This is a genomic window from Streptosporangium sp. NPDC051022 (assembly GCF_040683035.1).
Taxonomy (GTDB): domain Bacteria; phylum Actinomycetota; class Actinomycetes; order Streptosporangiales; family Streptosporangiaceae; genus Streptosporangium.
This window is the reverse complement of the sequence record NZ_JBFBCF010000049.1, coordinates 1-56,533: the sequence shown is the minus strand read 5'-3', so window position 1 is coordinate 56,533 and position 56,533 is coordinate 1. Positions and strand designations below refer to the sequence as shown.

General features: G+C 69.1%; 52 protein-coding genes and 3 pseudogenes. 27 read left to right on the top strand and 28 right to left on the bottom strand.

Annotated elements, in window-relative coordinates; all coding sequences use genetic code 11:
- Positions 1-311, top strand: a pseudogene (locus tag AB0N02_RS44305) (hypothetical protein); the annotation flags it as partial.
- A gap of 516 nt (positions 312-827) precedes the next feature.
- Here the strand turns inward: AB0N02_RS44305 and AB0N02_RS44300 are convergent.
- From AB0N02_RS44300 to AB0N02_RS44290, 3 genes are all read right to left on the bottom strand, one after another.
- A complete protein-coding gene (locus AB0N02_RS44300) occupies positions 828-1,121 on the bottom strand; it encodes a hypothetical protein (protein WP_363960609.1) in 294 nt (97 codons plus the stop codon).
- Positions 1,122-1,302: 181 nt separating this feature from the next.
- Positions 1,303-1,815: a hypothetical protein gene (locus tag AB0N02_RS44295; protein WP_363960607.1), complete on the bottom strand. Its 513-nt coding sequence runs from the start codon at positions 1,813-1,815 to the stop codon at positions 1,303-1,305.
- A gap of 162 nt (positions 1,816-1,977) precedes the next feature.
- Complete coding sequence (locus AB0N02_RS44290) at positions 1,978-2,511, bottom strand: hypothetical protein (protein ID WP_363960605.1); 534 nt, start codon at positions 2,509-2,511, stop codon at positions 1,978-1,980.
- A 331-nt stretch (positions 2,512-2,842) separates the two neighbouring features.
- Between AB0N02_RS44290 and AB0N02_RS44285 the strand changes: the two genes are divergently transcribed.
- Positions 2,843-3,814 (top strand): helix-turn-helix domain-containing protein, encoded by a 972-nt coding sequence (locus AB0N02_RS44285; protein WP_363960603.1) that lies wholly within the window; start codon positions 2,843-2,845, stop codon positions 3,812-3,814.
- A 161-nt stretch (positions 3,815-3,975) separates the two neighbouring features.
- Here the strand turns inward: AB0N02_RS44285 and AB0N02_RS44280 are convergent, their stop codons facing one another.
- Positions 3,976-5,205, bottom strand: coding sequence for an MFS transporter (locus AB0N02_RS44280; protein ID WP_363960601.1), 1,230 nt, complete (start codon positions 5,203-5,205; stop codon positions 3,976-3,978).
- Between the two features lie 55 nt (positions 5,206-5,260).
- On the opposite strand from AB0N02_RS44280, the gene AB0N02_RS44275 reads away from it, so the two are divergent.
- Positions 5,261-6,202 (top strand): DUF5937 family protein, encoded by a 942-nt coding sequence (locus tag AB0N02_RS44275; protein WP_363960599.1) that lies wholly within the window; start codon positions 5,261-5,263, stop codon positions 6,200-6,202.
- Between the two features lie 1,066 nt (positions 6,203-7,268).
- Here AB0N02_RS44275 and AB0N02_RS44270 read toward each other — a convergent pair.
- The gene (locus AB0N02_RS44270; protein ID WP_363960597.1) at positions 7,269-7,838 is read right to left on the bottom strand and encodes a hypothetical protein; all 570 of its coding nucleotides are present in this window, start codon (positions 7,836-7,838) and stop codon (positions 7,269-7,271) included.
- Positions 7,839-8,317: 479 nt separating this feature from the next.
- Here AB0N02_RS44270 and AB0N02_RS44265 point away from each other — a divergent pair, with 479 nt between their 5' ends.
- Positions 8,318-8,626: a hypothetical protein gene (locus tag AB0N02_RS44265; protein ID WP_363960595.1), complete on the top strand. Its 309-nt coding sequence runs from the start codon at positions 8,318-8,320 to the stop codon at positions 8,624-8,626.
- Between the two features lie 216 nt (positions 8,627-8,842).
- Here the strand turns inward: AB0N02_RS44265 and AB0N02_RS44260 are convergent, their stop codons facing one another.
- From AB0N02_RS44260 to AB0N02_RS44250, 3 genes are read right to left on the bottom strand one after another with little or no spacing between them, the layout of a single operon-like run.
- Positions 8,843-9,502: a response regulator transcription factor gene (locus AB0N02_RS44260; RefSeq protein WP_363960593.1), complete on the bottom strand. Its 660-nt coding sequence runs from the start codon at positions 9,500-9,502 to the stop codon at positions 8,843-8,845.
- The gene (locus AB0N02_RS44255; protein WP_363960591.1) at positions 9,499-10,653 is read right to left on the bottom strand and encodes a histidine kinase; all 1,155 of its coding nucleotides are present in this window, start codon (positions 10,651-10,653) and stop codon (positions 9,499-9,501) included. The genes AB0N02_RS44260 and AB0N02_RS44255 overlap by 4 nt, the downstream gene beginning before the upstream one ends.
- Complete coding sequence (locus AB0N02_RS44250; RefSeq protein ID WP_363960589.1) at positions 10,650-11,471, bottom strand: type II CAAX endopeptidase family protein; 822 nt, start codon at positions 11,469-11,471, stop codon at positions 10,650-10,652. Before AB0N02_RS44250 ends, AB0N02_RS44255 begins: the two co-directional genes overlap by 4 nt.
- A 662-nt stretch (positions 11,472-12,133) precedes the next feature.
- Here AB0N02_RS44250 and AB0N02_RS44245 point away from each other — a divergent pair.
- From AB0N02_RS44245 to AB0N02_RS44220, 6 genes are all read left to right on the top strand, one after another.
- Positions 12,134-12,397 carry a hypothetical protein gene (locus AB0N02_RS44245; protein ID WP_363960587.1) on the top strand — a complete coding sequence of 88 codons (264 nt, stop codon included), beginning with the start codon at positions 12,134-12,136 and terminating at the stop codon, positions 12,395-12,397.
- 492 nt (positions 12,398-12,889) lie between these two features.
- Positions 12,890-13,960 (top strand): LLM class flavin-dependent oxidoreductase, encoded by a 1,071-nt coding sequence (locus tag AB0N02_RS44240; RefSeq protein WP_363960585.1) that lies wholly within the window; start codon positions 12,890-12,892, stop codon positions 13,958-13,960.
- Between the two features lie 1,113 nt (positions 13,961-15,073).
- Positions 15,074-16,834, top strand: a complete 1,761-nt coding sequence (locus tag AB0N02_RS44235; protein ID WP_363960583.1) for an IPT/TIG domain-containing protein — start codon at positions 15,074-15,076, stop codon at positions 16,832-16,834.
- Positions 16,835-17,039: 205 nt separating this feature from the next.
- Positions 17,040-17,594, top strand: a complete 555-nt coding sequence (locus AB0N02_RS44230) for a hypothetical protein (protein WP_363960581.1) — start codon at positions 17,040-17,042, stop codon at positions 17,592-17,594.
- A gap of 728 nt (positions 17,595-18,322) precedes the next feature.
- Positions 18,323-19,357: a terpene synthase family protein gene (locus tag AB0N02_RS44225; RefSeq protein WP_363960578.1), complete on the top strand. Its 1,035-nt coding sequence runs from the start codon at positions 18,323-18,325 to the stop codon at positions 19,355-19,357.
- A 176-nt stretch (positions 19,358-19,533) separates the two neighbouring features.
- Positions 19,534-21,069, top strand: coding sequence for a prenyltransferase/squalene oxidase repeat-containing protein (locus tag AB0N02_RS44220; protein WP_363960575.1), 1,536 nt, complete (start codon positions 19,534-19,536; stop codon positions 21,067-21,069).
- 472 nt (positions 21,070-21,541) lie between these two features.
- On the opposite strand, the gene AB0N02_RS44215 is transcribed toward AB0N02_RS44220, so the two are convergent.
- Both AB0N02_RS44215 and AB0N02_RS44210 read right to left on the bottom strand, forming a co-directional pair.
- Entirely contained in the window at positions 21,542-22,954 is a 1,413-nt protein-coding gene (locus tag AB0N02_RS44215; RefSeq protein WP_363960572.1) for an Ig-like domain-containing protein, read from the bottom strand.
- Positions 22,955-23,413: 459 nt separating this feature from the next.
- Entirely contained in the window at positions 23,414-23,809 is a 396-nt protein-coding gene (locus AB0N02_RS44210) for a hypothetical protein (protein ID WP_363960569.1), read from the bottom strand.
- 577 nt (positions 23,810-24,386) lie between these two features.
- Here AB0N02_RS44210 and AB0N02_RS44205 point away from each other — a divergent pair.
- A pseudogene (locus tag AB0N02_RS44205) lies at positions 24,387-24,599 on the top strand (DUF4158 domain-containing protein); the annotation flags it as partial.
- Positions 24,600-24,834: 235 nt separating this feature from the next.
- Here the strand turns inward: AB0N02_RS44205 and AB0N02_RS44200 are convergent.
- Entirely contained in the window at positions 24,835-25,731 is an 897-nt protein-coding gene (locus AB0N02_RS44200; RefSeq protein ID WP_363960566.1) for a methyltransferase domain-containing protein, read from the bottom strand.
- Positions 25,732-25,847: 116 nt separating this feature from the next.
- Between AB0N02_RS44200 and AB0N02_RS44195 the strand changes: the two genes are divergently transcribed.
- A complete protein-coding gene (locus AB0N02_RS44195; protein ID WP_363960564.1) occupies positions 25,848-25,982 on the top strand; it encodes a hypothetical protein in 135 nt (44 codons plus the stop codon).
- On the opposite strand, the gene AB0N02_RS44190 is transcribed toward AB0N02_RS44195, so the two are convergent.
- Entirely contained in the window at positions 25,937-26,605 is a 669-nt protein-coding gene (locus AB0N02_RS44190) for a TetR/AcrR family transcriptional regulator C-terminal domain-containing protein (protein ID WP_363960561.1), read from the bottom strand. The genes AB0N02_RS44195 and AB0N02_RS44190 overlap by 46 nt on opposite strands.
- 73 nt (positions 26,606-26,678) lie before the next feature.
- Between AB0N02_RS44190 and AB0N02_RS44185 the strand changes: the two genes are divergently transcribed.
- Positions 26,679-27,929, top strand: a complete 1,251-nt coding sequence (locus AB0N02_RS44185) for an FAD-dependent monooxygenase (protein WP_363960559.1) — start codon at positions 26,679-26,681, stop codon at positions 27,927-27,929.
- 160 nt (positions 27,930-28,089) lie between these two features.
- Here AB0N02_RS44185 and AB0N02_RS44180 read toward each other — a convergent pair whose 3' ends face one another.
- A complete protein-coding gene (locus AB0N02_RS44180; protein WP_363960557.1) occupies positions 28,090-28,833 on the bottom strand; it encodes a helix-turn-helix domain-containing protein in 744 nt (247 codons plus the stop codon).
- 80 nt (positions 28,834-28,913) lie between these two features.
- Here AB0N02_RS44180 and AB0N02_RS44175 point away from each other — a divergent pair, with 80 nt between their 5' ends.
- The 4 genes from AB0N02_RS44175 to AB0N02_RS44160 all read left to right on the top strand — a co-directional run bounded on the left by AB0N02_RS44175 (position 28,914) and on the right by AB0N02_RS44160 (position 32,041).
- Positions 28,914-29,345: a VOC family protein gene (locus AB0N02_RS44175; protein ID WP_363960554.1), complete on the top strand. Its 432-nt coding sequence runs from the start codon at positions 28,914-28,916 to the stop codon at positions 29,343-29,345.
- Positions 29,346-29,622: 277 nt separating this feature from the next.
- Positions 29,623-30,045: a hypothetical protein gene (locus tag AB0N02_RS44170; protein ID WP_363960551.1), complete on the top strand. Its 423-nt coding sequence runs from the start codon at positions 29,623-29,625 to the stop codon at positions 30,043-30,045.
- A gap of 185 nt (positions 30,046-30,230) precedes the next feature.
- Positions 30,231-31,379 (top strand): histidine kinase, encoded by a 1,149-nt coding sequence (locus AB0N02_RS44165; RefSeq protein ID WP_363960548.1) that lies wholly within the window; start codon positions 30,231-30,233, stop codon positions 31,377-31,379.
- The gene (locus AB0N02_RS44160; RefSeq protein WP_363960545.1) at positions 31,376-32,041 is read left to right on the top strand and encodes a response regulator transcription factor; all 666 of its coding nucleotides are present in this window, start codon (positions 31,376-31,378) and stop codon (positions 32,039-32,041) included. The genes AB0N02_RS44165 and AB0N02_RS44160 overlap by 4 nt, the downstream gene beginning before the upstream one ends.
- Before the next feature lie 96 nt (positions 32,042-32,137).
- Here the strand turns inward: AB0N02_RS44160 and AB0N02_RS44155 are convergent, their stop codons facing one another.
- Genes AB0N02_RS44155 through AB0N02_RS44140 form a run of 4 tightly spaced genes read right to left on the bottom strand, consistent with a single transcriptional unit; the run spans position 32,138 to position 36,225 of the window.
- Positions 32,138-33,169 carry a carbohydrate ABC transporter permease gene (locus tag AB0N02_RS44155; protein ID WP_363960542.1) on the bottom strand — a complete coding sequence of 344 codons (1,032 nt, stop codon included), beginning with the start codon at positions 33,167-33,169 and terminating at the stop codon, positions 32,138-32,140.
- Positions 33,170-33,173: 4 nt separating this feature from the next.
- Positions 33,174-34,100: a sugar ABC transporter permease gene (locus tag AB0N02_RS44150; RefSeq protein WP_363960539.1), complete on the bottom strand. Its 927-nt coding sequence runs from the start codon at positions 34,098-34,100 to the stop codon at positions 33,174-33,176.
- A complete protein-coding gene (locus AB0N02_RS44145) occupies positions 34,085-35,416 on the bottom strand; it encodes an extracellular solute-binding protein (protein ID WP_363960536.1) in 1,332 nt (443 codons plus the stop codon). The genes AB0N02_RS44150 and AB0N02_RS44145 overlap by 16 nt, the downstream gene beginning before the upstream one ends.
- Before the next feature lie 38 nt (positions 35,417-35,454).
- Positions 35,455-36,225 (bottom strand): GntR family transcriptional regulator, encoded by a 771-nt coding sequence (locus tag AB0N02_RS44140; RefSeq protein ID WP_363960533.1) that lies wholly within the window; start codon positions 36,223-36,225, stop codon positions 35,455-35,457.
- A 134-nt stretch (positions 36,226-36,359) separates the two neighbouring features.
- Between AB0N02_RS44140 and AB0N02_RS44135 the strand changes: the two genes are divergently transcribed.
- The 4 genes and pseudogenes from AB0N02_RS44135 to AB0N02_RS44120 all read left to right on the top strand — a co-directional run.
- Positions 36,360-36,983 carry a polysaccharide deacetylase family protein gene (locus tag AB0N02_RS44135; protein ID WP_363960530.1) on the top strand — a complete coding sequence of 208 codons (624 nt, stop codon included), beginning with the start codon at positions 36,360-36,362 and terminating at the stop codon, positions 36,981-36,983.
- Complete coding sequence (locus AB0N02_RS44130; RefSeq protein ID WP_363960527.1) at positions 36,980-37,981, top strand: Gfo/Idh/MocA family oxidoreductase; 1,002 nt, start codon at positions 36,980-36,982, stop codon at positions 37,979-37,981. The genes AB0N02_RS44135 and AB0N02_RS44130 overlap by 4 nt, the downstream gene beginning before the upstream one ends.
- Complete coding sequence (locus AB0N02_RS44125; protein ID WP_363960524.1) at positions 37,978-38,997, top strand: zinc-binding dehydrogenase; 1,020 nt, start codon at positions 37,978-37,980, stop codon at positions 38,995-38,997. Before AB0N02_RS44130 ends, AB0N02_RS44125 begins: the two co-directional genes overlap by 4 nt.
- 10 nt (positions 38,998-39,007) lie before the next feature.
- A pseudogene (locus tag AB0N02_RS44120) lies at positions 39,008-39,115 on the top strand (hypothetical protein); the annotation flags it as partial.
- Here AB0N02_RS44120 and AB0N02_RS44115 read toward each other — a convergent pair.
- The gene (locus tag AB0N02_RS44115; protein ID WP_363960611.1) at positions 39,100-40,257 is read right to left on the bottom strand and encodes a M4 family metallopeptidase; all 1,158 of its coding nucleotides are present in this window, start codon (positions 40,255-40,257) and stop codon (positions 39,100-39,102) included. The pseudogene AB0N02_RS44120 and the gene AB0N02_RS44115 overlap by 16 nt on opposite strands.
- 366 nt (positions 40,258-40,623) lie before the next feature.
- Here AB0N02_RS44115 and AB0N02_RS44110 point away from each other — a divergent pair, with 366 nt between their 5' ends.
- From AB0N02_RS44110 to AB0N02_RS44100, 3 genes are all read left to right on the top strand, one after another.
- Positions 40,624-40,785 (top strand): hypothetical protein, encoded by a 162-nt coding sequence (locus tag AB0N02_RS44110; RefSeq protein WP_363960521.1) that lies wholly within the window; start codon positions 40,624-40,626, stop codon positions 40,783-40,785.
- A gap of 72 nt (positions 40,786-40,857) precedes the next feature.
- The gene (locus tag AB0N02_RS44105; RefSeq protein WP_363960518.1) at positions 40,858-41,697 is read left to right on the top strand and encodes a helix-turn-helix domain-containing protein; all 840 of its coding nucleotides are present in this window, start codon (positions 40,858-40,860) and stop codon (positions 41,695-41,697) included.
- A gap of 65 nt (positions 41,698-41,762) precedes the next feature.
- Positions 41,763-42,344 carry a dihydrofolate reductase family protein gene (locus AB0N02_RS44100; RefSeq protein WP_363960516.1) on the top strand — a complete coding sequence of 194 codons (582 nt, stop codon included), beginning with the start codon at positions 41,763-41,765 and terminating at the stop codon, positions 42,342-42,344.
- A gap of 187 nt (positions 42,345-42,531) precedes the next feature.
- On the opposite strand, the gene AB0N02_RS44095 is transcribed toward AB0N02_RS44100, so the two are convergent.
- From AB0N02_RS44095 to accB, 10 genes are all read right to left on the bottom strand, one after another.
- Positions 42,532-43,188 (bottom strand): DUF2716 domain-containing protein, encoded by a 657-nt coding sequence (locus tag AB0N02_RS44095; protein WP_363960513.1) that lies wholly within the window; start codon positions 43,186-43,188, stop codon positions 42,532-42,534.
- Positions 43,189-43,493: 305 nt separating this feature from the next.
- A complete protein-coding gene (locus tag AB0N02_RS44090) occupies positions 43,494-44,375 on the bottom strand; it encodes an IclR family transcriptional regulator (RefSeq protein ID WP_363960510.1) in 882 nt (293 codons plus the stop codon).
- Positions 44,372-45,268 carry an amidohydrolase family protein gene (locus AB0N02_RS44085; protein WP_363960507.1) on the bottom strand — a complete coding sequence of 299 codons (897 nt, stop codon included), beginning with the start codon at positions 45,266-45,268 and terminating at the stop codon, positions 44,372-44,374. Before AB0N02_RS44085 ends, AB0N02_RS44090 begins: the two co-directional genes overlap by 4 nt.
- A complete protein-coding gene (locus tag AB0N02_RS44080) occupies positions 45,265-47,262 on the bottom strand; it encodes an acetoacetate--CoA ligase (RefSeq protein ID WP_363960504.1) in 1,998 nt (665 codons plus the stop codon). Before AB0N02_RS44080 ends, AB0N02_RS44085 begins: the two co-directional genes overlap by 4 nt.
- Positions 47,249-48,388 carry a PEP/pyruvate-binding domain-containing protein gene (locus AB0N02_RS44075; RefSeq protein WP_363960501.1) on the bottom strand — a complete coding sequence of 380 codons (1,140 nt, stop codon included), beginning with the start codon at positions 48,386-48,388 and terminating at the stop codon, positions 47,249-47,251. Before AB0N02_RS44075 ends, AB0N02_RS44080 begins: the two co-directional genes overlap by 14 nt.
- Positions 48,385-50,214: a PEP-utilizing enzyme gene (locus AB0N02_RS44070; RefSeq protein ID WP_363960498.1), complete on the bottom strand. Its 1,830-nt coding sequence runs from the start codon at positions 50,212-50,214 to the stop codon at positions 48,385-48,387. Before AB0N02_RS44070 ends, AB0N02_RS44075 begins: the two co-directional genes overlap by 4 nt.
- Positions 50,211-51,080 carry an HAD hydrolase-like protein gene (locus AB0N02_RS44065; RefSeq protein WP_363960495.1) on the bottom strand — a complete coding sequence of 290 codons (870 nt, stop codon included), beginning with the start codon at positions 51,078-51,080 and terminating at the stop codon, positions 50,211-50,213. The genes AB0N02_RS44070 and AB0N02_RS44065 overlap by 4 nt, the downstream gene beginning before the upstream one ends.
- Positions 51,077-52,543: a hypothetical protein gene (locus tag AB0N02_RS44060; RefSeq protein ID WP_363960492.1), complete on the bottom strand. Its 1,467-nt coding sequence runs from the start codon at positions 52,541-52,543 to the stop codon at positions 51,077-51,079. Before AB0N02_RS44060 ends, AB0N02_RS44065 begins: the two co-directional genes overlap by 4 nt.
- Positions 52,540-53,892, bottom strand: coding sequence for a biotin carboxylase N-terminal domain-containing protein (locus AB0N02_RS44055; protein ID WP_363960489.1), 1,353 nt, complete (start codon positions 53,890-53,892; stop codon positions 52,540-52,542). Before AB0N02_RS44055 ends, AB0N02_RS44060 begins: the two co-directional genes overlap by 4 nt.
- Positions 53,889-54,410, bottom strand: a complete 522-nt coding sequence (gene accB / locus AB0N02_RS44050; protein ID WP_363960486.1) for an acetyl-CoA carboxylase biotin carboxyl carrier protein — start codon at positions 54,408-54,410, stop codon at positions 53,889-53,891. The genes AB0N02_RS44055 and accB overlap by 4 nt, the downstream gene beginning before the upstream one ends.
- A 501-nt stretch (positions 54,411-54,911) precedes the next feature.
- On the opposite strand from accB, the gene AB0N02_RS44045 reads away from it, so the two are divergent.
- The 3 genes from AB0N02_RS44045 to AB0N02_RS44035 all read left to right on the top strand — a co-directional run bounded on the left by AB0N02_RS44045 (position 54,912) and on the right by AB0N02_RS44035 (position 56,443).
- Positions 54,912-55,406, top strand: a complete 495-nt coding sequence (locus AB0N02_RS44045) for a VOC family protein (RefSeq protein ID WP_363960483.1) — start codon at positions 54,912-54,914, stop codon at positions 55,404-55,406.
- On the top strand, positions 55,403-56,107 hold the full coding sequence (locus AB0N02_RS44040; protein WP_363960480.1) for an FCD domain-containing protein: 705 nt from the start codon (positions 55,403-55,405) through the stop codon (positions 56,105-56,107). The genes AB0N02_RS44045 and AB0N02_RS44040 overlap by 4 nt, the downstream gene beginning before the upstream one ends.
- An 84-nt stretch (positions 56,108-56,191) precedes the next feature.
- Entirely contained in the window at positions 56,192-56,443 is a 252-nt protein-coding gene (locus tag AB0N02_RS44035) for a hypothetical protein (RefSeq protein WP_363960477.1), read from the top strand.
- The last annotated feature ends 90 nt before the right edge of the window (positions 56,444-56,533 follow it).

Below are 56,533 nucleotides of genomic sequence, written 5' to 3'. Positions count from 1 at the left end.
AGTTCCAGCGGGTACTTCCGCTTCCCCATGATCGAGACCTTTCCCATGATCCGTGGACCATGATCCAAAGCCTCCGGAAAAACGGGGGAAGCTCAGGCTGGGACAACCTCCGCAGGGCCGTCGACGGCGCCACTTACCAGCGCGCCCGGGTCTGGGACCGGACGTTCGGGGTGACCCATCTTGTCGCGGCGCTGGACGGCAGACCTCTGGCGAACGCCGACAGTTACGTGCGGCACATCGTCGCATGGCTGGAAGCCGGCACCTCAACCAGGAGAACTCTCCGGGATGGCACGAAGGATGGGGCTGCCTGACCCCGGCTCGGGGAGAGTTTCGCGAGTTTCGCGAGGCTCTCGCGCGCACACGCGCGTGAGGAACCCGGCGGTGGGTTTCACCGGTTTCGCCAGAATCCCTACACGCGCACGCGATACCCTCCGACCACGTCGTTGCCCGGCGGTTCCGGCGGCGGACTTTCGCGACACCCTACGCGCGCACGCGAAGAACCTGCGGGCGTCAGGAGTGGGCGGGAAGACTGCCCGCCCGGCCGGGCCCGGGGAACGTAGCCGTCGCTTGCCCGCCCGCAAGTCCCCCGCACCCGCCGATGCGGGCAACTGCCGTAGGGGGACTTGCCTGCAGGCGGTGCTGACGGCTTGATCTGGCCCCAGGCCGGGGTGAGCAAGGGGGAGAGGGCGCTGGAGGTTTTCAGAGTTTTCGGAGTGCCTTACGCGCACGCGCGAGGCCTTCGCCCTGCCCCGCACAGCCAGCAGTTCCATCCGGGCCTTTCGGTGCGGTGTCCCGGAGCAAGTTGCCGGCCTATTACCGGCGCCGGTTCAGCAGCTGCCGAGCCCGTCAAACCTGCCGGGCCAGGCCCACGCCCAGTAATGCGTCTCCCCTTTTTCATATGTCTTGCAGTAAAGATCTGTCTCGTGCGCGAGGATCACCTTGGCCCTCACCGTGTAGTCGCAGGTGTTGGTAACCCATAGTTTGTCTTGATATCCCCTGTCATCGAGGCGCGTCTTCACGCAGGAGGGGACATCGGCAGCTGCCACGTCGGCGTGAGCTGCGGGGACAGCGAGAGTCAGCACGACGGCCGCCGACATGAGCAGCCCGAATTTCCGCATCACGCGAGACATTATGTTCCTCATTTTGATTTGGGCGCAGGTGTTTGCCAGGACGAATCCCCCAGGTCAGCGCTGAAACCCGGAGAAACGTGTTCCTTCAACCTGCTACTGCCGAAATCCGTTCGGATCCCTCCACGGGCCAGTGCGGGCCGGATACCGGAGCCACTCCTTGCGTGGCGGGGTTCTAGTATGGCTCGTGCCAGCTCTCCTCGCATTCGATCTTGGCCCCGGACGAGTTGACGTGGCACGCACGTGAGCTGATGTTCCGGACCTTGGGCCTGCTGTAGTACCAGCCGCCTCGGACGGGGTCGTTGTTGGTCGAACAGTCGTAGCTCGGAATCATGCGGTAGTGATAGCCCGACCATGTGCCGCCGTCGTAGACTTGGTAGCGGATCTCCGCACCGGCGCAGTAGCCGTCCGTCGCCTCATCGAGAATGATTGATCCGAGGGCAACGTAGTCGTTGTCGTTCTCGCGTTGTATCTCGATCCGCTGCCAAACGCCGCCGACTTTGCTTACGCTACTGCCCGCGTATTTGTAGCCCTTACTGGCCGGGTCGGTGCTGGATGTGTACCACTCATCAGCAAGGCTGACACCGGGCTCATTGGCAACGCTCACGAAACCGGGCGTTCCATCGGTAGCGCTCGCGATGCCCGGCGTTGCCGCCAGCAGTCCTGCGGCTGCCAGGGCCGCAATCATGATCCTTTTCAAGGTTCCCCCTCGGGAAGACGATGGTGATATCAGGCACAGCCCATGGGGCACTTGGTCGCTAGGAAAAGGAGGTTGAGGAACACCGGAACGAAAACCGGCGCCAAGCTTTCGCGGGCCGAATACCGGAACCGCTCCTTGCGTGGCGGGGTTCTATAGCGGCCCGTGCCAGCTCCCCTCGCATTCGATCTTGACCCCGGACGAGTTGACGTGGCACGCACGTGAGCTGACGTTCCGGACCTTGGGCCTGCTGTAGTAGTAGCCGTGCGAAGTGGGAGGTTCGCCGGTCGTACAGACGTAGCTCGGAATCATGCGGTAGTGATAGCCCGACCATGTGCCGCCGTCGTAGACCTGATAGCGGATCTCCTGACCGGCGCAGTAGCCGTCTTCCTCTCCATCGCCGATGACTGACCGGAGGGCAACGTAATTGTCCCCGCGCCACACATAGATCATCTGCCAAACGCCGCTGACTACGCTTCCGTCATTGCCCACGAATCCATAACCCTTACTGGACGGCTCGGTGGCGGACGTGTACCACTCATCGGCAAGGCTGACACCGGGCTTGTCGGCAACGCTCACGAAATCGGGCGTTCCATCGGTAGCGCTCGCGGTACCGGGATCATCGGCAGCGTTCGCGATGCCGGGTGTTGCCGCCAGGAGTCCTGCGGCTGCCAGGGCCGCAATCATGATCCTTTTCAAGGTTCCCCCTCGGGAAGACGATGGTGATATCAGGCACGGCCTGAGTGTTCCTGGCCGTTAGGGAAACACGCCAAGTGTTGGACTCGGAGCCAATACTCAAGTCCAGAAATAATCGAATCGGATTATCAAAACCTATTTCCGGCTCCGATATTCAACCATCCACCCTTTCGGCTTGGATGTAATCATTTTTTTCGGCCCCCCGTAGGTGCGGCCTCCTGGGATTTAACTCGCAAGCATCTTATGAAGAGTGCATGCAACTCTCATTGGCCATAAGTGCACAATGATTGTCATGGGGTGCCATCAGGGGATGAGGTGCGATGTGATCGAGTTATGCAGTTCCCAGGTGCCGGCCGCCGAGCGTTTCGGCTGGTGGCGTGACCTAGCTGCCCAGTCGTTACTCCTCACCGAGATCAGCAGTGACCGGACCGAGGACTTCCACGCGTCAGTGAGGATTTCGCAGCTCGGGTCGGTCCTGCTGGGGGCGCCGGAGTTCGACGGCATGAAATGGGTGCGCACCGCTCAGCTGATCCGGCGCTCCGATCCGGAGCTGTGGATGCTGACGATGGTCCGCAGCGGTTCGATGTGGTTCAGGCAGGGTCGCGACCACGCCCCGCTGACGGCCGGCGATCTGGTGTTCTATGACACCAGCCGACCGTTTCAGGCCCAGATCCTGCACCAAGGCGGCCGGGCGCGCACCATCACGCTGCACCTGCCGCGCAAGGCGATGCCGCTGCCCGATCGGCTGTTGCGCGACCAGACAAGCCGGGCGTTCTCCTCTCAGCGCGGCCCGGCGGCGCTACTCAGCCAGTTCATGGAACAGCTCTTACGGCAGGGGCCGGCTCTGGGGCCCGCCGACCGCGCTCGGCTGGAAACGGTGGCCATCGACTTGTCGACCGTCTTCCTGGCCGCAGTAGCCGACGCGTCCCGCATGGTGCCATCGCAGACCCGGCAGCAGGCGCTGGTACGACAGATCAAGTCCTTTGTGCAACACCATCTGACCCACTCTGATCTGTCTCCGGTCTCGATCGCCGCGGCCCACCACATCTCGGTGCGCTACCTGCACCATCTCTTCCAGCAAGAGGAGCAGACCGTCGGCAGGTACATCCGTGCGCAACGGCTGGAGCGCTGCCGCACCGATCTGGCCGACGGCCGCCAGATTGGCCGCAGCGTCGCCGAGATCGCCGCACGGTGGGGTTTCGTGGACGCCGCGGTGTTCAACCGGGCGTTCCGCCTCACATATGGGATGCCTCCGGGCGAATACCGAAGACACGCTTCAGCCGGAGGCGCCTGACTGAGAAATCTCGAAAGTTAGAGATATTTATGCCATAAAGTCCGTTTCTTTCTTGCGGGAACGGCCATTCCCGGGAGTTGGCCGAGGGGAGATGGAGCCTCAGCTTTCGTCAAGGGGGTCCCCGTAGCAAACGGCGGAAATCCAACGGATTTAGGTCTGGCCTACGGTTTCTCGCGTTCCGGGGGGCCCGGGAGCAATCGCGCGGAGGGGCGCTGCGCGGGCGGCCGGGTCTTGAGGCTGGTCAGGGCGGTCCAGCGGAGCGCCAGGACGGCCGCGGCCGTCCAAAGGGCCGCCCGCGGGGTGGACAACTCGGCGATGAGCCCGGCGAGGGCCGCTCCCGCGGCGAGGGCGCCGGTGAGCAGGAAGCGGAAGGTGGCGTTCATCCGGCCGAGGAGTTCGGCGGGAGTGGCCCCCTGGCGGAACGAGACGCGCAGGACGTTGTCGAGGCCGACCTTGGCGAGGGTGAGCGTCCACGCCGCCCCCGCGATCCAGAGGTTGCCGATCCCGATAGCCAGGGCGAAGGGCGCGAGCAGCACGCTCGGCAGCCACATGGCGCGCGCTTGGCCGAGGGCGCGGCCGACGAGCGGGGCGCTGAGAGATCCGGCGAGCGTACCCAGACCGCCCGCGGCGAGAAAGAATCCGACCGTTTCGGGGCGTCCGCCGAGGATGACGAGCAGGGAGACCACGGCCATCTGGATCGCGAGGTTCGTCAGGGCGCCCTCGACGGCGATCGGCCGCAGCACCGGATGGTGGAGAACGAACCGCAGTCCCTCGCCGACGTCGCGGAGCATCGGCCCCGACGCGTCCCGCGCGGGTGTCTCGGGCTTGGTCACGCGCCGGGTGAATACGGCCGACCACAGGTAGCTGGCCGCGTCGACAACGACGGCCAAGGGCGCGCCGAGTGCGTGGACGAGCAGGCCGCCGATCCCGCGTCCGGAGGCGTCGGCGACGGAGTTGAGGCTGACCAAGGTCGAGTTGGCGGCCAGCAGCCGCTCCCGGCCGACGACGTGCGGCACATAGCTGAGGTGGGCGACGTCAAAGAAGACCGTCGCGATTCCCATCAGCAGGACGACCGCGTAGAGCTGCACGAGCGTGAGCACCCCGCACATCCAGGCTAGAGGAATCGAGGCCAGCAGCGCCGCCCGCACCAGATCCGCAGCGATCATGATCGGCCGTTTGCGCACCCGGTCGACCCACGCACCCGCAGGAAGCCCGACCACGAGAAAGGACACCGTCCCGAGCATCGCCAGCAGGCCTACCTGCCCCGCGTCGGAATGCAGCACGGACTGGGCGAGCAGCGGTAGCGCGAGCGCGCTGACCTGCGTTCCGAACTTGCTGGCGGCGTCGGCGGTGAAGATCCGCCGGAAGTCCCGATCGGCGAAAAGTAGCATGCGCCGACCTTCTCCCCGTCCGACCCATGACCGGTATGGATTTAGTGTGGGCTAAATGGAGCTGTCCCTGGAGTTCACCGCCGAGGACCTCGCGTACACGCGTTTCGCGGTCTCCCCGCTCTGGGAGACGATCGCGAGCCTGCGCGTCCTGAAGTTCCCGCACGAACACACCCTGCACCGCCCCTGGACCGACACGGTGCTCCCGCGCCTCTCCGGCCTGGACCTGCGCCCCCTCACCGACCTGATCCGCCCCGGCCTGATCGCCGCGTTCATCTGCCCACCGCCGATCAGCCCCGCCCCGGATCTGGACCTCGAACTCGCCACCCTCCGCTCCCAGCCCGCCGACCGTGTCACCGCCGACCTCGACGCCTTCGGCTTGAACTACCCCGACCTCGCAACGGAACTGACCCGCCTGTCCGACCTCATCCAGGCTTACTGGGACCTCGCGCTCGCTCCGTACTGGCCCCGCATCCGCGCTCTCCTGGACGGTGACGTCCTCTACCGAGCCCGCCTGATCGCCTCCGGCGGCGCCCGGACCCTCTTCGCCGACCTCGACCCTCACATCGCCCTGGAAGACGACACCCTCCGCGTCCGCCGCCGCCGCACCCCCGCCTCCAAGCCCCGCCTGAACAACCGTGGTCTCCTTCTTGTCCCCTCCGCGTTCGCGTACCCCCGCGTCTTCTCCCTCACCAGCCCCGGCTGGCAGCCCCTCCTCCGCTACCCCGTGCGAAGCATCGGCACCCTCTGGCACCGCCCGACCAACACCCCCTCCAAGGCGCTCGCCAAGGTTCTGGGCCCCACCCGGGCAATGCTCCTGACCCTCCTGGCCCAGCCCGCGACTACGGCCTCCCTGGCGGCCTTCACCAACCTCACCCCCGGAGCCGTCTCCCAGCATCTGACCGCCATGCGTGACTGCGGCCTGGTCACCGCCCACCGCACCGGCCGCGAAGTCTTCTACGCCCAGACCACGATCGCCCGCTCCCTCACCGGCGTTTAGCCCGCGTGGACCGGCCCGAGCGGGGCACCAGCCGGGTTCAGATCAGGTGGGGTCGTGCTCGGTGGTCTTGAGGGTTTTGCGAACGACGCCGATGGAGATCTTCACTCCGGCGGCGATGGTGCGGATGGATTCTCCGCGCCGGCGGCGTTCCAGGATCGCAGAGCGTTTGTCGTTGTCGACGACGGGCCGACGGCCGCCGACGTTGCCGCAGGCGCGGGCAGCCTAGTGCCTGTTCTTAAACCCCAGAGATCGAAGAGGGGGTCCCGGTAGCAATCGCGGAAAATCCAACGAAGATTGCTCCCGGGACCCCCAGAACGCGAGAAACCGTAGGCCAGACTTAAACCCGTTGGATTTCCGCCGTTTGTTACGGGGACCCCAGGAGCACGCCGCGGTGCGCGGCACGGCGGTGTTTTCGGGAGTTTCGGGAGGCATCTACGCGCGGGCGAGAGAGGACGAGGGCCGGCTGTGACACGCGGAGGTATCCGGCAGGAAACCAGCGGCGCTATCTGTCTGGGGCCGCTGGTTTTCCCGCTCGATAGCTGACGCCGTACACCGGTTACGAGCAGTGGTTTCGGCTCCAGGTTGTGAGCAGGGCCGACCTGCGGCAATGCCTTCATCGGCCGGGTGTTGGAGCATCACGCCGAAAGCATGGATTCGAGCACAGCCGAGCTCGTGACCTTCCTTGACGACCTGACAGATAGCGCCGCTGGTTTCCTGCCGGATATCTCCGCACGTCACAAGGGGGGCAGGGCGAAGGTCTCGCGCGTGCGCGTAGGGCACTCCGAAAACTCCGGAAACCCCGGTGTCGTGTCTCGTCTCGGCGCATGGCCCGGCTGCAGCCGTGATCCCTCGCGAACTGCCCGCGGAGCATTAAATCCGATTTATCTACTAACTTGCTCCGGGAATCGGACATCGAAATCCTCCGTCAGATCACAGCTTGAGGATTCAGTCCGTCCGCAGACTCGGAGGGTCGAGCAACAATGGAACGGTCAGTGGCGTAAGCGAGCCGTCCGAGTCGGCGGCTGCGGTGCTCGCCGCCCCCTCGCCTCCTGCTCAGCGCTGAGCCTCAGCCCCCGTCAACGCCGGGCACAGCAGCGGCGACCGATTCGATGACGCCATGCCAGGTTCGGCGATATCCCTCGCGAAGAGGCCCCCCGACAAGGTCGAGGATCTCCGATGCTGCGTCGATCATGAGCGCGGGGTCTCCCGACTCACACAAGTGCAGATGTCCTTCCAGCAGGGCGGCCCCACGATGTGCGTCTGCCTCCAGAAGACGCCGCGGCAACCACTTCCCGCTACCGATCCACGCGTGGTGGTAGTCGCAAAGCAGGTCAGCTGCCGTGTTGAGAACGAGTCCGGCCACCGCCAGAAGCTCGATGCGGTGGCCCGCGTCCGCGAGATCGTCCAGCGCGTCTGTCAGCACGTATCTCTTCGTCTCTACCATCTGCGGTCTCAACCCTGGCGGCCCCTTTCGAAGGTCCGCTTCCGCCAGGGCGCGGGCCCGCCCGGCCTCACCATCCGTATCGACCAGAACGAGACCGACGGCATACATGCTCTGAAGGACCGCACGACGTGCAGCGACGTCCGCGGCGAAGAGCTCCAGGAGACCGGCACGAGTGTGGACGAACAACTCCACGACACGTCCCTCGAAACGGCACGTCCCTCGAAACGGATCGTCTCACGGCCGGTCTCGCCACCGTCCCCGACGAGTACCGCGATGTCCAAGTCACTGCGGGCAGTGGCCCGCCCGGCAGCCGCCGACCCGGCAAGGATCACGGCGAGGGCGTCGGGGAAACGGCCGCAGGCGAGGCGTTGCGCCTGGTCGATGGGGTCCGCGTTCATATCGGAAGAGTTCCAGAGGTCTTGATCAACAGCGGCTGGGTTTCCTGCTCGACCCCGACTCGGGGGCTGCCGTCCCCAAACCCCCGCAGGACGTGGGTGCGGGTGAGGCCCTCGCGGGGCAGGGGTTCGGGGACGGCAGCCCCCGAGACCACAGACATTCCGACTCGTCAAAGTCGACATAACCCCGTTGACCTGGCGTGTCCAAAGATCGTTTCGTTATCCCCGACATAAGGGCACGTTGCGGAGCCGGCCTGTCGACGACAAGATCATAACGTGAGCGAGTACTCATGGCCGGATGACGGCATCGAGACCGGGAGAAGGGCCCAGGCATCCTGGTCTGATACCTGTCGAGCCCTGCCCATCGGGACTCAAGTGACCGGGACGGTTATCGGCAGGCAGCCCTTCGGCGTGTTTCTTCGCATCGATGGCACGCCCGACGCGATCGGCCTTGCCGAAATCACCGCTATGCCTCCAGATTTCGATCTCCCTTGCTTGGGTGCCCTCGTGACCGGCGAGGTCATCTGGCACACCGAGCACAACCACCAGGTGCGGATCAGGCTCACTGCACAGGCAGGGGGCTGACACTTCCGATCGGGGTGGGGCCATTTCAAGCCGCCAACTGGGGCCAGATGAAGCCGTCCTAGCCGGCTGGCCTCTCTCGGGCAACGCGTCACTGTCGACGGTGGCGCGCTGATGGCCGAACAGGGCCACGAGCAGTTCCTGACGTCTACGACGTTCCCCATCGAGGTTTACGGGCATGGAAGAAGCGATGATTACCCGTGCCGGGCGGTGTGCGTGTCAGGTCACCAGACCCCTGCGGTAGGCGTAGACCACCGCCTGCACGCGGTCACGCAGGTCGAGCTTGGTGAGGATGCGCGACACGTACGTCTTCACGGTCTCCTGGCTGATCACCAGCATCGCGGCGATCTCCCTGTTGGACCGGCCGTCGGCGATGAGGCGCAGCACCTCCAGCTCGCGTGGGGTCAGCGCGGTCTCATCCGGCGTGGCCTGAGAGGGGCGGATCCGGGCCGCGTACCTGCCGACGAGCTGCCGCGTCACCTCGGGTGCCAGCAGCGCGGCGCCTGTCGCGACGGTGCGGATGCCGTGCAGGAGCTGCGCCGGTGGGGCGTCCTTAAGCAGGAACCCGCTCGCCCCCGCACGCAGCGCCTCGTACACGTACTCGTCCAGATTGAACGTCGTCACCACGAGCACCTTGATCGGACTCTCGACCCCGGCGCCGGCCAGCAGGCGGGTGGCCTCGATGCCGTCGAGCACCGGCATCCGCACGTCCATCACCACGATGTTGGGGCTCAGCCGGCGGGCGAGGTCGACCGCGGCGCGACCGTCGCCGCACTCGCCCACCACCTCCAGGTCCGGCTGCGCGTCGATGATCGTCGCGAAGCCGGTGCGGATCAGCGCCTGGTCGTCGCAGACCAGGACCCGGGTCGGCGCGCTCACGACGGGCTCCCCGCGGGGATGCGTGCCCGTACCACGAAGCCACCACCCGTCTGCCGGTCGGCGCTGAACTCGCCGCCCAGGGCGTCCACCCGCTCGCGGAGCCCGGCCAGACCCCGCCCACTCCCGCCGGGAGAGGCGGCCCTGGAGCCGGGGCCGTCCGTGCTGACCTCCACGCTGATCTCCTTCTCGCCGTAGCGCACCCGGACCACAGTCGGGCTACCGTGGGCGTATTTGAGGGCGTTCGTCAGGGCCTCCTGAACGACCCTATAGGTCACGAACTCGGCGCTGCCCGCCGATTCCGCCGGACTGCCCTCCTCGGTGAACTCCACCGGCTGCCCGGCCTGGCAGGTCTGCTCCACGAGGGTGTGGAGATCGCCGGCGGAGTGCATGCTGACGTCGGTGTCGTGATCGGCTTTGAGCAGGTCGAGCATGTGCCGCAGGTCGGTGATGGCCCTCCGGCCGGTGTCGCTGACGGCGCTCAACGTCGCGTCGATGCGGTCGGGGACGGCGGTCAGGTAGCGTGCGGCCTCGGCCTGCACGACCATCGCCGTCACGTGGTGCATCACGACGTCGTGGAGTTCGCGGGCGATCCGGGTCCGTTCGGCGGCGCGGGTGGCCTCGGCGACGTGGCGGCGGCGTTCCGCCTCGGCGGCGCGGGTGGAGCGCAGCCAGCCCCCGATGCCCCACGCGAGGGTCAGGACCAGGTAGAACACCACGTAGCCTTCCACCCTCTCGGGCGCGCCGAGCCGGCCGAGCGCGACCGCCAGCGGCACGTACGCCATGGACAGGAGGACCCCGGTGACGCGCCGGTGGCGCTCCAGATGGGCGCCTGCGCTGATGAGCGCGATGGGCATCGCGTTGCTCGCGAACACGTGGTAGGCGCGGAGCTGGTCGAGGACGAAGCCGAGTGACACCAGAGCCAGACACACGGCCGGCCACCGCCGGCGCACGGCGAGCGGAAGGCACTCCAGGGCGATCACCACTAACGCCAGCGCGTCGAAGGGGCGGGCCGGCAAGTCACCGACCTGCGTCCCCTTGCCGTGGAGCGCCGGCAGGAGCGATGCGACGGCCAGCAGCAGCCCGAACGGTAAATCCCGGACCACGACGTCGCACCGCCGCCACAGTTCCGTGACCCGCCGTAGATCGATCACTGGGCGAGCGTAGCGGTCGCGCCGCGCCGGAGCGGGACCACATTGCCGCGCCGGCGGGCCAGCCACATGAACACGACCGTCAGCAGCAGGCCGAACACCACCGCGTACGGGCTCGCCTCCGGCCCGAACTCGCCGCCCGTGAGCAGGGCGTTGCCCGACGTCACGCCGTGCAGCAGCCCCTGCGTCGCGCCGTTGCCCGAGACCTCGGTGCCGAAGATGCCGGCCGCCGCGAAGTTCCAGCCGAAGTGCACGCCGATCGGCACCCACAGGGTGCGGGTGGCGGCGTAGGCGGCGGCGAGCATACCGCCCGCCTCGATCGCGATGGCGATCGCGCCCCACAGGTCGGCGTGCGGGTTGAACAGGTGCGACAAGCCGAACAACAGACCGGTCAGCGCCAGCGCCATCCACGTCCCCGTGCGTTCCTCGACGATCCTGAACAGGATGCCGCGAAAGAGCAGTTCCTCCGTCACCGCGGCGGCGGCCATGAAGCCGAGCTGCCCGCCCGCGTCCGTCACCGAGCCGAGGCCGTCTACCCGGTAGCCGCCCACGAGAGCGATGTTCACGATGACGGCCGCGAACATCCCGGCACCGATCAGCACCCCCCGGCCGACGGCGGCGACGGCATTTTCCCCGGCCACCTCCACCGGTACGCGGCTCTCGGACCACCGCACCACCCGGGCGTACACGAGCACCGCGAGCACGGCCGTCGCGACACCGAGGAGCAGGGTGAGGAGCGGGCTCCCCTGCACCGCGCCCACGATCGTGCCGCCGGCGAAGGCGACCACCGCGACAGGCACGAGCTGTTTCAACAACCGCATGACGACTCCCTTTACGTGGGGGACTCCGCGACGGGGCGCCGCCGCTACGCCGAGAAACGCTAGGGATTCGGCGGTCTGGAATCGTCCCCATGCGGTGGACACTCGCGGGTAGCTCGCACGGGGGACAGGCGCACATGCGATTCGTCGTACGACGCCGCCGCGTTCGACGTCTCCGTGGATCGCGTACATCTCCGGCGGCGCCCGTATCGCACGACGGAGCGGGGCGATCGCGTCCCTCTCCGACAGGCCGTGCTTGTCCCCCACACGAGCTACCGGCAAATGCCCGCCGTGGGGGGACGATCCCGGACCGCCCGATCCGTAGCGTTACGGCGCAGCCACAGACTCTCCATCGGCTTTCCCGCACCGCCGTGCGCATCACCCCCGGCGTCGGCTCCCTCACCGGATGACCTCATGCTCCGCAAGATCAAGACAACCGTTGGGGCCGCGCTGTGCTGCACCGTGCTCGGCGGCGTGCTGGTAAGAAGCGCGTCACCAGCCCCCCTCTTTCCAACCCGCCCGGCGATCACCGGTTGTCGCTGATTTCCGCTCCGGGACGCCCTACTGGCCAGCGGGACGTGCCTCCGCGGCCCCTTTCAGCCGTATTCCGGCCGGACCCGTGCTGGGCGCACGCCGAACGCGTCCTGCTCACCGGCGATCAGATCTTGGCCTACGGGCTACCGGCGGCCGAGGGCAAGCGCGACGATCCGCGCTGGCCCGCCTTCGCCACCCGCCACGGTCTCGACCTCGAGCGGCCGGTGCAGTGGGAGGTCGAGGCGCTGGAGCCGGCCGAGTTGCAGCGCGCGCTGCTGGCCGCCGTGGAGCCGTATGTGGATCGCCGGATCCTGGCGGCGGTGCCGGCCGAGGAGGACCGCCAGCGCCGCGCGCCGCGGGCCTTCACCGCCCGCTGGGACGATGCCGGGCGGTGAGGGGCCATGGCTGTCCGGTCAGACTTTCGGCAGGCTTCCGGAGGGTCCCTGTCGGTCGCAGGTTGGCCGTCTGAGGCTACGACGCTGTCCCCGCCGCGGCTCCTGAAACCGCCATCCGTCCCTTGCGCACGCGCGCGTAGGGCACTGCGGAAAATGCGGAAAGTCCCGGGTCGGCGCGTGCCCCGGTCGACGTCGGAGTGTCACGTCTGCTGGAGGAGACGGAGGCCCTCAGCCCGACCATGGATGTCGCTCGGCGTACTCCAGCATCCTCAGCTTCCCGCATGGCGCATCGGCTCGGTCCACCGGCGGATGTCGGGGCGGGGATCGGCGAACGGGTCGAGCCACTCCTCGTCGGGCCCGAAGAGGTCGTCTCCCGTGCCGACACGACACCCGCACCGCTCGGTGCCGACTGTCCAATTGACCTCGACGTGTTCGATCCACCGTCTGGTGTCAGGCTGAGTACGTTCGATTCTTTGCGCCTTGGAGGTTTTGATGCGTTCAGGCGTTGTGGTCGCCGCACATCCCGGTGTGGAGGACCTCGCCGTACAGGCCGAGGGGCTGGGCCTGCACAGTTTCTGGCTCAACGACACCCCGATGGTCCACGGCGACCCCTTCGTCGCCCTGGGACTGTGTGCGAAGGCCACCAGCCGCATCAGGCTCGGCATCGGCGTGACCTCACCGGCGCTGCGCTCGGCCCCGGCCGCCGCGAGCGCGTTCGCCAGCCTCAACGCCCTGGCGCCAGGCCGGATCATCTGCGGGGTCGGCACCGGGAACACCGCCCGGCGCACGCTGGGCATGCGGCCGACCACGGCAGCCATGATGGAGAACTTCACCGCCGCGCTGCAGGACCTGTGCGCCGGACGCACGATCGAGTACCGCGAAGGGGACCGAGTCCGCAACGTCCGATTCCTGCACACCGGGGCGCACGCGAACACGTCTGACCCGATCGAGTTCGTCGTGGCCGCGCTAGGACCGAAAGCCGCCGCTGTCGCCGGCCGCCGCGGCACCGGCCTGATCTCCTTCGGCCTGCTGGACCCCACCGCCTGGCAAGCACTGCATGACGCCCGCCGCCACGCCGCTCACGACACACCACGCGACCCCGACTCCCGCATGGACTCCTACGTGGTCACCGCGCTGCACATCCTCGACGAGGACGAGGACGAGGACTCCCACGGCGACGCGGCCCGGGACGCAACCGGCCACGTCGTCCTGTCGCTGCTGGCCTTCGCCGCCGACACCGCCGCCGACGCACGCGCTTTCGCCGAGCAACTCGGCCCCGAGGAACGCGAGGCGGTGCGGCGACTCCTCGACCGGCGCGGCACCACCGCCACAGCGCCCGACCGGCACACCAAGCTCTACCCCAACTACCTCGGACGCATCGCACCGGAGGACCGGGACCTGATCCCGCCCTCGCTGATGAACACCCTGGTCTTGGTCGGCACCCGCAACGACCTGCGCGCCCGCATCACCACCCTGGAACAGGCCGGCATCGACGAACTGCTCATCCAGCCGGTGATCGACCCACCCACCGAGATGGCCCAGCTCGCGAAACTCCTCACCTGAGCGGACCCGCCAGCCGCACGCACGTGGTTCACCGACAGCAAAGCCTGAATGACTTCAGCCGGAAACCGTTCGGATCAACATGACGGGCCGCAGGCCGGCACGTGTCCCTCCCGCCAACCTCATCCGGAAGGGACATTCCGGGAGGAGGCGGTCCGGGCGGGGATGCTGCGGATGCCGCGCAGGTGGATCAAGCTCACTCGCAAGGCGGCGTTGAACGGCTACTTGCTCGGCCACGCGCACGCCCTGCCGCAGGATCTGCTGGAGTCGGCCGTCGATGCCGAAGCCAACGGCACACCGGCCACGATGGGCGATAAGGATTGGGTGATGGTGCGCCTGGCGCGCTGTTTCAGCTCGCCTTCGACGAAGGTCTGCTCGCTCTGCGGCGATCGGTCAGCCGGTAGCCGCCCTCGTTCTGCCGCGTTCCTGCGCTCGCCCCGGCCCGGGATCCGGGTCGAGCCGTCGGCACCGCCCGTGGGCAAGTCCCCTACGGCGGCTGCCCGGGTCGGCGGGTGCGGGGGCTCGCGGGCGGGCAAGCGACGGCTACGCTCCCCGGGGCTCGGCCGGGCGGGCAGTCTCCCGGCCCGCCTCGCTGACTCCTGCGGTTCTTCGCGCCTGCTTAGGGTGTCGCGAAAGTCCGCCGCCAGACCGGTGGCCGACGGGCGTCGCGTACGCGCGTACGGGCCGGTCGATCGCGAGAGCGCCAGCGCCTCAAAGAGGTGATGCGGGTGGGATAGGTCCGCTCACGGCGGCTGTTGCCGCCGACCATGCCTTCCGGGTTTGCGAAGACTGCATGGATACCTCCACTCGCCCATTATTTGCCCCGATAGACGGCCTTTAGCGCAGGAAAGGCGGAAGCGCCAGAGGCATGGGGGTGAGTGCTGGTTCTCCCGTATGGATAGCAGTTAGTACACGCCGGGTAGGTGTCGCGCCCCCATGATCGATGAGAGTTTCGCTGTGGCGTGGGGCGTGTGAACGATTCCTCTCGGTGATGAAGATCGGGGTTCGGGGACACCGGGCGGTTGCGCGCCGCCGCGTCTGGACGTCCGGCTGTACGGCGCGGTCCGACAGGGACCGGGCGGCCGAGGCGGCGAAGCCGAAAGAGAGCCCTACTTCATGTCCTTACCCCCCCTCCTGTCCTCGACCTCGAACACCTCCCTGCGCGGGCGCGGCCCGCGCGTCCGTCTGACCAGGCTGGCCCTGCGGGGCACGCTGGCCCTGGCCCTGGCCGCCGGCGGCCTGGCCGCGGTGGCCCCGGCGGCCCAGGCCGCCACGACGGTGACGTTCTCCTACACCGGTGGCCCGCAGACGCTCACCGTGCCGGACGGTGTGACCTCGATCGAGGTGGACGCGTTCGGCGCCCAGGGCCAGGCCGGGCCCGGCCAAGTCCCGGGTGGCGCGGGCGGCCGGGGCGGAGAGGCCAAGGCCACCCTGGCCGTCACCCCCGGGCAGGAGCTCCAGATCAACGTCGGAGGGACCGGCGGCTACGGCGGCGGAGGCGCCGGCGGCAAGGGCGGGAACGTGTTTGGGTATCTCGACGGCGGCGCGGGCGGCGGCGCCTCGGACGTGCGCACCGGCCCCGGCTACGGCCTGGACGACCGGGTGCTAGTGGCCGGCGGAGGCGGCGGAGGCGGCAACTTCGACCGCGGCTACGCGGGCGGCGGCGGGGACGGAGGCGGTGCCGCCGGTGCCTCCGGCGGCAACTCGAGCCTCGGGGCCAACCCGGGCGGCGGAGCGACATCCTCGGCCGGTGGGAGCGGCGGCGCCGGCAGCTACGGAGCGGACGCCGGAGCCGACGGCACGGCCGGTACGGGCGGCGCGGGCGGCGCGGAGGCGCCCGGTGGGCCCTCCGGCGCCGGCGGAGGCGGCGGCGGAGGCGGTTGGTACGGCGGCGGTGGGGGCGGCGGAGGCGAATGGGCCGGTCCTCCCACCTACGCCAGGGCCTCCGCGGGCGGTGGCGGAGGCAGCGGCTACGGCCCCGCCGGGACCACCTTCCAGACCGGCGTCCGATCGGGCAACGGCGTCGTCATCATCACCTACTACCAGGTCCCCGCCATCACCGGCATCAGCCCCGCCAGCGGGCCCACCACCGGCGGCACCACGGTGACGATCACGGGCGCCGACCTCACCGGCGCCACCGCCGTCGTCTTCGGCGACACCGCGGCCTCGTTCACCGTCGACTCCGACACCCAGATCACCGCCACCAGCCCCGCCGCCACCGCCGCCGGAGCGGTGGACGTGAAGGTCACCACCCCCGGCGGCACCAGCGCCACCAGCAGCGCGGGCACCTTCACCTACATCAACCCCGCACCCGCCATCACCGCCGTCAACCCGGCCACCGGCCCCGCCTCCGGCGGCACGAGCGTGACCATCACCGGCACCAACCTGACCGGCGCCACCGCCGTCACCTTCGGCGCAACCGCGGCGACCTCGTTCACGGTGAACTCCGCCACCAGCATCACCGCGACCAGCCCCGCCGCCACCGCCGCCGGAGCGGTCGACGTGAAGGTCACCACCCCGCACGGCACCAGCGCCACCAGCAGCGCCGGCACCTTCACCTACACCAAGGACACCACCAAGCTCGACGCCCAGCCGCTGCTGTTCTCCGTCACCGGCGGCGCGCTCAACATCAACCTGCATCCCTCGGCGACCCTCACCGACACCACCACCGGCCAGCCCCTCGCCGGAAAGACCGTCACCTTCAAGGTCGGCACCCACACCGTCTGCACCGCCACCACCAACAGCAGCGGCGTCGCCTCCTGCTACGGCTTGGCCCCGCTGACCGCGATCCTGCTCCACCTGTCCTACACCGCGACCTTCACCGGCACCCCCGCCCTCGAAGCCGCCACCGACACCGCCGGACTCATCCAGCACTGACCCCGGACCACCGGTGAAGGCCCGCCGCACCTGCGGCGGGCCTTCACCGGTCACCGCGGACGTCCAGTTACCTCCTGCGGACGGTGCGGGGGTGCTATCCCCCTGCTCCTGCCAGACCGGCACGCCGACGGCGGGCGGTCTCGGCCCCTTCCCCCGGGCGACCGCCCCCGGCTCCGGCCTTTTCCCACGACGCGAAGGAAGCCCCATGTCCATGTGCGTTCATGTCCCGCCCCGCCGCCGACGCAGGCTGCCCGCCGCCCTGCTGGCCCCGCTGGCCACCTTGGCCGCCGTGCTCATCCCCGCCCCGGCCGCCCACGCCGCGGCGTCGGTCACCTGCACCGGCACCAGCCACGCCACCTACAGCCCCGGCCTGACCCTCACCCCGCGAAACGTCAGCTCCACCGAAACCAGCACCCTGTCCTCCTGCACCTCCACCGACCCCACCCTCACCAGCGGCTCATGGTTCCTGAGCGCCACCATCCCCGGCGCCTCCTGCAACGACGTCGAAGTAAGCCCCGACGGCCCGCTCACCGTCACCTGGAACAACGGCAACACCTCCACCGCCAGTCTCACCTACGTGCTGACCATCACCGGCGGCATCCTGCAAACCGTGGGCACCGGCACCATCACCGCAGGCCAGTTCACCGGCGCCACCGCCGTCTTCACCTGGGTCTACGCCGTCAACCCGCTCAACTGCCTGGCATCCGGCGGCCTGACCATCCAAGACGGCACCCTCGCCGCTCAGATCACCACTCTCTGACAGCCCTCAAGGAAGAGCCGACTTCGCTGTCGGGGATCCCGGTAGCAATGAGGAAATTTCCAACGAAGTACCGTCTGGCCTGCGCTAACGAAGGTGTCGTAGAAGCCGGGGTCTCGGCTGTGGATGGCCGTGCCCGGCGTGGGGCCGGATTGGTTCCCGCAACGGTCTGGCTGTGCTGACCTGGTCAGACGCCGTCTCGGGAACCGGACAGAACTTCCGTTCTGTCCAATCAGCCCCCTACTTTGCTCCTGGCCGTAGCTTCGGGAGTTCTGGGCCGTGAAGGGGCGACCCTGAGGCGCTCCAGCGGACAAAGAAAGGGCTGCGCAGAGCGCGGGCTCCAGCGGGACGTACCGGGCCGGGTTCGTCCCGCCGGGACCGGGGGGCAGGGGCAGGTGGCCAGGATGATGGAGATCACGGTGCAGCGCGCCGAAGCGCTGTCGTTGGCCGCGTTCGGGTCGGTGGGAGCCGAGGTGGTGCGGGTGGCCTCAATGACCGAGACGCCGTCGGCGACCAGGTGGCGCAGCGTCGCCGGCTCGGCGGGGCCGATGACGCGGGGCCGACCGGTCTTCTTCTTGCCGGGCAGCATGGCGCCGGCGGCCTCGCGGCGCTTGGCGGCCCCTCGGCTTGGTGTTCAGCGCGCAGCTCCAGTTCGTATTCGGCGGCCGCGGCCAGGACCCGTTTCCTGTGCCGGTGAGGAGGTCAAAGTGAGCGAAGGACGAGGAAACCGGTTGGCAAGCGGATCCTGCTCCACCGCGCTGCACACCGAACTCGGCATCAGCGTCCCTGAAACGGTGCACCTGCAAGCGTCCGACATCGAGGCAGAGACACTCCACTGGGCCAGGATGATGGGGCTGACCGCGAACAGGCGTGATGCCGAACGGCTCGGCCGGGCCCGGTTCCACCTCGCCGCCGCCCGTTTCCTGCCCCATGTCCCTGCAGCGGATGTCACCCTGTTCTCGCAGTGGACCACCTGGTTCTTCTTTCTGGACGACGAGCAAGACGACGGTCTCGCCGGCCACGACCAAGCCTGGGTCCGCCGAACCTACGGCAGCCTGCTTGCCATCGTCTCCACCAGCCGTCCACCAGGGCCGGCCTCCCCGCTCCAGGCGGCGCTGGCCGACCTCTGGCAGCGCACCGCTCCCAGGATGACGCCGGCCTGGCGCACGCGTTTCACCACCCAGATGCGCCACCACCGGGACGCGTTCCTCGAACAGGCGGACAACCGCGTCAACGGCCGCGTCCCTTCTGTTGAGGACTACCCGCGGCTGCGCCGGCGCGCCAACGGCGAGCACATGTTCAACCTGTTCGAGGTCGCCCACCGCGCCGAGATTCCCGCGCCTTTGGCGCGCACCAGCGCCTGGAGCGAACTGTGCGCCGCCGCCAACGACATCACCGCCTGGTGCAACGACATCGCCTCCTACGACCGTGAGAGCGCATCCGGCGACACCACCAACTACGTCACCGTCTTCCGCCATGCGCTGGGCTGCGACACCCGCACCGCCGTCGAGCAGGTCAAACAGCAGATCCGCCGGCGCCTTGACGACCTGCGTAACGCCCGGCGTCTCCTGGGCCAGGAGACGCATCGGCTGCACCTGGACGACCAGCGGCACCCCATCGCCCAGGTCGCCGACACCCTCACCGACCTGCCTGGCACCCACTTCGGCTGGCTGCTCGACTCCGGCCGCTACACATTTCCACCGCCCCTGAACCACGACGGCACCACCGGCCGGGCCGAGGACCGGCCGCCCCCTCAACCGGCCTGACGTCGTGTCCACATGACGAGCATCGCCTGGACACGACGTTGCAATGGCGTACGAAAGCGGGTGCTTTCGCACCCGCTCGTAGAGCACCGGCGGCAAGGCAACGGGCACGCCAAAGCCGAAAGCCGAGCCCTGCCTCGCCCGTGCTGTAGCCGCGCCCAGAAAGGAATCGCTCTTCGATGCGAGTGCCCGCGCTCACCTGCCCCCTCCTCCCCTGGCCCGCCACCGCGTTCCCCTCCTCGCTGAAGGCGGCAACACGACGGCTGCGCGAACATCTCGCTCACCGGGTCGACGCCTGCGGAGCGGTCCGCGAGCCGTGCCACAGCCGGGTGCTGGAATCGGCGCTCGCGTGGCCGCTCCTGCGCGAACTCACCGGACACAAAGAAGAAAAGCAGCGGCTCGGCGCATACCTCCAGCGGCAGCGCACGGTCGCCGGCCCAGTGGATGCGGCCCTGGCAGGTGCTGCCCTGGCCGGGCGGGCACGGTCCGCCGCCGCGCTGGCACAGCGACTGGTCGCCGACGCCCCCGACTTCACCGCACCCCGCAAGAAGGCACTGATCGCGGCGGTGCTGACCATGCTCGGCCTGCCCCACCCGCACAACGCCCCGGCGCCGGGCCCGCGCGCCTTCTCCCCCGAGGGCCTGCACCCCTGGGCCCTGGTTCAGTTCACCGCGGCCAAAGTCATCCTCGCCCCCAAAGACGACCGATCCCTCGCTCCCGGCGACGTCGCTCTGCTGCTGTCCACCCAGCAGGACGGGCGGATCTGGGAGGCCAACCTCCTCATCCACCTGTCGGTCCTGCACGCGCTCGCCCGCGTGCCCGGCCACGAGCACGTCGTCACGGCCGGCTTACGCCTGGCCTTGCGGCATCAACGGGCCGACGGGGGGCTGCCGTTCGTCACCGATGTCGACACCTGGGCCACCGTCACCACCGGTGTCGCCCTGGCCTCGACCGGCGCCCCCACCCCGGTGCTGGACCGGATCGCCGGCCACCTGACCGAGCAGCAGAAACCTTCCGGCGGCTGGTCCTACACCGACCAAGCCGCTCTCAGCGATGTCGACTGCACCACCGTGGCACTGGAATTCCTCCAGCAGCATGACCCGTGCGCCCACCAGGCGCCGATCCGACGTGGAACCGACGCCCTCACCGCTCTGCAAAATACGGACGGAGGTTTCCCCACCTACGTCGCAGGCGCCCCCTCAGAGGCATGCATGACCGCCGCCGCCATCAACGCCCTCACCACCCAAGACCCAGGCCACGAGCAGGCCATCCACAGCGCCCTCGAATTCCTGGCCACCTGCCAGCGCCCCGACGGCTCCTTCCCGCCCGGCTGGAGCAGCAGCCAACTCCACACCCTCTTCCGCGCGCTGCTCGCCACCGCACCCCACCCCCACCACCCCGCCGCCCGTACCGTCACCACCCGCGCCCTAGACCTGGTCAGGTCGCGGCAGCTGCCAGACGGCGGCTTCGGCCAGCAGGAAGGCTCACCCAGTGATCCGATCAGCACCGCCTACGCGCTGATCTGCCTCACCCGCCAGCACGACCACGTCCCCGCTGCCCGCGCCACCCGCTACCTCCTCGATCATCAGCTGCCCGACGGCTCCGTCCTCTCCGTCCCGGACATGCTCGGCCCGCGCCCCTTCCCCTACACCGTCCCCGCTCTCGCCAGCACGTGCGCACTCCTGGCGCTGAGCCACTTGACTCATCGGCTGTGACCGATCACTCCGGCCTGCGTTCCGCGCCCGCAGGTTCACGGCGGCCACCCGGCCGAGAGTAACCCGTGACCTCACCCGGCCCAGGGCCCGGATCAAGCGCTCAGCGTCGCCCGCCGGCAAGTCCCGTACCGGCGGTTGCGGGACTTGCCAGCGGGTGAGCGACGGCTACGCTCCCCGGCCCGAGGCGGGCAACCCAAGCCCCGGTCGCCGGGCGGGGACGCACACATCTCAATCGTTCGCGGGCTCGAACCCCCAGCGCTGGGTTTCGGATCCGTCTGCGCCGCGCAGCTTCGCCTCACCCCGCAGGAGCACCGGGGGCTCGGCATTCCACAACAGGTCCTCATCGGGTGCCTTGATGGGGGCCGGTAGCAATCGCGGAAAAACCAATTCACCTGGCCCCAGGTGGCGGCTTAGGTTCTAGACCTCGTCGCGACGCCAGGCTGATCCGCAGCCCCCAGGAATCCGCCTGCCCTCAGCCCTTGGTCGTGGGCGGGCAGGTCGGGGTCTCGAAGACCACGCCGTCCAGGAGGTTCCCGGTCCCCGGGCTACCACCTGCGGTCGACACCGACTGGAAGGCGAACCGCGTGACGGTCTGTCCCGGCGGGACGACGTACACCCCGGTGTAGTGGCGCCAGGCGGTGTTGCCGTCGGTGATGTCGGGTGAGGAGGCTCCGGCGGGGATCTGGGCCACGGTCGCGCCGGGGGCGCCGATGAGCACGTGCATCACGTCGGTGCCCAGAACGCCCCGGTGATACAGCGACCAGGTCATGAGGGTTCCCGGAACGGTGGGCAGGTCCTGGTACAGGGTGGAGAACTGGTGGGCGTTGAGTTCGGCGAACTGCTGGCCATCGGCTGCCGGGACTCCGTTCGTGCCGGTGCGCCAGAACTCCACCAGGCGGTCGGTGGCGGTGGTGTGCCAGGCGATGCCCGGGTTGACGGAGGCGTCGGGGAGGAACTGGTACCCGGTCACGGGTGGTGCCTCGAAGCTGCCGTTGGCCAGGGTGATGGGTGTGTCGGTGCACGGGACGGTGACGGTGACCGTGGCGGTGGCGCTTCCGCAGGCGGTGGTGATGGTGTAGGTGAAGGTGTCGGTGCCGACGAAGCCGGGGCCGGGTGTGTAGACCACGGTGTTGCCGGAGATGGTCGCGGTGCCGTGGCCGGGAGCGGTGACGTTGCTGATCACCGGTCCGGTCGCGGTGTCGTTGGCCAGGACGGGCACGTTGACGGCTCTGCCCTGGGTGGTGGCGGCGTCGTCGGCGGCCCGGGTGGGCGAGATCGACTGCCCGTTGACGATCTGGATCGGCGGAGCGGGTGTGTTGTTCCCGAGCTGGCCTGGGAAGGCGACGACGCTGCTGATGCCGCTTGGCCGGATGGTCATGCTGCTTCCGGCGGTGCCCTGGCGGACCTGGAAGGTGATGACCTTGGCGGGCGGGTCGGTCTTGTAGCCCGGTGAAGTGATCGACAGGGTGGTGCCGTTGATGGTGCCGGTCCCTGACTGGCTGACGATGTTGGCGTTGGCCAGCAGGGATGACAGGTCCCAGGTGGTGGTGTAGGTGCGCACCAGCGCCGGCCACTGGGCCGTGCGGTGGGTCAGGGTGAGGGTGAAGGTGCCGCCTGGTGCGATCTGCCCACCCCACAAGGATGGGGAGGTGTCGACCGAGACCGACCCGCTGCCCAGGTGCCAGCCGATCAGGTTCCTCCAGTAGTAGCTGACGGGGTAGGTCGTCTGTCCCTGCCGGACACAGGGTGTCTGGGCGGCTCGGGTAGCGGTCTGCTGTTGAGTGGTGGCGGCGAGCGCACCGGTTCCGGCCGCTCCTTGCGTTCCCAATGCGGCCAGCAGCGCCAATGCGGCGCAGGTCAGCGAGGATCGGAATCGCTGTGACATCAACGTCGAACTCCCACTCTGTCGTGAGGAATGTCCTCGTAGATCAACATCACAGCGACGCTACTATGTGCATTTGACCCATAGCACTAAGTGATCGACAATGTCGACTGCGTGTCGGCGCAGCCGAGATGTGAGACACCGCCACTGGTGCACCTGGGTGCCGTCGGCGCGGACGTCGGCGACGTCGATGCAGGCCGACATCGGTTCGGGCGCCAATCCGGTCTCGTCCACGATCGCGCAGTGACTGCCGCCGAAATCCCGGCCTCGCACTGCCGTAAGTGCGCGAGACGCGGTCCCTTTGGCCGCATTCCGGCCGCCCCCCTGGCCGACCGGGCGAACTCCACCTCCCGCGGAGTTCGGCGTAGGCACGCATTACGACCTGCGATAAGACCACGAACTCCATGAGAGAGGGAGTTGGCCTGCGCCAACTCCCTTCGCTGTTTTCGAGGGCCGGACCGCTCAGGGGACGATGACGTGGAAGGCGACGTCGGCGCCGGCCCCGTTGTTGCCTGCGCCGACGAAGACGTGGTGGGCGGCGGCGCCGCACGCGCTGGCGTCAGCGTCAACGAAGACGCTGGAGTTCCAGGGGGCGCCCCAGCGCTTGGTGGCGACCGGGACGGCCTTGGTGGCGTCGATGTCGGAGTCAAGCTTGAGGCAGTAGCGGCCGACGCCGAGACGGCGGACCTCGGTGACACCCTTGGAGCGCACGACGGTGCCGTCGGCATTGACGACGGCGGCGGCGCGCGCGTAGGGGGCCTGGGCGCCGCCGAGCGCGGCGTAGGCGGCAGCACCGGTGGCCAGGCCGCCGACGGTCAAGGTGGCGGCCAGGGCGATGGCGGTGACTTTCGCGCGCATGAGCTCTCCTTGCTCGGGAAGGGTGAGGGTCGTGATGTCACAGTGGCCTACGCGACCCCCGGATGCTCACATAAAGAAACCGGTCGATAACTCTGGGTTGCTATGGCGGGGCAGTGAGATCACCCTCACTCCAACCGGAATAGCTGAGGTCAGGGCGCCCCACCTGCAGCCTCGTTCTGCTCTGCCGTACTGAACAGCTCCAGCTGCTCGCCGAGTGGCTCGCGCCCGGCAAGTTTCAGGCGTCGGCGACAGGTCACCGGTCCGCGGTCAGGGTGGGCCGCACCTGGGTCCCATCCGCCCGATTCGACGGTGAGGGTGCTGACGCGGTTCTCGTACCCGCGGCGGGCCTTGCGCTGTGCCGGCCCTCCGCTTGCGAACGTGTCCCCAGCCGCCAGGTACCTCCGTGACTATGCGGGATCGCCGTATTCGGCGACATATGCCGCGTAGTTCTCCGCGATGATGGCCCGCCCGGCCTCTGCGGCCTGCCCGTAGCTTCCAGCGAAAAACCAACGTTAAGGCACATTGATCAGCTTCGTGGGCTGGCCCGGTAGCGTTTCGGTCCGTTTGGTGCCGGTCGATGCTCGGATGGGTGGGGACGTGGCGACGCGAGACGTGTCCTCCGAGGAGGAGTTGGCGCGGCTGCGGGGGTTCCCGGAGTTGGGCCGGGCAGTTGATCCGGCATCTCACGCTGACCAGCGCGGACGAGGCGTTCCTGCGCAAGTTCCGGACCTGGCGAAACGTGCTCGGTGTCGCTGTGCAGTTGTGCACGCTGCCGTGGCTGGGGTTCGTACCCGACGAGGTGCCGGCACCGCAGCGGAGGCGGTCGTCATGCCGAGCATCGGCTCGGAAACGTCCCGCGACCCCGGTGCCGACACACCGGTTCCGGGACGGGTTTCGGGACTCGGCGACCTGCGGAAACAGCGGCGGCCGCCGACCGGGACCGGACCGCGGGGCTACTCCTGCGGCCCGAAGATCTCCTCGACGAACAGCGCTGTGGGCAGATCGGACAACGCCTGGATCCGCGCCTAACCGAGTGCCGGCGGGTGCTCGGCTGGACGGCGTCCCCAGGCCGAGATCAGCGGCGCGAGTGTCAGGTCGAGTTTGCCCGCGTGGATGGCGGCCAAGTGCGCGTCGATCTCGGCGTCGTCGGCCAGGCCGGCCGCGAGCAGCTCGCCGCGCACGTGCCGGATGGTCGCCGCCTCCAGCCGGTCGCAGGCCAGCCCGCCGACCGGGAAAGAGCCCGCCGCGGCGACATCTACCAAGCCGGCCTCACGCAATGCCCGCGGCAGTGTCCGGCCGTAGCGCAGGTCCGCGCCGCGGCGCGTCAGCAGCTCCCGGACCGCGTCGCGCAGCCGGTTGGCCCGCCGCTGCGCCGGGCCGCTGTCGTCCAGGCATGCCAGTTGCTGCAGAGCGGTATCGGCGTCCTCGACCAGCAGCCAGCCGCCGGGCCGCAGCGCCGCCACCATCGTGGCCAACGCCCGAGCCCGGTCGGGTACATGGACCAGCACGAGCCGGGCGTGCACCAGATCGAACGTCCCCGGCTCCGGGGGCGGATCAGCGGCGACGTCGTGCCGGCGCACCTCGTACCCGTCGCCTGCCTTCAGCCACGACGGGTCGATGTCCGTGGCCAGCACGTGCCCGGTCGGACCGACGGCCGCCGCGAGCGCCTCCGGGATACTGCGGCCACCGGCCCCCACCTCCCAGCAGCGCGAGCCGGCCCCGACCCCCAGTCGATCGAAGTGCCCCCGCGTCACACCGTCGAACAGCTCGGCCAGCCAGACGAATCGCTCGCCCGCCTCGGCGCGTGCGTTGTCCAGCAGGTACCCGCGGGCGGGAGCGGGCTCTCCACCGAGCGCGGTAGTCCCGCCTATCGGATCCGGTCGGTTACCGACGTGCGGCGGGCGGGGCGAGGAGGTCGTCATCACTACATGGTCACGTCCCCAGACCACCAGCGCCACAACGACGGGAGCGGGATATCTCACACGGCCGGCGAACCCCGCACGTCCCACAGCACGATTCTGCACCGTGACGCGCCAACATGGTCGGCGTCGACCTGGACGCCGAACTGCGAGCCCTCACCCAGGTCCTCACCCACGCCAGGTATGAGGTGGCCATCGACCCCGACGACTACATCGCCCCGGGCGTCATCGCTCGCCTCGCTCCCACGACCTGACCCCGAGCAGAGCGGCCTGCCGGGATTAGATCGTTTGCCGACGGGGAGGCGGCCCGCATTGCGGTGCGGTGCACCAGGCCGTCCAAGATGAGGGTCAGGCCGGCCTCGAATGCCGACTCGTAGTCGATCACAGGCATGTCCGCTGGTGGATCTGAGCCGTCGCCGGAGCCGGCGTCCGCCTGTTCCTCCAGGACACTGCCGACCGTGAAACGACCGGCGGCCAGCATCGCCATCTGGGCGTCCCGCTCAGGCACTCCGGAGGTGATCAGGAAGTCCATCTTGCGGCGGATCCGGTCGAGGTCGTTGGCAGGGGTGCTGCCTGCGTGGAGGCGTGCGCCGTCCCGACGCATCAGCAGGGTGCGCCGGAAGCTTCGCGTGTTGTCCAGGAACCAGTCGCGCCAGTCGTCGTCGGGCGTCGGCAGCGGGGCGGCCACATGCGGTGCCATCGCCGCCTCCGCCATGGCGGCGAGGAGGTCCTTCTTAGTGCGGAAGTACCAGTACAGGGAGGGCTGTTCGACGCCCAGCCGCTTCGCCAGCCGCCGCGTACTGACCGTGTCCAGCCCGACCTCGTCGAGCAGGTCGAGTGCTTCGGAGACGACGATCTCACGGTTCACCTTGGTCACGTTGACAAATCTATCACTGATAGATGACTCTGGAGGGGAATCATTCACTGATAGATTCTTTGGGGTGATGGGCATGGCCGACAGACCCGGAGCGCGCCCCCTGCGGATCCTTGTTACCGGCGGCGGGATAGCGGGCCAGGCGCTGGCTTTCTGGCTCACGCGGGGCGGCCACAGGGTGACCGTCGCCGAACGCTTTCCGGTGCTGCGGGCCACCGGGGCGCAGGTCGACCTCCGGGGACAGGGCATCGAGGCCGTCGAACGGATGGGGCTTCTTGACGCCGTCCGCGGCAAGCTGGTGGACGAGGCGGGTGTCGCCTTCGTCGACGCGCGCGGCAGGACCAAGGCGACGATCATGGCCAACACCTCCGGCCAGGGCCGGCAGACCCTCACCTCCGAGTACGAGATCATGCGCGGTGACCTGGTACGCATCCTGCACGACGCGTCGAAGGACGACACCGAGTACGTCTTCGGCGTGAGCGTGGACGGCTTCGAACAGGACGAACAGAAGGTCATCGCGCACCTCTCCGACGGGTCCTCCGGCGAGTTCGACCTCCTGGTCGGCGCGGACGGGCAGGGGTCGCGCATCCGGCGGGCGATCCTCCCTGCGGGCTGCGACCCGTACTGGCGGGTCGGCATCCACATGGCCTACTGGTTCATCCCGCGCATCGCGTCCGACAGCAACATCCGGGACACCTACATGGTCCCGGGCGGCCGTCAGATCATGCGCCGCAGCCACAACCCGACCGAGACGCAGGTGTACTTCGTGATGCGGGAGGAATCCGAGGAAGCCTCGGCGATCCACCGGGAACCCGTCGAGCGCCAGCAGAGGTTCTGGGCGAGCAGGTTCCGCGACGCGGGCTGGCAGACCGAGCGCTTCATCAATGGCATGCAGACGAGCCCCTTCTTCTACTCCCAGGAGATCGTCCAGGTCCGAACCGACACCTGGTCCAAGGGCCGCGTGGTCCTTGCCGGCGACGCCGCCCACTGTGCCTCCCCTTACAGCGGCATGGGCATCTCCGGCGGCCTGGTGGGCGCCTACGTCCTGGCCGGCGAGATCAACCGGCACCCGGGCGACCTGCCGACCGCACTGGCGAACTACGACAGCGTGCTGCGGCCCTTCGTCGACGAGATCCAGGGCGAGGTGAATCCGCGTCTCCTACGCCTGGGCATGCCGATGACCCAGCGTGCGATCGACGCCTTCCAGGCCGCCACCGCACTGGCCTGTTTCCTGCACATTCCCGATCTCGCCGCGCGCTTTTCGAAGAAGGACCGCGGCGGCAACTGGCAGCTCCCCGAGAACCCGGCGCCGATCAGCACCGTCTGAAAGCGGAAGAACTGTTCCAGCTCCCCGGGCGACGGTTCCGTAGCGAATGAACAAGCGACTACCGGTGGATGGTGGAGCGTCCGATGCCGTACTCAGTGGGGATCTCGGTAGTACTCAGGAAGAATCGGGCGGATATGCCTGAGCAGGCCCCTTAAGGATGTCAGGCCGGGAGCTGCGTGAAGATGTAGACGCCTTCCTCGCCGACCGGCCGCAGCAGGCAGAACGTGAACCGGCCGGCCGTAACGGGGGCGAACTCCCGTACCGCCCGGCAGCTCCACCAGTGCCCGGCGTCGGGCCGTTCGCGCCGCAGGAGATCGACGATGGCCGCGGCGCGGGGGTCGTCCGGGATGTGGCCGGTGTTGGCCCGGAATTGCTCGTACAGGCCGCGCAGCAGCGGCTCCACGTCGATCAGGTGGTGGTCCGCGCGGGTGGCGAGCATGATGAGGAGGTTGCGTCGCTCGTTCGGCACACTGTCCGGATCGCCCCAGAAGCGCCGGTAGGCGGCGTTGCCGGCGAGCACGTCGAAACGCGCGTCCACGGCCGCGGCCGGCGTGGACGTCCAGCTGTCCAGCAGCGCCCGGGTCGACTCGCCGAGCACGGCTTCGCCCGTGACCGGCGCGGCGGGCATGAACCCGGCCAGCGCCAGCGTGTGGCGGTGCGCCGCCGTGTCCATGCCGAGTACTCGGCAGATCGCGTCCAGCACCTGGCGAGTGGTGCTCGCCCTCCCCTGCTCCAGCCACGTGTACCAGGCGACGCTGACCCCGGCCAGCGCCGCGACCTCCTCGCGGCGCAGCCCGGGGGTACGCCGCCGCCCGCCGCCGGCGAGGCCCACGTCCGCCGGGTCAACGACCTCGCGGGCCGCGCGCAGGTGGGCGCCGAGCTCGCGGCGTAGGGCATCGTCCATGACCGCGATCCTATGAGCGCCACTCATCCCATGAACTCCCCCCTGCCTGCCGGCAGGAGCCCGGCGCCACTCTGGATGCCATGAGCGATGACATGAGCGATGACATGTGGCGACTCCGCAACGACTCCTCCAGCCTGGCCGAACCCCGCGTGCTGATCCGGGTGTTCGTGCCGCCGGGGGAACTGGACAAGAGCATCGGCTTCTACGAGCGGTTGCAGGGGACGGCGGCCGACGCGCGGTTCACCTTCGCGGCGGCGGGGCTGGAGCTGACCACGGTGGGGGCGTTTCTGATCATCGCCGGTGATGAGGCAGCCGTGCGCCCGTTCCGGGACACGGTGGGTACCCTGCTGGTGGACGACGTGCGGCCGTACTACGAGCGGCTGGCGGCCGAGGGTGCGGAGATCGTGTTCCCGCTTCAGGAAGTGCCGACCGGAGCCGGTTTCAACGCTCGGCACCCCGACGGGACGGTGGTGGAGTACGTCCACCACCGCCCCACCCCGGACGGCCGCTGACCGTCATAAACCGGACCGAGCCGCCTCAGCGAGCTCGATATGAAGAAGTCGGCCTCCCACGTCATGCCCGGCGCGACCGGCCTGAACGCGCCCGTCCTGAAGCCCTGACGGTCTCGGCCTCGTGCGATCGGTTGAGGCCTGATGCCTACCCCGTTCGCTGTAGTGCGTACGGCGAACGGTGCAAGGTCAAGTGACGGTCAACGGACGACGCGCTCCCGCTGCGGCCCGGCCTAGCGTTTCTCGTCGAGATAGCCGGATGAGAACTGGAGGAATCGCCATGGGCAAGAGAGTGATCACTGCGATCGCCGGGCTGAGCCTGACGGCCGGTTTGCTGGGATTGGCCGACGCACCGGCTGGCGCCCAGGCCGGCACGGCCGGCAAGGCCACCGCTGCGATGGCCGCGCCGAAGCCGCCGAAGGGCGCCAGGGCGGTGGTTCAGGTCAGCCCCAATCCCACCACCAAGCGAGGCCAGGAGGTGACGATCACCGGTCACTGCGGTGGCGGCAAAGGGCTCAAGGCAGTGCTCGCCGGGCTCGACAGGGAGCACCCGGTGCTACAGAACATCCGCATCGTTGAGGACAACCCGAAGGGATTCGTGGCGAAGGCGACCCTCGCCCCCGAGATCGGTAACGGCGTCGGTCCTGTTTTCGTCGACTGTGGCGGCGAGGCAGGCGTGACCCTCCTGGTCACCCACGTCTGATCCGAACCTTCCCACCTGGGCTGGTAAACAGATCCAGAGCTTCCGCGGTCCTTGATTCCGCCGGTCCACGCGGCTACGGAAGCCGAACATGCCGACGGCGTCGCCCATGTGACCATCTGGGCGACGCGGTCCGGTACGCCCTGGCCCGGCGTCACACCCGTCACCCCTCGAGAAAGGGCCTCCGCGTGGCCGAAGCGCCCCCACGACGCGAACCCGCTCCTGTTCGGCACTTTGCCCGGATCACCGATATTACGCTCGCTGCCCTCACTCTGGTCTTCTTCGTCGCCGTAGCCCTCGCCACCGGGGTGCACGACCCCTGGCAGGGCCCGATCCCCCTCGGTCTGTTTCTTGGAGCGCTCCTGCTGGTCAGACGCCGCTGGCCGATGACCGTGCTGCTGCTGTCGATCGGCGGGATCTTCGTCTATCACCTCACCGGACACTGGTCTCCCCCCGGTTGGATCTGGCCGGCCGCGGTCGCCTACTTCGCCGCCGCCACCACCCCCCGGGTGCGCTGGGTGGCCACCATCGGCCTGGCCCAGCTGGTCTACTCCGCGGTCGACTTCCGCTGGGTTCTCGAGCGGAACCCGACCCACTATGTGATCCACGTCGCGGGAGAAGGGCTGCTCCTGGCGATCCTCATCGCCGCGGGCCTCACCTACGCCGCCGCGATGCGCTGGCGCGAACGGCTACGCGAAACCGACAGCCGCGCGCACGCCGCCGAGGAACGGCTGCGCGTCTCGCACGAGGTGCACGACGTCATCGCCCACACGCTGGCCGTCGTCGGTGTCCAGCTCAATGTCGCCGCCGACGCCCTCGAGGAAGACCCGGCCGCGGCCGCCGCCGCGCTACGCCTGGCGAAGGACATCAGGAACCGGGCGATGACCGACCTCCGCTCCCTCATCGCGGTCCTGCGCGACAACCCCGCTGACACCGCACCCCAGGCGGATCTGGCCTCCTTGGACACTCTCATCGCCGACGCCCGTGCCGCCGGGCTTGAGGTGACCCTCGACGAGCACGGCGACCGCGCGGGCGTCCCCGCCATTCCCGCCATCGCCGTTCACCGTGTCGTACAGGAGTCCCTTGCCAACTCGCTCAAGCACGCGGGAGCGAGCAAAGCCAAGGTGACGATCGGCTACCAGACGCAGTCCATCACCGTCGAGATCACCGACAACGGCCGCAGCGCCCCAACCGGCGCCGAGGTCACCCAAGGCCATGGCCTGAACGGCATGCGCGAGCGAGTGAGCGCACTCGGGGGCGCGCTCACCGCAGGACCCATTCCCGGCGGCGGCTTCGCCGTGCGCGCCGACATCCCTGTGGCAGGCTCGATGGCATGACGATCAAGGTGCTCCTCGCCGACGACCAGGCACTCGTACGGGCCGGCTTCCGCAGCCTACTGGCCCGCTCCCGGGACATCACGGTCGTCGGCGAAGCCCAGGACGGCGACGAAGCCGTACGGCTGGCCGCGAGCACCCGCCCCGACGTGATCCTCATGGACATCCGCATGCCGGGCACCGACGGGATCACCGCCACGCGCCGCATCGTCACCAACTCGACCACTCCGGGCTGTCGCGTCATCATCCTCACCACGTTCGACACCGACGAACACGTCTTCGCCGCCCTGCGCGCCGGAGCCAGCGGCTTCCTCACCAAAGAGGTCGAACCCGCCGAACTCCGCCGCGCGGTTGCCGCCGTCGCCGGCGGAGATGCACTCCTATCGCCGGGCGTGACCCGCCGCGTCATCGAGCAGTTCGCCCACCGGCAGGACCTCACACCCAGCGCGGGGCAGCGGCTGGCCGCCCTTACCTCCCGGGAACTGGAGACGGTCAAGCTCGTGGCGCTCGGACTCTCCAACAACGAGATCGCCGAGCGTCTCGTCATCAGTCCGCTCACTGCCAAGACCCACATCACCAGGGCCATCGCCAAGCTGAACGTGCGCGACAGGGTCCAGCTGGTCATCCTGGCCTACGAGAGCGGCCTGATACGGCCCGGCGCGTGACATCGGGATCAAAGGTCAGCCGCCGGTGAGGTCGTCGCGGTGGGCCAAGCGGGTCACCGGCCGTGTCGTCGTCCACAGCGAGCACGGCCGCTCGGGTCATTTCTCCACCCCGGTACTCATGATGCCGCGCACGAACGTGCGCTGGAAACAGATGAAAAGGATCACTGGCACGGTGATCGTCATCATGGCGCCGGCCTGGATGTAGGCGGGTTTCGTCGAGTACAGGCCGTTGAAGACGGCCAGGCCCACCTGTAGCGGCTGGAGCTCGGGCCGGCCGGAAAGGTAGATGAGCGGGGTGAAGTAGTCGTTCCAGGTGTAGACGAAGTTGAACAGGGTGACGGCGGTGATCGCCGGCCACGCCTGCGGCACGATCACCGAACGCAACGTGCGCAGCGGTCCGGCACCGTCGATCGAGGCCGCTTCGTCCATCTCGCGCGGGATGGTCAGGAAGTACTGCCGTAGCAGGAAGACGCTGTAGGCGTTGGCGAAAAAGGCCGGCACGAGCAGCGGCAGCCAGGTGCCGACCCATCCGATCTGCGCGAAGATCGTATATGTCGGGATCAGCGTCACCGCGGTGGGCAGGAAGATCGTGGCGATGAGCAGGGTGAACAGCGGTCCGCGGCCGGGGAAGCGGAAGCGGGCGAAGCCATAGGCGACCAGCGTGCACGACAGAACGGTCCCGATCGTGCTGATCACCGCCAGTGCGATGGTGTTGAGCAGCAGCCGGGGGAAGTCGATGAGTTTCCAGACCGCGGCGTAGTTCGACCATTGCGGCGCCAGGGTCCAGCTGGGTTCGAGGGTGCGCCAGGAGCCGCGCCAGGTGACGGTTCCCTTCTCGGGCGCCGCCGGGTCGACGAACTCGCTCTCGGCGCGTCCCTTCTTCACCAGGGCAAGTTCGCGGACCGCGCCGTCGACCGGCACCCGGTACACGTCGTACTGCCGGCCCTCATGGGTGAAGGTGCGCGGGTCGGACGGCAGCAGCGGCGCGTGCGCCTGGCTGACCTGCCGCTCACTCTTCAGCGACGACAGCGTCATCTGGACGAGGGGCGACAGGAACGCCGCGACGATGCCGAACATCACGATCGTCATCAGCGCCGTCCGGATGCGGCGGGCTGGGTACGGGGTCACCGGGTCACCTTTCACTCGTGTAGTGGACCCAGCGCCTGGACAGCCGGAACAGCACCAGGGTCACGACGAGGGTGATGACGAACAGCAGCCACGCCAGCGTCGAGCCGTAGGACATCTCCTGATAGGTGAAGAAGGTCTGGTACAGGTAGAGGTTGAAGAAGCGGGTCGCGCCGCCGGGGTCGCCGCTGCCGTCGAAGAGCACCAGCGGGATGAGGAAGTACTGCATGACCTCGACGACCGCGAGGATCATCGTGTAGAAGATCACCGGCGACATCATCGGGATCGTCACGTGCCACAGCTGGCGCCACCATCCGGCGCCGTCGAGCCGGGCGGCGTCGTACAACTCGGTGGGGATGCCGCGCAGCCCCGCCAGGTTGACGATGATGCCCGAGCCGAGCCCCCACAGGCCGATCATGACGAGCCCGGGGATCACCCAGGCGGGGTCGTTCAGCCAGCTCGGCGCGCCGCCCACGCCGAGCCAGCGCAGCGCGGTATTGATCCATCCGTCGTTGACCAGCATGTTCTCCCAGATCAGCGCGCTGGCCACGAACGGCACCACGTACGGCATGAACAGCAGCACCCGCAACAGCCCGGTGCCGCGCACGTACCTGCTGTTGACCGCGACCGCGAGCAGGAACGGCAGGGCGATGACCACCGGCAGCCAGAGCAGGGCGAAGCGGGCGGTCACCCACAGCGAGGCCCAGGCCTGCTGGTCGGCGAAGAGCCGCTGGTAGTTCGCCAGGCCGACGAACATGAGCGGCTCCTGCTCGGCCAGCGAGATGTTGAGGAAGGTGAAGACGAACGTGGCCGCCATCGGAAGTGCCGTGAACGCGAGGAACCCGATGATCCACGGAAGGACGAACAGGAATCCGTACCGGGCCTCCCTGCGGGCCACCCGGGACATCGCCTCGCCTTTCATGAGCGGTTCCACACGTCCTGGATCTCCTCGCGCATCTCCTTGAGCTGGGCGTTCATGTCGAGCCCGCCCTGGGTCATCCAGCGGCTCCTGTAGGTGCCGAGGACGGTGAGCGTCTGGTTGTACTTGGGTGTGTGCGACTCCGAGTGCGGGTTGTCGGCGAACGCCACGCTGTCCTTGGCGACCTGCCAGTCGACCTTGTTGGTGAACTGCTCGGCCAGCTTGGCGAAGAAGGCGTCCTGGTCGGTGGTGCGGGCGGGCATCGCGCCGTACGCGGAGAGCAGTTCCTGGGAGGCCGGGCCGACCAGGTAGGTCAGGAACTCGAAGGCCTCGGCGGGGTGCTTGCTGCCGGCCAGGATCCGGAAGGTGTCCGCGCTGGTGGGTGAGGTGGTCTTGCCGTCGTGCGAGGGCATCGCGGCCAGGTCCCAGTCGTCGCCGGCGCCGGCCACGCCGTAGGTGGACCACAGGAAGTTGACGCTCATCGCGACGTGCCCGGAGAAGAAGGCGGCGCCGTCCCCGTTGAACTGCTCGGTCTCGAAGACGGGGCCGGTCATGATGAACCGGTCCTTCCACATGCCGTCGTAGAAGAAGCGCCAGGCGTCGGCCCAGGCGTCGGGGATCTTCACGGTCTTGCCGTCGCCCGCGTCCAGTGATCCGGAGGCGAAGGCGGCGCCCTGGTAGCGCAGGTCGTCGCGGGCCGGCTCGAAGCCGTACTGCACGATCTCGCCGGGGTTGAATCCCGCCTGGGTGGCGTCTTTTCCGTTCTTGTCAACGGTGAGCCTGAGGGCCAGTTCCCTGAGCGTGTCGTAGTTCCACTCGCTCTGGCGGCCGTCGGGCCAGGTGTACTTCTCGCCGTACTTGTGCGGCGGCGCGGCCAGGCCGGCCTCCTCGAACATGTCGGCCTTGTAGTACAGGGTCGAGGGGTAGATCGCGAACGGGATCCCCTCCTGCACGGAGCCGATCCGGTAGAGGTCGGCGCTGCCCTTGGCGTACGGGCTGAGGTCGAAGCCGCTGGACTTGATGAGCGGGGCCAAATCGAGCCACTGGCCGTGGAAGGCGGCGGCGCCGCCGACACCGACGGGACCGGCGAGGTCGGGCCCGTTGCCGGAGGCGATCTGGGTGGCGAGCGTGTCGCGGGCGGAGTCGTAGGTGACGACCTCGAGCTTCACCCTGATCTTGCGCTGGGCGGCGTGGAACTTTTCGATCACCTTCTGCTGCGCCTTGACCTGCTCGGCCTGCTCGCCGGTGCCGAGGCAGCAGTACCAGCGCAGCTCCACCGCCGCGGCGTCACCGCTCGGAGGGGAGGCGGATCCGCAGGCGGCCAGTGCCATGGCCAATACGATCGCGGCTAAGACGTGCGATAACCGATTCACGTGTCTCTCCCGAGGCTGGGGTCCGGGGGGCGGGCGATGGAGAGTTCAAAGGAGAGGCGGGCTCTGTCGCCTCTCACGTAACTGCGGGTGAATTCGATGGGCTCGTCGTCGGGGCCGAAGGCGATCCCCTCGACGAGCATGGCGGGGCGTTCCACCGGCTGGTCGAGCAGGCGGGCCTCGTGGGCGCGCAGCCGTACCGGCTCGATGACCTCGCGGGCGCGCACGATCCTGGCCCCGTAGTGCTCGCCCAGCAGGCTGTAGAGGGAGTTGCGCTCGAGGTCATGGTCGAGCAGCCCGGCGAAGCGGTCGGCCGGCAGGTAGACCTGCTCCAGGATGAGCGGCTCGCCGTTGGCGATGCGCAGGCGCTCAAGGTAGACGACCTGCGCGCCGGCGGCCAGGGCCAGTGCGGCGGCGACCATCTCTCCGGGCATCTCGATCCCGGACTTGACCAGCCTGGTGTCCGGGTCCATGCCATGCATGTGCATGAGGTCGGCGAAGCTCTGGCTGGTGCCCAGGTCGACCTCCAGCCGGGAATGCAGGACGAACGTGCCGCGTCCGCGGGTGCGCTCCAGGCGTCCCTCGCGGGCCAGCTCGGCCAGGGCCCGCCGTACCGGGATGAGGCTGCATCCGTAGCGGCGGGCCAGCTCTCTTTCCGGTGGCAAGCGGTCTCCCGCCTGCCATTCCCCCTGGTCGAGCGCGGTGCTCAGGTCCAGGTAGACCTGGTGGTGGAGGGGGATCGGACCGGCCTCGAGCCGATAGCGGGCCATCGGGCGTTCGCTTCCTTCCAGAACCTGTCGAGCAGTTGATTGCTGACAATGTTGTCAGCAATACTGATCACAGCCGCTCCCTCTGTCAACGTCTGTCAAGGCGGCACCCCCCGAATCAGAGGCAGGTACAAGGCGTGACGAAGTCACCCCGAACCCAACCGGCGCCCTGGCGAGTGGCGCTGACCTTCGACGTCGAGCACGGCGATCAGCCCGCTCACCCGGACGGCACCCGGCACGTGCTCGAAACGCTCACCGATCGCAAGGCCGTGGCGACCATGTTCATCCAGGGGCGCTGGGCCCAGGCGAACCCCTCACTGGCCAAAGACCTGGCCGCCCGCGGTCACCTGATCGGCAACCACTCCCACCACCACGCGCCGATGAGCTGGCTGTCGCCCAAGGCCTTCAACCAGGACGTACAGCTCGCCGAACGCGCCATCCGCCGCGCCACCGGCCACGACCCGCGCCCCTGGTTCCGTTGCCCGTTCGGCGACGGCAGCGAAGACCCGGCGATCCGGTCCGCACTGGACCGGCTCGGCTACCAGGAGACGAGCTGGCACGTGGACCCGTTCGACTGGCGCGGCAAGGCCACCGGGCCGAAGGTCGCCCGCCTGGTCATCGAGGAGGCCACCGCGCACGGCGACGGCGCCGTGGTGCTGTTCCATCCATGGACCAAGGCCACCGGCCGTGCCCTGCCGCTGGTCATCGACGGTCTGCGCGCGGCCGGTGCCCGCTTCGTCCGCATGGACGAACTCGCATGAACCACCCACCGCGCCTGGCCATCGCCGGGACCGGCTACATCGCCGACTATCACGCACGCGCCGTCGCCAGTGCCGGCGCCACGCTGGTCGCCGCAGTCAACCATCGGCGGGAGTCCCTCGACGCCCTGTCACAGCGGTACGGCATCGCCCGCCGCTACCTCGACCTCGACCGCCTCCTGGCGGACGGCGACGTGGACGGCCTCATCGTGGCCACGCCCAACTCCCTGCACGCCGAGCAGACGGTCAAGGCGCTGCAGGCCGGGGTTTCCGTGCTGCTGGAGAAGCCGATGGCGCTGAGCGTCGCCGAATCCTTGGCCATCGCCGCCGCCGAAAGCCCACGTGCCCGAGTGATGCTCGCCCACTGCCTGCGTTTCGACGAGCAGATCGGCTGGCTGCGCGACCTGGTGCACGACGGGACGCTCGGCCGGCCCGTCCACACCACCGCGTACGCCGTCCACGCCGGGTTCGGCCCCGAGGGCTGGTTCACCGACCCGGCGCTGGCGGGCGGCGGCGTGCTCATGGACCTTGGCGTCCACGCCATCGACGTCACCCGCCACGTCCTCGGCGACCCCCAGCCCGTCAGCGTGAGCGCGCACTGCGGGACGCACTACCGCGACCTGCCGGTCGACGACACCGCGATCCTCACGATCGTCTGGGACAACGGGGTCACCTCCGGCGTGGAGGCGGGCTGGTGGCATCCGCACACGCCGGGTCCGACGGGGAGCATGCGCGTGTCCGGCACCAAGGCGTACGCGCAGACCTTCCCCGGCACGCTGATACGGGCCGGACAGCGGAGCGCGGAGACGTTTCCCGGTGAGCTCACCGAAGCGGCGCTCCAGCGCAGATACGACACCCAGATGCGTGCGTTCCTGGGCACCCTGGCCGGGGCCGACCCCGCGCCCGGCACACCGCACGGCATCACCTCGATGCGGATCATCGAGGCGGCATACCAGAGCGCGGCCCGCGGGCAGACCGTACACCTTGGGAGGGACCAATGAGGTCGTTGTTCGTGGAGTTCCCGAAACCGGGCGAGGTGCGCGTGGCGCGTGAGAGCGTCGCTCCCCCGGGCTTTGGCGAAGTGCTGTGCCGCACCACGCTGTCGCTGATCAGCCCCGGCACCGAGCTGGCCTGCCTGCGCGGCGAGTTCGACCCGGGCACCAACTGGGAGGAGTGGGTGCGTTACCCGTTCCGGCCCGGGTACAGCATGGCCGGGATCGTGGAGGCGGTCGGCGAAGGCGTCACGACGTTGCGGCCCGGTGACCGCGTGCAAAGCTACGCGCCCCACCAGGAGCTGGTCACACTCACCGAGCGCGAGGCCCGGCTGCTGCCCGGCGGCGTGACGGACGAGGAGGCGGTGTGGGTCCCCCTCGTCGTCACCGCGGCGGCGGGCACCGCCAGAGCCGCGATCACCCTGGGCGAGACCGTCGTGGTCCTGGGACTCGGCCCGGTAGGTCAGCTGGTCGTCCAGTACGCGGTCGCGCACGGAGCCTCCCGCGTCGTCGCCGTCGACACCGATGCCAGGCGGCTCGACCTGGCGCGAACGAGCGGCGCGAGCGACCTGCTCGCGGCCACCGCGGCCGACGCCCGCGCCGCCGTCGCCGACCTGACCGGCGGCCGGTTCGCCGACGTGGTCTTCGACGTCACCGGCAACCCCGCCGTACTCTCCCAGGCGGTACTGCTGGCCCGCACGCTGGGCCGTGTCGTCCTGCTCGGCGACACGCCCACGCCGTCCCGGCAGATGCTCGGCCCCGGAGTGGTCAGCAACTCGCTGACCATCCTCGGGGCGCACGGCGACCTCGTCTCCGACGACCCGTCAGCCGGCCCGCTCAACCGCGACGCGGTGACCGAGTTGTACTTCCGCCGCCTCGCCTCCGGAACGTTCCGAACCGCCGGAATGATCTCCGGGCGGGTGTCCCCCATGGACGCGGAATCCACCTACGCACGCCTGCGAGACGGCGGCGCACCGGCCGGAGCGTTCTGCTTCGACTGGACCGACGTGAAGGAGGAACGGTGACCGTCAGCTCGTGGTTGTCGGCGGCGGCAGCACGTACACGCCGGAGCTGATCGAAGGCCTCGCCGCACGGCACGACCGCCTGCCGATCGGGGAGCTCGTCCCTCACGGCACCGACCCGGAACGGCTGGAGATCATCGGCGGGGTGACCGTGATCTCACTGAGAGAGGAGGGGCCGGAGGGAGTGGGAGTGGACAACGGGCAGGTCGGCTCGCCGTACTGGGGAGCGACGCGGATGGCGGTCCACGCGGCCTTGGTCGCGTTCACCTCGGCGCAGCCGTAGAGGTTTTTGGCGGCCACTACGGTGGCCAGGCGTGCCTTGGCGTATGACCAGCCAGAGGCCTTGCGCTGGAGCCCCTGGTAGAAGATCCGGGCCGCCTTCTGGATGCCGATGCCGGTCAGTGAGGACGGGCCCGCGCAGACCGGGCTGGCGGGTTTGCCCGGCGGGTTGGTGCCCTCGGCGAGAAGGTAGAACCAGTGGTCCTGCGGCCCGCCGTCGGAGACTATGCCCGGGGAGGGGGGGTAACAGTTCTGATGATTAGTCAGTGAGGGGTCGTACATGTGCATTATCGGTCCCCCGCCGTCCACGTTCACCTCCTCGCCGATCAGGTAGTCCGGCTCGTCCAGGGCGAGGGGGTGGTTGACGTAGTGCTCGGTCAGGGTGCCGAAGATCTCGTCGGCCGACCGGTTGAGGGACTCTGGCTCCAGACCGCTCCCGCCGTAGGAGCCGGTTTTTTCGTAGACGATGCCGCCGTACACGAAGCCGACCACGTCGAGGGAGGTGAGCTGCTTGGTGTGGGCGGTGTTGTAACCGAAGGTGGCGCGGACGCCGTCCCAGTAGGCGTCGAACCGGTTCACGCCGACGGACGCCGGGTAGGTGCGGCCGGTTCCGTCGACGCCGTTGCGTCCCAGCCAGTCGCGCAGCATGTCCCAGTGCTTCTGCGCGGCGAACATGACGTCGACGCAGGCGGTCTCCAGGTCGAGGGCCGTTCCGTTGCCCCAGGTGTCGGTCGACTTGGTGAAGACGGGGCCGTTGAAAGGGCCACAGTTCAGGCCGGGGCGGGTGGGGTCGCTCAGGGAGTACACGCCCCCGGAGGACGTGGTCTGGATGGTCACCGGGTTGCCGTTGAAGTGACTGTTGCCTGAGCCCAGGAGCGCCTGGCCGGAGGAGAGGTTCCCGTCCGTGCCCGCACTGTGTGCCGTGGCGAGCCGGGACACCGTGCTCGTGGTCTCCGCGCCGCTCGCCGGCGCCGTCGCGCCCATGGCGACGACCGTCATGAGAGTGAACGCTCCCAGCGTGGTTTTGGGGTTCATACGCGATGACTCCTTGTCCGCAAGCGCAAGGAGCCGTGGCCGGCCAGGGCTGCCCCAACGGTGACATCGACATGAGGGGCGGAGAACCCTACAAATCCCCATATTTCGGGCGTATGGCGTGTATAGCGCTCTCGACGGACGCACGGACCGGGGGCCGGAAAACGTGTTCCAGCCCCGGGAGGGGTCCTCGTGGTTTCGGCCGTGAATCCAACGAAGTAGGGCCTGGCCTGCGTGTACAGGAAGATGATTCAGCTTGGACCGTCCGGCAGGGGATTGGAGACACCTTAATCGGCGCTCGGTCTGATCAACACGCTGATGATCCAGGACACCCTCGCCCTACCCAAGTGGGAGAACGTCCCGACCGACGCCGACCGGCGCGGGCTCACGCCGCTGTTCCACACCAACATGACCCCCTACGGTGAGATCCAGCTGCGCACCGACCGGCGCCTGGACCTCACCGACCTGCCGACTGCGTAACGCCGGACGCTCGCCCGTTCCGGCGGCAGCGCGACTGGACCATCCCGGCGGGGCGTCGGCGATACTGTGGGCGTGGAGTACGTGTCCAGAGTGCCGCGACCGCCGCTGGACGGGCTGATCGACGACCTTTACTACCTGGAGGGTGCGCCGCCGTACGCCCGGCTGATGCTGCCGCCGATGCCGTCGGCGTTGCTCATCGTCAACCTCGGGGCGCCGTTCCGCATCCGCGCCGGCACCGACATCGAGACGGCCGAGTACGCCGACGGCTGCGTGGTCACCATGCCCACCCGCGCCTTCGAGTTCGGCTACCCACTCCGGACCCGGTCCGTCGGTGTGCACTTCAAGCCGTGGGGGCTGGCGCCGTTCCTGCCGATGCCTGCGGCCGAGCTGTGTGACCGGCCGGTGACGGTAGAGCAGGTTTGGGGCCGGCCCGCCATTGCTGAGCTGCGAGACCGGCTGGCCACGGCGGACGGACCGCACGAGATGCTGACGCTGCTCGAGGAGGAGCTAATGCGACGGCTGTGCGAGACCGCCGGTCTGGGGCTGGTCCGCCATACGAGCAGCGTCATCGCGGCGGCCAGCGGGGCGGTGGCGATCGGCGACCTGAGCGTGGCAGCCGGTGTCAGCAGCACTCATCTGGCGCAGCGGTTCAAGGAGCTCATCGGCGTCACCCCGAAGCGGCTGGCCCGCACCTACCGCTTCGCCGCCACCGTGTTCGCGATCAACCCCGCCGGACCGATCGACTGGGGCGACCTCGCCGGTGGCGCAGGCTACTTCGACCAGGCCCACTTCGGCCACGAGTTCCGGGCGTTCACCGGGCTCACGCCGACCCGGTACGTCGAAGTCCGGCGGCGGTTCCTGCGCGAACATCCCGGCCACGTGCTGGACAGCTGGCCGCTGCCGGCCGATTGATTTCTTACAAGAACGACAGCTCACGACACGCTAATTTGGGGCACCCCAAAGCAGAGGAGAGCCCCGTGGGCAAGGTGGTCATGTACAGCTCGGTGTCGGTGGACGGCTTCGTCGCGGACGACAATGACCAGCCCGGACCGCTGTTCGACTGGTTGTCCAGCGGTGACGTCCCGTTGGACGAGAGCGGCGAGCTGAAGGTGTCGCAGACGTCCTACGACTACACCCGGCCGTACTGGGACCAGATCGGAGTCACGATCGTCGGCCGCCACGTCTTCGACATGACGGACGGCTGGGGCGGCAAGCCGCCGGGCGGCATCGACCACGTGGTCGTCGTGTCGCACCGGCCGATGCCCGAGGGCTGGGACCCAGAGGCGCCGTTTCACTTCGTCGACGGCGTCGAGGCAGCCGTGGCCAAGGCGCAGGAGCTTGCGGGTGACCGCATGGTCGAGGTCGCCGCTGGCGACGTCGGCGGCCAGATGCTTGCCGCGGGCCTGATCGACGAGGTGCGCATGGACGTCGTACCCGTCGTGTTCGGGTCCGGCAAGCGCTACTTCGGGTCGGTCCACGCGCAGCACCTGTTGGAGGATCCTGACGTGGTGATTCAGGGCAACCGGGTGCTTCACCTGCGTTATCGGGTGCGCCGTTGACCGATCTGAGCGGGTACGCGAAGAAGTCCACTGCGAACGGTGACACAAGATCGGGCCTCCGGCTGCGTTCGCGCATCGCTGTCCCTGGTCGGGCAGCCGGCGCCGATCCGCCCCAGCACCTCACCTGCGGCCAGTTCAACTGGAGTGCGGAAGCAGGTACGGCTGAACGTACAAAGGTGGCATGTCGTCAGGGGCCGAAACTCCAGATATTGCCGACCGGGCGCCCGCCACGCCGCAGCACGGTGTCGAGGAGGTCGGTGAGCTCCTCGTCCACATGGGCGAGGAGCTCGTCGCCGAAGACACAAAGGGAAGCTTCCCGCCAGTTGCCGAACGTGCCCATCCGGAGGTCCTCGGTGACTTGAACGACATGCTCGTCGACGAGGTACGCGTAGCTCATCCAGCGGGGCTGTCCCGGCCCGCCGACGCGAGTCGGGTCGATGCGGGAGCCGCTGACGTACCACTTGAGGCGGTAGAGCCGGTCGCCGGGCCGTGCGCCGGCGCGCAGTCCGCGCGCGACGATCGCCTCTACCTCGGCAAGCAGCGGGTCGTCCGGGTGCTCGACGGCATCGAGGTACCAGGTGGCGGATGCCGGGGGCTCGGCGATTCCCCGGTCGGCGGTCTCGTAGGTCACGTCGAACCGTGTTTCGAACCGTTTCCAGATCTCGTCATGTTCGGGTTCGGACAGAAGTTGCTTGGCGGGACGGTCCCGGGCCGGCTCACCGGGGGGCGCCCAGCGGTAGGTGCTGACTCGGGCGATCTCGTGGAAGCCCGCCGCGAGGTGGGCGGGGACCAGGGTGCCGGCCGCTTCGGCGACGAGATGACGCGGCGCACGATGTGGACGCACGTGCGGAATACTGCGCCATTCCGTCCAGGCCGCCCCAGGTCGAGACGGCCGGGTTCACCAGGGCCGTCTGGTCCGGCACGGCGGTGACGCCGGCGTGGACGAAGAACGCCTCGCCGCCGACATCGCCGATCAGTCCGGCAGTCTCCTTGCCGGCCGGATCGTCGATGTCGGCGGCGGCTACCCGGGCCCCTTCCGCCGCCTAGGCCACGGCGATCGCGCGTCCGATCCCACGACCCGCTCCTGTGACGAGTGCTCTCCTGCCTTCGAGGATCATCCGTCGCCTTCCATCCGGCGCGCGGTGCGCGTCACGCCTGCAGCGGCCGTGCATCAGGGCTTGTGTTGTTCACCTCCGGCCCGCGACAGTGGCCGGCGTCCGGCAGCGATTCAGCCGGGCGCTTCGCGGCGCCCGTGTTGGCGACCGCGACGGCGCTGCGCAGCCGGTCAGCGGTTTCGGCGGCGGCGTCTCTGAGCGCGGCGAGACATTTGTCGATGTGGTCGCGGGTGAAGCGGGCGGAGGGGACGGCGACGGTGATCGCGGCGACGGGTTGTCCGAGCACACCGTTGACGGCCATCCCGATGCCGCTCACTCCTCGTTCGGTCTCCTCGTGGTTGCGGCCGTAGCCCTGCTGCCGTACTTGGGTCAGGTGCCGCTTCAGTGTGCCCAGGTCGGTCAGCTTGGCGGTGGGCCACGGTGGTAGACCCGTCTGGTAGAGACGATCGAGGTCGGCGTTGCTCATCGCCGCGAGGATGGCCTTGCCGCCGGCCGAGCAGTGGGCGGGCATCTTTTCGCCGGTCCGGACACCGACACGCAGTGGGAACTCGCTCTCGATGCCGTCGACGAAGCGGATGCTGCGCCGTTCGAGCACCATGAGCTGGACTGTCTCACTCGTCCGCTCATGCAGCGTCTCGAGGGAGGAGTGCGCCAGGGCCCGCAGGCCACCGACTGTCAGGGGTTGCGCCGACGCGGGTACGAGGGCGGGCCCGAGACGGTAGCGACGGTCGCGTCCTTGGACCGCGTAGCCGCGATACACCAGGGAGGAGAGCAGGCGGTAGGCGGTGGACGCGGCGACGCCCAGCCGCTGGGCGGCGTCAGTGGCGCTGAGCTCGGTGCCGTCGTGGAGGATGGTCAGCAACTGCAGCGCGCGATCGACCGACTCGATCGGCGGCGGACCGGACAGCTCGCTCATCGCGTCCCCCCGAGCCCGAGGAGCCGCACGGCGTTCTCCTTGAGGATTTTGTGCCGGACCGGCTCGGGGATCTCCAGCTTCTCGAAGTCCGACAGCCACCGGTCGGGCATGAGCACCGGCAGGTCGGAGCCGAAGAGCACCTTGTCCTGCAGCAGTGTTCTCGCCTGCCGGACCAGCTGGGGCGGGAAGTACTTCGGCGACCAGCCGGACAGGTCGAGGTAGACGTTGCCCTTGTGCGTGGCCATCGAGATGGACGAGTCGACCCAGGGAACCGACGGGTGCGCGAGCACGATGTCGAGCTGCGGGAAGTCGGCGGCGACGTCGTCGACCAGCATCGGGTCGGAGTAACGGAGCTTGATGCCCCTTCCCCCGGGCAGGCCGGCACCGATGCCGGTCTGGCCGGTGTGGAAGAGGGCGATGACGCCCAGCTCCTCGAGCGCCTCCCACAGCGGATAGTGGGCCCGGCCGGACGGGTCGAAGGCCTGCAGGCTGGGGTGGAACTTGAACCCCCGCACGCCGTACTTCTCGACCAGGTGCCGTGCCCTCTTCACCGCCTCGCTCCCGTGGTTGGGGTCGACGGAGCCGAAGGGGATGAGTACGTCAGCGTGGTCGGTACAGGCCTCGGCGATCTCCTCGCTGGACAGAGCGGGCCGGCCGAGGAAGGTGCTCGCGTCGACGGTGAAGACGACCGCGGCCATCTGGCGCTCGCGGTAGACGGCCGCGATCCGCTCCAGCGTCGGGGTGCGCTCCTGGTCGCCGCGGAAATACTTGGCGGAGGCGTCCAGCAGCTCCTGGTCGAGGGCGAAGTGGCCGTGGCCGTCGGTCTCGATGTGGGCGTGGATGTCGAGCGCCGTGATGGCGTCGACGTCGATGCGCGGCTCGTACCGGGTCACCGGCCCGCCCCCCTTGTCGCGAAGAACGCCAGCGCGCCGGCGTCGTCGACGGCGTCGGGATCGAGCACCGCCTCGACCGGCCTGCCGCTCAGGATCCGCTTGATCGGCAGTTCCAGCTTCTTGCCGGTCCGGGTGTGCGGGATGGCCGGGGTCGCCACGACCTCGTCGGGGGCGTGCCGCGGCGAGAGCCGCGTGCGGATCGCGCTGCGGATGCGTCCCAGGAGCGCGTCGTCGAGGACAGCCCCTGGAGCGAGGGTGACGAACAGGATCAGCTCCCCCACACCGCCGTCGGAATCCTCCAGGTGCACGACCAGGCTGTCGGCGATTTCGGGCATCCCCTCCACGACCCGGTAGTACTCCGCCGTCCCGAGGCGCACTCCCCCGCGGTTCAGGGTCGCGTCGGAGCGGCCGGTGATGACGCAGCTGCCGGCCTCGCTGAAGCGGATCCAGTCGCCGTGGCGCCACACGCCGGGATAGACATCGAAGTACGCCGCACGGTAGCCACTGCCGTCGGCGTCGCCCCAGAAGCCGACCGGCATCGACGGCATCGGGGCGGTGATGACCAACTCGCCGAGCTCACCCACGACCGGCTTCCCGTGCTCGTCGAACGCATAGGCCTCCACCCCGAGGCTGCGGCCCGACATCTCCCCGAGCCAGACCGGTTCGAGCGGGTTGCCCTGCACGATTCCGGAGCAGACGTCGGTGCCACCGCTGCCGACGTTGAGGAGTACGCCGTCGCCGAACTGCTCGTGCACGTACTGGTACCCCTCCGGCGGCAGCGGGCTGCCGACGACGCCGAGCTGGTGGAGCGTGCTGAGGTCGAACTCCTTGGCCAGGTGCCGGCTCTCGCGGCGGCACTGCATGAGCAGGCCGGCGCTGACGCCCATCACGGTCGGCCGCGTCCGCTCTGCCAGCCGCCACTGCATGGTCACGTCGGGATAGGCGATGTTGCCGTCGATCATCACGATGCCGGCGCGCACCAGCAGCGTCGAGACGAGCGCGTTCCACATCATCCACGCGGTCGTCGTGAACCACAGCAGCCGGTCGCCGGCGCCGAGGTCCCAGTGCAGAGCGTGGTTCTTCAGGTGCTCCAGCAACAGGCCGCCGTGGCCGTGCACGATCGGCTTGGGCTGGCCGGTCGTGCCGGAGGTGAACAGCACCGAGACCGGGTGGTCGAACGGGACCGCCTCGAAGGCCATCGGCTCCGACGGATCGACCGGCCGGCTGAGCAACTCCTCCCAGGTCACCGCGTCCTCGATCGCCTGGTCCAGGTAGGGCACGTGCACGACGTGCTCGACCGAGGGCAGCCCGGCGCGGATCGCCTGCGCCTCGGCGACCCGCTCGACGCGCTTGTCGCCGTACATGTAGCCGTCGACGACGAGGAGCACCTTCGGCTCGATCTGTCCGAACCGGTCCAGCACCCCGGTGGCGCCGAACTCGGGGGCGCAGCTGGCCCAGATCGCGCCCAGGCTGATGGTGGCCAGGTAGGCGATCATCGTCTCCGGGATGTTGGGCAGGTACGCCGCGACCCGGTCGCCACGCCGGACGCCGAGCGCCTTCAGGCCGGCCTGGGCCCGCTGGACCTGCTCGCGCACCTGGCCGAAGGTGAGCTCCACGTCGGCACGGGTCTGGGAGACGGCGACGACCGCCACCTGGTCGTCGAGGTCACGGTGGCGCAGCATGTGCTCGGCCAGGTTGAGGGTGGCGCCCTCGAACCACTTGGCACCCGGCATCTCCCGGGAGGAGAGCACCCGCTCGTACGGCGTGTGCGAGGTGACCGCGAAGTAGTCCCAGATGCTGACCCAGAACGCCTCAAGGTCGGTCACCGACCACTCCCACAGCTCGTCGTACGTCGCGAAGGCGAGCCCGCGCTCACGCTCGAGCCAGTCGAGGTAGTGGCCGATCTGGGAGTGCTCACGGATATCGGCGGGCGGCTCGGAGAGCAGCCCGGGCCGGACCGGGTGCGCGAACGTCGCGTCCTCAGCCGTGATCATGGCCGACCTCCTCGTGTGCCTGCCCCGGCGCAGCCGAGGAGCCGGTGGAGTGCGTGGCGGAAACCGAGCTGATGCTGCCGGTGATCCAGGACATCAGGCCTGCCCCCTGCTCGAACTTCGGGGCGCGCTGCTTACTGCTCCACACCGTCTCGGGGCGGCACTGCAGGAGCACCAGGTTCTGCCCCTCGGGGAGGTCCTCGTCGACGGCGAACTCGATGTCCTGCGGGGCGTGGTGCTCCTGCTCGACGGTCTTGGCCAGTGCCGCCAGGGCGAGCGCCTCCTCGTCGCGCAGGCAGAACTCCTGCTGGCGCGCCTCCTCCACCGGGACCGCGCCGGCACCGTTGCGATACTCCACGCGCTTGGCGCCGAGCACCTTGTCCTGCAGTCTGAGGCCGACCTTGCTGACGATGAAGCGGTCGGGGGTCACCTCGCCGCCGACGACGGCCAGGCCGAGGCCCCAGCTGGACTCCAGCACGATGCGGGAGCGGTCGCCCGTGATCGGATCGAGGGTGAACATCACACCGGCGGCCCGGGCACGGACCACCTTCTGGACGACCACGGCCATCTCGACACCGGCCAGGTCGATGCCGCGCTCGAGTGCGTAGTGCAGCACGCGGCCTGCGTACACGCTGGTGTAGCACCGGTGAACGTGGGCCAGGACGTCGTCGACGCCGGTGATGTCGACCCAGGTCTCGAACTCGCCGGCGAAGCTGTCGGCGGCGGAGTCCTCGGCGGTGGCGCTGGAGCGTACGGCGACCGCCAGGCCGGGCACGCCGACCTGGTCACAGAGGGCGCCGTAGGCCGCCGCGATCTCACCCACGAGACGGTCGGGCAGCGGCTGGGCGGCGAGCAGATCCTCCAGCTCGCCGGAGACCCGCTCCACCGAGACGGCGTCGTGCAGGTCGACCTCGGCGACCAGGGCGGCGAGCCTTTCGCGCAGGTCGCCGGCGGCCAGGAACTCCCGGTAGGCGCCGGCGGTGACCGTGAACCCCGGAGGGACCGGCAGCCCCGCCCGGGTCATCTCCGCCAGGCCCTTGCCCTTGCCGCCGACCTCGCGGGCGTCGGGACGGCCCGCATCGGAGAACGGCAGGATGAAGGTGCTGCGGGTCACGACGGGCGCGCTCACTGAACGTCCTCCAGCACGGTCACGGTGCCGGTGTCGCCGTCGACGCGGACGCGCTGACCGGTCTTGAGGTTGGCGGTGGCGAAGCCCGTGCCGACCACGGCCGGGACGCCGTACTCGCGGCAGACGATGGCGGCGTGGCTCATCATGCCCCCGATGTCGGTGACGACCCCGGTGGCCACCGAGAAGGCGGCCGCCCACGACGGGGCGGTGATCGCGGCGACCAGGATCTCGCCCGGCTGCAGCAGCGCGAGATCCTTCTCGGTGCGCAGCACCCGGACCGGGCCCTCGACGACTCCGGGGCCGCCGGGGATGCCGGTCAGGGTCGAGCTGGACCCGCTCGACGCGCCCAGCCACTCCTTGATCCGGTCCGTGGTCACGCCGTAGTTCATGACCGCGAACGGGTCGGTGACCTCCTCCGGCGGGATGCCGTACGCCGGCGGGGCGCTATGGCTCTGGAGGGCGGCGACGATCGGGCGGCGCCGGGCGATGATGTCGGCCCACTTCTTCTTGCCGCGGATCTCCACCCCGATCGCCCACGACTGCACGATGTCGGCGAGGACCTCGTCGAGCTCGAAGCGGTTGAGGTAGAAGACGTCGTCGCGCTCGGTGGCGAAGCCGACCGAGACGAGGAAGTCACCGAGCTCCCACACCTTCTCCCAGAAGACGGTGTGGGTCCAGTGCTCGACGTAGATGTTGTGTTCCTCGATGAAGGGGAACACCTTGCGGGCCAGGCCGAGCAGCTCGTCGAACTGGGCCTGCTCCTCGGGGCTGAGCAGGTTGCGGTACTCGGCGACGATCTCGTCGCGCTCACGGGAGAGGCGCTCGACCGGACGGGTGATGTCCTCACCGGCCTGGATCCGGGCGGCGTATCGCGCGATGCCCTGCAGCGGGATCTCCGGGTTGGAGTTCCACGTGTCCTGGTCGTGGGTGAAGCCGTACTCCGCGAAGTAGTTGAACCACGGGTCCTGGGCGGACCGGTAGGCCTTGAGCCACACCTCGCCGTTCTCGCTCTGGGCGAGGGCGGAGAACTTGTCCGCCGCCGGTGCGGCGCCGGAGAGTACGCCGACCAGGTCGAGGTCGGCGGCCATCTGGGCCAGCTTGCGCAGCTCGTCGTCCGGCCGGAAGGCGAGTACGTCGACGCCGGCGACCAGGCGCGCGACCTCCTGCTCGGTGATCTGCGGGAAGGCCTGCTTGCAGAACTGGAAGAAGACGATGTATCCGCCGTAGCCGAGGTTGAGGAACTCGAAGTGGTACTGCCAGACCAGGAAGAACTCATCGATGAGCCGGTGGTAGTTGGCGATGATGTCCCACGAGGTCGAGCGGCCGCGGGCCTCGGTGACGACCTCGATCGGGTCCAGCTCGCCCAGCGGCGGGAAGCTGATCGTCTTCATGCCGGCGACCGCCTCGGTCACCTTGGTCTTCCACTTGGCGTAGAGCTCGTCCCAGTTGGCGTAGTAGAAGCCGGCCCGCTCCTGGAACAGCGCCGCGCGCCGTTCGATCTCGGCGGGGTCGGTGACCGGGATGCCGGCGATGTAGACGTAGCCGTTCTGCACACGGACGTCGAGGCCGAGCGAAGTGGGCAGCACGAAGATGCGGGCGCTGTTCTGGCCGGCACCGAGGTAGACCGCCTCGGCGCCGATGCTGTCGAACGGGTGGACGCCGCGCGACCAGTGCATCGTGTCGGCGAACCAGAGGATGGAGTCCTCCCAGGCGCGGGTCTCCTCACGTGGGAGCAGGTAGTAGGGGTACATCGACTCCCACCCCTCGGCCCCCTCCGGTGCCGGGGCCTCGTGGAAGAAGGGGAAGCGCGAGACCTCTCCGCTCATGAGACAACTCCTTGCTGTGATTCGTGATGGGAAAGTCCAAGATGGCGGTGCAGGTCCGCGACGTCGTCGAAGACGACGTCGGGCCGTTCGCCTCCGGTCATGTCTGCGAGTGCGGTGGGTGTGACGGCGCCGCTGAGCACCATCACCGACAGCGCTCCCATGTGGCGGGCGAGCCCGACCTCGGCGGGCGAGTCGCCGACGACCGCGACCTGCTCGGGCGGTAGCCCCAGCTGTCGCAGCAGCGACTCGGCCAGGACGGCGGACGGCTTGCCGCCCACCATCGGGGAGCGGCCGGTGGCCCAGGTGATGCTCGCCGCGATCGCTCCCGAGACGGCCAGCGACCGGCCGAGGCCGCCGTGGAACCAGGGGGTTTCGACAGTGGTGTAGAACGCCGCGCCTGCGTCGACCGCGAGGGCGGCGGCGCTGAGGTCGGCGGCGGCGTACGACGGGGCGGCGCCGACCGCGACCACGTCGGCGAGCCCGTCGGCGAGCACGGTGTCGGCGGCCGAGGCCGGCGTGACGCCGAGGTCGCGCAGCGGCACCGTGATGCCCTCGTCACCGACGGCGAGGACGCGGGCACCCGGGTGGTGGGCGTGGATGTGCTCGGCGGTCGCGCTGCCGGCGGTCACGAACGCCTCGTCCTCGACCGCCAGGCCGATGTCACGCAGGTGGTCGGCGTACACGCCGGGGGCCTTCTCCGAGGCGTTGGTGCACACGATCACACGGTGCCCGGCGGCCTTGATCGCCGTCAGGAACTCCGCCGCCCCGGGGATCGCGGTGCCACCGCGCCCGCCGGCGCGACTGGTCCGGACCAGGCAGCCGTCGACGTCCAGGACCCAGCCGCGGATCGACTCCAGTGAGGTCATGAGACCGCCTCCGGTGCTCGCTCGATGGTGAACTTCGTGGTGCCGCTGCTGACCGCGACGCTCAGGCCGGGGCGCTTCTCGGCGGCCCGTAGCAGCCCCTTGAGGGCGGCGACCGGCGAGTCCTGCTTCGCGGCGACCATCGCGTCGACCTGCTCGCCGGGCATGACCGCCCGAAGCAGCAGCTCCTCCTCGGTGAGGTCCGCGCCGAAGCGACGCCGCAGGTCGGCGACGGTCACCTCCTCCTTGCCGTCGGACGCGGGGAGCCGGCCACGCCGGGTGGACATGGCCCTGTCGAGGAGGTCCTGGTCGACCTCGCCCGGCAGCGGCCCGAAGTCGCCGCGCAGCAGATCGATGACCTCGTCGCTGAGCTGCTTGTACCGCTCGCCGGTGATCACGTTCAGCGTCGCCTGCGTGACGATGTACTGCGCGAACGGGGTCATCACGATCGGCCAGCCCAGGTCGCGGCGCACGTTGACCGACTCCTCGATGACGGCGTCGAACAGCTCTGGACGGCCCAGCTCACGCAGTTGGCGGGTCAGCGTCGACTGGACGCCGCCGGGGATGGTGTGACGGTAGTACGCATCGTCGTACTCCAGCGGCGCACCGACCGGGAGGCGCTTGATCCTCGCCTGCCGCTGCAGGTACGCCGAGGCCCGCCGCATGGCCTCGACGTCGACGTCGACCTGGTGCCCGCGGGCACGCAGGTTGTGGACCAGGCGTGGGCCGGCCGGGTGGGACGTGCCGTTGGCCAGTGGTGGCAGGGCACAGTGCAGCTTGGTCATGCCCAGGTCGGCGGCCGCGAGCAGGGTCAGCGGCGAGAGGCCTGTGGTGGCGTGGCTGTGGATCTCGTCCAGGCGCAGCCGGTGCAGGGTCGACTGCAGGCGGGGCACGAGCGACCGCAGCCGCTCGGGAGTGAGCAGACCGGCGGGGTCCTTCAGGTAGACGCTGTCGATCGCGGCGCACTCGTCGAGCTCGGCGATCTTGGCGGCGTAGTAGTCGTCGGTGTGGACCGGGCTGGTCGTGTAGCAGATCCCGGCGACCACGTCGGTGAACCCGACCCGCTTGGCCATCTCTGCCATCCGTTTGGCCCCCTCCATGTCATGCATGGGGTCGACCACCCACAGCCGGCTGACGCCGTTGCGGACCAGCAGGGTGAAGGCGAGCTCGAAGAGGGACTCGGGGGTGCGGTAGAAGGTGATGAACCGCTTCCCGGTGGTCAGGAACGCCAGCGGCGTGTTGGGCATCAGCCGCTGGGCGGCCCGCAGCGTCTCCCAGGGGTCCTCTTTGTGGAAGCGCACCGATGTGGCGAGCAGTGTGCTGCTGGCCAGCTCGATCGCCCGGTAGCCGACCTTGTCGAGGTCAGGGGCCATGCCCTCGACCATGCGCCGGGTGATGCCGACCGCCCCCCACAGGCTCTGGTTGCCGTCGCGGATGGTGACGTCGACGAGGCTCACGGCGGTCATGCGGGCTCCCCTGTGAGGATCGTGTCGGCGAGCCAGTGCGTGGTGACCGAGTCGTCGGCGAAGTCGGGGTGGGCGACGATCCGGGCGAGCAGGTCGCGGGAGGTCACCAGACCGTCGATCTCGAAGCCGGCCAGTGCCTGCTCCATGCGTGTCCGGGCCGCGTCACGGTCGGTGCCCCAGACGACCAGCTTCGCCATCAGGGCGTCGTAGTAGGGCGGGAAGTCGTAGCCCTGGTAGATGTGGGAGTCCAGGCGGATGCCGCCGCCCACGGGTGGCCGCCAGCGCTTGACCGGGCCGGGGCTGGGCAGCAGTCCGCGGGCGGGATCCTGCGCGGTGATGCGGCACTCGATGGCGTGGCCCGTGACCGCGACATCGTCTTGGGCGACCGAGAGCGGCTCGCCGAGCGCGACCAGGATCTGCTCACGGACGAGGTCGATGCCGGTCACCTGCTCGGTAACCGGGTGCTCGACCTGGAGGCGTGGGTTGACCTCGAGGAAGGCGACCTCGCGGCGCGCCACGTCGTACAGGAACTCCACGGTGCCCAGGCCGACGTAGTCCAGCTCGCGGGCTATCGCGAGCGCGCTGGTGGTGAGCACGTCGCGGGTCGGCCGGTCGAGGGCGACGCAGGGCGACTCCTCGACGACCTTCTGGTACCGGTACTGCACCGAGCACTCCCGCTCCCCCAGGTGGATCTGGTGGCCGTGGCGGTCGCCCAGGATCTGGACCTCGACGTGCTTGGCGTCGGTGACGTAGCGCTCCAGGAAGACGGTGCCGTCACCGAAGGCGGCCTCGGCCTCCGACGAGGCCAGCGACCACGCCTCGGCCAGTTCCTCGGGCGTGGTGACCAGCTTCATCCCGCGACCGCCACCACCGTGGGCCGCCTTGACCAGGATCGGGAAGCCGACCTCGGCGCCGAGCTTCTCCACCTCCTCCAGCGAGGAGGCGGTGCCGCCCGGCGAGACCGGAACGCCGAGGCGGGTCGCCATGGCGCGAGCACTCAGCTTGTCGCCCAGCGCCTCGAGCGCCTCGGGAGAGGGGCCGATGAAGACGATGCCGTTGTCGGCGCAGGCCCGGGCGAGCTCCACACGCTCGGAGAGGAAGCCGTAGCCGGGGTGGAGCGCCGTGCAACCCGTCGCGACCGCCGCGTGGACCACACCGGCGACGGAGAGGTAGCTGTCGCGGGACTGCGGGCCGCCGAGGACGACGGACCGCGTCGCGCGCCGGGCGCCCAGCGTCGCCGTGTCGGCCCGCGAGACGCCGAGCACCGTCTCGAACCCGAGCCGGTCGCACGCCTCGATGATGCGGACGGCGATCTCGCCTCGGTTGGCGATGAAGATCCGGTGGGTCACGGCAGCCGCCGGATCACGAAGAGCGGCTGGTCGAACTCCACCAGCCCGGCGTCGGCGGCGAGCACCTGGGAGATCTCGCCGGCCACGCCCGCGGTCACGGAGTTCATCAGCTTCATGACCTCGACGATGCACAGCGCCGAGTCCGGCTCCACCTTGTCGCCGACCTCGACGAACGGCGGCTCCCCCGGCTTCGGGGAGCGGTAGAAGGTGCCGAGCAGCGGGGCCCGCACGACGATCTCGTCGGCCGCGAGCCGGCTCTCGTCGAAGCTCGCCGCGCTCGCCGTGGGTGTGGCCTGCGCGGGAGCGGGCCGCACGGTTACCGGCGTCGGCGCCTGGGCGCTCGCCGGGGCCGTCGTGACGGCCGGCACCGGGGGTGCCGCGTGGGCGGCGGGGTCGAGCGGCGCCCCACCCCGGCTGACCGCGATCCGCAGGTCCCCCTTCTCGAACCGGAACTGGGTGAACTCGGTCTTGTCGAGCAGCTCGATGATCGCTGCAAGCTCCTCGAGGTCAATGTCCACGAATCGCGTGCCCTTCCGTGCTTCACGTCACACGCTGCGTGTGGCGTGCAGACCATCGTGGAGGCAAATTGCGGGGAGCGCAATAAATCCATCAGACTTTCCGTCTGACGCAAAAAGGCCAGGTCGTGACGTGCGGCCACCGTCGAGGCGATCGCCGCCTCCCAGAACGAGCCCGCCGGAGACCCGGCCTGCGAGGCGGCGCGCGACGATCGCCGAGTGCGACCGGAGGCCGGAGGGGCACCGGGCGGCACTGGGCGGTACTGGGCGGCACTGGAAGCCCTGGGCGACAGCGCGAATCCGGCACGTCCCCGGCGCCGCGGGCGTGCCCGGCCGCCGCGAGCAGGTCGAGTTCGGTCAGCGCTTCGGCCATGCCTGCCCGTTTCGGGCCTTAGGTCAGGAGTTGCTGCACGTTTTCTCCCAGGGGGCCCTTGATTTCTTTGGTCTGGCCAACTTATGCTCCGATTGTCGAACCAACAGACCAAAACCTGGGGAGACGATCAGATGGGTATCACTCGGATGAACCACGCGGTCCTCTACGTGCGGGACGCGCGCGGGACCGCGGACTTCTACCGGCGGGTGCTGGATTTCAAGGTGATCATCGAGGGGCCGGCGGGGCAGTACGTGTTCCTGCGGGCTCCCGACTCCGGCAACCACCACGACCTGGCGCTGTTCACGATCGGGTCGTCCGCGGGTGACTCCCAGGCCGGTCGGCGGACCGTGGGCATGTACCACATCGCCTGGGAGGTCCCCACCCTGGAGGAGCTGGAGGCGGTCGGGGAGCGGCTGGCGCGCGAGGGCGCGCTGCACGGCGCCAGCGACCACGGGGCCAACAAGAGCCTGTACGCCAAGGACCCCGACGGCCTGGAGTTCGAGGTCATGTGGCTGGTCCCCGCCGAGTTCTGGGGCGAGGAGGAGCACGAGGCGATCATCCGGCCGCTGGACATCCCCGCCGAGCGCCGCCGCTTCGCCGCACTGATGGAAGGCGCCGGCTCGTGAACCGCCCCAGATTCGAGCCGGTGGCCCGGCGCATGCTCTCCGAGGAGATCCGCGACAGCCTCCTGGAGAGCATCGAGAGCGGCGTGCTGCCCCCGGGCGGCCGGCTGCCCTCCGAACGCGCGCTGTGCGAGGAGTTCGGCGTGGCCCGCACCTCGGTGCGGGAGGCGGTGCAGAGCCTGCTGGCCCTGGGCCGCATCCACAAGATCGGCAACCGCTTCCACGTCGCGGAGAAGCTGCCGGAGATCAGCGTCGACCCCCGTAAGAGCCGGGTGCGCGAGCTGTTCGAATGCCGCAGGGTCATCGAGGTGTCGATCGCCCGCTTCGCCGCGTCCCGGGCGACCCCCGCCGAACGCGACGAACTGCTACGGATCGCCGGGTCGTTCACCGAGGAGATGTCACTGGAGGACTTCCGCGCCTCCGACCGGCTCTTCCACTGGACGGTCGCCCGCGCCTGCGGCAACCCGACCCTGCAGGAGCTGTACGGCAAGGTCCTCGACGGCGTCTTCGCCTCCGAGGAGTTCCACACGCTACTCGACTCGACCACCAACGCCGCCGCGGTGCGCGAGGTGATCGCCGATTCGTGCGCCGCCCACCGGCGCATCGCCGAAGCGATCCAGGTCGGCGACGAGGACTGCGCGGCCCAGGCCGCCGAATTCCACCTCGGCCAGGTCGAGCATTCCATGATTGCCCGGATGGTCTGAAAGCCCCCCACGAGGGGTGCCGACAAGAACCGTGACACCCGCCACCAAGTAATTGATCATAGTTTTGGGACCATTTCCGGGGTTGTGATCGCCGTAGTGATCTGCGGCTGTGAATCCTTCCCCCCATCGCCGGACGATTTTGCGGACCGTCCATATGAGACGGCGTTCCCGCAGGTCGCCACCCTCGCACGCCCGCCGGAGAGTGCCTCGGTGCGCGAAGCCCTGACGGGACACCGGCACAGACTCCTGACCACCAATTCACAAACCTTCAAGATCAACTATTTGGCGGCCGGTGTCACGGTTCTTACCGACACCCCGACGACGGAGAGAACATGACCGACCATGTGTGGCGTTTCGACGACGCCGCCTTCAAGGAGATCAAGCCCGGTTTCAAGCGTCGCATCTACACCGGTGACGACCTGATGC

Coding starts and splice junctions, on each gene's coding strand:
- AB0N02_RS44295 (WP_363960607.1), bottom strand. CDS start 1,815: ATGATTGCGGCCCTGGCAGCCGCAGGACTGCTGGCGGCAACGCCGGGC.
- AB0N02_RS44290 (WP_363960605.1), bottom strand. CDS start 2,511: ATGATTGCGGCCCTGGCAGCCGCAGGACTCCTGGCGGCAACACCCGGC.
- AB0N02_RS44280 (WP_363960601.1), bottom strand. CDS start 5,205: ATGCTACTTTTCGCCGATCGGGACTTCCGGCGGATCTTCACCGCCGAC.
- AB0N02_RS44275 (WP_363960599.1), top strand. CDS start 5,261: ATGGAGCTGTCCCTGGAGTTCACCGCCGAGGACCTCGCGTACACGCGT.
- AB0N02_RS44250 (WP_363960589.1), bottom strand. CDS start 11,471: ATGCGGTTGTTGAAACAGCTCGTGCCTGTCGCGGTGGTCGCCTTCGCC.
- AB0N02_RS44240 (WP_363960585.1), top strand. CDS start 12,890: ATGCGTTCAGGCGTTGTGGTCGCCGCACATCCCGGTGTGGAGGACCTC.
- AB0N02_RS44235 (WP_363960583.1), top strand. CDS start 15,074: ATGTCCTTACCCCCCCTCCTGTCCTCGACCTCGAACACCTCCCTGCGC.
- AB0N02_RS44230 (WP_363960581.1), top strand. CDS start 17,040: ATGTCCATGTGCGTTCATGTCCCGCCCCGCCGCCGACGCAGGCTGCCC.
- AB0N02_RS44220 (WP_363960575.1), top strand. CDS start 19,534: ATGCGAGTGCCCGCGCTCACCTGCCCCCTCCTCCCCTGGCCCGCCACC.
- AB0N02_RS44215 (WP_363960572.1), bottom strand. CDS start 22,954: ATGTCACAGCGATTCCGATCCTCGCTGACCTGCGCCGCATTGGCGCTG.
- AB0N02_RS44210 (WP_363960569.1), bottom strand. CDS start 23,809: ATGCGCGCGAAAGTCACCGCCATCGCCCTGGCCGCCACCTTGACCGTC.
- AB0N02_RS44200 (WP_363960566.1), bottom strand. CDS start 25,731: ATGACGACCTCCTCGCCCCGCCCGCCGCACGTCGGTAACCGACCGGAT.
- AB0N02_RS44195 (WP_363960564.1), top strand. CDS start 25,848: ATGGTCGGCGTCGACCTGGACGCCGAACTGCGAGCCCTCACCCAGGTC.
- AB0N02_RS44185 (WP_363960559.1), top strand. CDS start 26,679: ATGGCCGACAGACCCGGAGCGCGCCCCCTGCGGATCCTTGTTACCGGC.
- AB0N02_RS44180 (WP_363960557.1), bottom strand. CDS start 28,833: ATGGACGATGCCCTACGCCGCGAGCTCGGCGCCCACCTGCGCGCGGCC.
- AB0N02_RS44175 (WP_363960554.1), top strand. CDS start 28,914: ATGAGCGATGACATGAGCGATGACATGTGGCGACTCCGCAACGACTCC.
- AB0N02_RS44170 (WP_363960551.1), top strand. CDS start 29,623: ATGGGCAAGAGAGTGATCACTGCGATCGCCGGGCTGAGCCTGACGGCC.
- AB0N02_RS44160 (WP_363960545.1), top strand. CDS start 31,376: ATGACGATCAAGGTGCTCCTCGCCGACGACCAGGCACTCGTACGGGCC.
- AB0N02_RS44145 (WP_363960536.1), bottom strand. CDS start 35,416: ATGGCACTGGCCGCCTGCGGATCCGCCTCCCCTCCGAGCGGTGACGCC.
- AB0N02_RS44140 (WP_363960533.1), bottom strand. CDS start 36,225: ATGGCCCGCTATCGGCTCGAGGCCGGTCCGATCCCCCTCCACCACCAG.
- AB0N02_RS44130 (WP_363960527.1), top strand. CDS start 36,980: ATGAACCACCCACCGCGCCTGGCCATCGCCGGGACCGGCTACATCGCC.
- AB0N02_RS44125 (WP_363960524.1), top strand. CDS start 37,978: ATGAGGTCGTTGTTCGTGGAGTTCCCGAAACCGGGCGAGGTGCGCGTG.
- AB0N02_RS44115 (WP_363960611.1), bottom strand. CDS start 40,257: ATGGGCGCGACGGCGCCGGCGAGCGGCGCGGAGACCACGAGCACGGTG.
- AB0N02_RS44110 (WP_363960521.1), top strand. CDS start 40,624: ATGATCCAGGACACCCTCGCCCTACCCAAGTGGGAGAACGTCCCGACC.
- AB0N02_RS44090 (WP_363960510.1), bottom strand. CDS start 44,375: ATGAGCGAGCTGTCCGGTCCGCCGCCGATCGAGTCGGTCGATCGCGCG.
- AB0N02_RS44080 (WP_363960504.1), bottom strand. CDS start 47,262: ATGATCACGGCTGAGGACGCGACGTTCGCGCACCCGGTCCGGCCCGGG.
- AB0N02_RS44070 (WP_363960498.1), bottom strand. CDS start 50,214: ATGAGCGGAGAGGTCTCGCGCTTCCCCTTCTTCCACGAGGCCCCGGCA.
- AB0N02_RS44065 (WP_363960495.1), bottom strand. CDS start 51,080: ATGACCTCACTGGAGTCGATCCGCGGCTGGGTCCTGGACGTCGACGGC.
- AB0N02_RS44060 (WP_363960492.1), bottom strand. CDS start 52,543: ATGACCGCCGTGAGCCTCGTCGACGTCACCATCCGCGACGGCAACCAG.
- AB0N02_RS44045 (WP_363960483.1), top strand. CDS start 54,912: ATGGGTATCACTCGGATGAACCACGCGGTCCTCTACGTGCGGGACGCG.